Annotated in this window: 57 protein-coding genes, 1 tRNA gene and 1 pseudogene (2 of these 59 only partly in view); 12 read left to right on the forward strand and 47 right to left on the reverse strand. The window is 73.9% G+C overall.

Going from position 1 to position 56,524, the window contains the following annotated elements; all coding sequences use genetic code 11:
- From prcB to dop, 3 genes are all read right to left on the reverse strand, one after another.
- Positions 1-425 carry the 5' portion of a proteasome subunit beta gene (prcB, locus tag Q6349_RS10425; RefSeq protein ID WP_304604031.1) on the reverse strand. The gene continues 427 nt to the left of window position 1, outside the view, so the window shows 425 of its 852 coding nt (coding positions 1-425); its start codon is at positions 423-425; its stop codon lies off the left edge, out of view.
- Entirely contained in the window at positions 426-626 is a 201-nt protein-coding gene (locus Q6349_RS10430; protein ID WP_171248285.1) for a ubiquitin-like protein Pup, read from the reverse strand.
- Positions 627-697: 71 nt separating this feature from the next.
- Positions 698-2,320: a depupylase/deamidase Dop gene (gene dop / locus Q6349_RS10435; RefSeq protein WP_304604454.1), complete on the reverse strand. Its 1,623-nt coding sequence runs from the start codon at positions 2,318-2,320 to the stop codon at positions 698-700.
- A 69-nt stretch (positions 2,321-2,389) separates the two neighbouring features.
- Here dop and Q6349_RS10440 point away from each other — a divergent pair, with 69 nt between their 5' ends.
- On the forward strand, positions 2,390-3,967 hold the full coding sequence (locus Q6349_RS10440; RefSeq protein WP_304604032.1) for a PP2C family protein-serine/threonine phosphatase: 1,578 nt from the start codon (positions 2,390-2,392) through the stop codon (positions 3,965-3,967).
- A 26-nt stretch (positions 3,968-3,993) separates the two neighbouring features.
- Here the strand turns inward: Q6349_RS10440 and arc are convergent, their stop codons facing one another.
- From arc to Q6349_RS10455, 3 genes are all read right to left on the reverse strand, one after another.
- Positions 3,994-5,649 (reverse strand): proteasome ATPase, encoded by a 1,656-nt coding sequence (arc, locus tag Q6349_RS10445; protein ID WP_304604033.1) that lies wholly within the window; start codon positions 5,647-5,649, stop codon positions 3,994-3,996.
- A 171-nt stretch (positions 5,650-5,820) separates the two neighbouring features.
- On the reverse strand, positions 5,821-6,819 hold the full coding sequence (locus tag Q6349_RS10450) for a tRNA (adenine-N1)-methyltransferase (RefSeq protein WP_370375392.1): 999 nt from the start codon (positions 6,817-6,819) through the stop codon (positions 5,821-5,823).
- Between the two features lie 5 nt (positions 6,820-6,824).
- Positions 6,825-7,955, reverse strand: a complete 1,131-nt coding sequence (locus tag Q6349_RS10455; protein WP_304604035.1) for a site-2 protease family protein — start codon at positions 7,953-7,955, stop codon at positions 6,825-6,827.
- Between the two features lie 101 nt (positions 7,956-8,056).
- On the opposite strand from Q6349_RS10455, the gene Q6349_RS10460 reads away from it, so the two are divergent.
- On the forward strand, positions 8,057-8,959 hold the full coding sequence (locus tag Q6349_RS10460; protein WP_304604036.1) for a PD-(D/E)XK nuclease family protein: 903 nt from the start codon (positions 8,057-8,059) through the stop codon (positions 8,957-8,959).
- 4 nt (positions 8,960-8,963) lie between these two features.
- Here the strand turns inward: Q6349_RS10460 and Q6349_RS10465 are convergent, their stop codons facing one another.
- Positions 8,964-9,656 carry an HAD family phosphatase gene (locus Q6349_RS10465; RefSeq protein WP_304604037.1) on the reverse strand — a complete coding sequence of 231 codons (693 nt, stop codon included), beginning with the start codon at positions 9,654-9,656 and terminating at the stop codon, positions 8,964-8,966.
- Positions 9,657-9,739: 83 nt separating this feature from the next.
- Here Q6349_RS10465 and Q6349_RS10470 point away from each other — a divergent pair, with 83 nt between their 5' ends.
- Positions 9,740-10,633: a PAC2 family protein gene (locus tag Q6349_RS10470; RefSeq protein ID WP_171248278.1), complete on the forward strand. Its 894-nt coding sequence runs from the start codon at positions 9,740-9,742 to the stop codon at positions 10,631-10,633.
- 46 nt (positions 10,634-10,679) lie between these two features.
- On the opposite strand, the gene mshC is transcribed toward Q6349_RS10470, so the two are convergent.
- The gene (gene mshC, locus Q6349_RS10475) at positions 10,680-11,969 is read right to left on the reverse strand and encodes a cysteine--1-D-myo-inosityl 2-amino-2-deoxy-alpha-D-glucopyranoside ligase (protein WP_304604038.1); all 1,290 of its coding nucleotides are present in this window, start codon (positions 11,967-11,969) and stop codon (positions 10,680-10,682) included.
- Between the two features lie 18 nt (positions 11,970-11,987).
- Positions 11,988-12,863 (reverse strand): undecaprenyl-diphosphatase UppP, encoded by an 876-nt coding sequence (uppP, locus tag Q6349_RS10480; protein WP_304604039.1) that lies wholly within the window; start codon positions 12,861-12,863, stop codon positions 11,988-11,990.
- A 104-nt stretch (positions 12,864-12,967) separates the two neighbouring features.
- On the opposite strand from uppP, the gene Q6349_RS10485 reads away from it, so the two are divergent.
- Positions 12,968-13,939: an aldo/keto reductase gene (locus Q6349_RS10485; RefSeq protein ID WP_304604040.1), complete on the forward strand. Its 972-nt coding sequence runs from the start codon at positions 12,968-12,970 to the stop codon at positions 13,937-13,939.
- Between the two features lie 9 nt (positions 13,940-13,948).
- Here Q6349_RS10485 and Q6349_RS10490 read toward each other — a convergent pair whose 3' ends face one another.
- Positions 13,949-14,206 carry a primosomal protein gene (locus Q6349_RS10490; RefSeq protein WP_304604041.1) on the reverse strand — a complete coding sequence of 86 codons (258 nt, stop codon included), beginning with the start codon at positions 14,204-14,206 and terminating at the stop codon, positions 13,949-13,951.
- Between the two features lie 73 nt (positions 14,207-14,279).
- Here Q6349_RS10490 and Q6349_RS10495 point away from each other — a divergent pair, with 73 nt between their 5' ends.
- The 3 genes from Q6349_RS10495 to Q6349_RS10505 are packed head-to-tail and all read left to right on the forward strand — an operon-like array spanning position 14,280 to position 15,763.
- On the forward strand, positions 14,280-14,486 hold the full coding sequence (locus tag Q6349_RS10495; protein WP_171248273.1) for a DUF5703 family protein: 207 nt from the start codon (positions 14,280-14,282) through the stop codon (positions 14,484-14,486).
- 1 nt (position 14,487) lies between these two features.
- Positions 14,488-15,264 (forward strand): fructosamine kinase family protein, encoded by a 777-nt coding sequence (locus Q6349_RS10500; RefSeq protein ID WP_304604042.1) that lies wholly within the window; start codon positions 14,488-14,490, stop codon positions 15,262-15,264.
- 4 nt (positions 15,265-15,268) lie between these two features.
- On the forward strand, positions 15,269-15,763 hold the full coding sequence (locus Q6349_RS10505) for an NUDIX domain-containing protein (RefSeq protein ID WP_304604043.1): 495 nt from the start codon (positions 15,269-15,271) through the stop codon (positions 15,761-15,763).
- Positions 15,764-15,769: 6 nt separating this feature from the next.
- On the opposite strand, the gene Q6349_RS10510 is transcribed toward Q6349_RS10505, so the two are convergent.
- The 9 genes and pseudogenes from Q6349_RS10510 to Q6349_RS10550 all read right to left on the reverse strand — a co-directional run bounded on the left by Q6349_RS10510 (position 15,770) and on the right by Q6349_RS10550 (position 24,639).
- Positions 15,770-17,113, reverse strand: coding sequence for a M20/M25/M40 family metallo-hydrolase (locus Q6349_RS10510; protein WP_304604044.1), 1,344 nt, complete (start codon positions 17,111-17,113; stop codon positions 15,770-15,772).
- Positions 17,110-18,715: pseudogene (locus Q6349_RS10515) on the reverse strand (ABC-F family ATP-binding cassette domain-containing protein). The gene Q6349_RS10510 and the pseudogene Q6349_RS10515 overlap by 4 nt, the downstream one beginning before the upstream one ends.
- Positions 18,716-18,944: 229 nt before the next feature.
- Entirely contained in the window at positions 18,945-19,886 is a 942-nt protein-coding gene (locus tag Q6349_RS10520; RefSeq protein WP_304604045.1) for an SDR family oxidoreductase, read from the reverse strand.
- The gene (locus Q6349_RS10525) at positions 19,883-20,803 is read right to left on the reverse strand and encodes a bile acid:sodium symporter family protein (RefSeq protein ID WP_304604046.1); all 921 of its coding nucleotides are present in this window, start codon (positions 20,801-20,803) and stop codon (positions 19,883-19,885) included. Before Q6349_RS10525 ends, Q6349_RS10520 begins: the two co-directional genes overlap by 4 nt.
- Positions 20,800-22,158 (reverse strand): NAD(P)/FAD-dependent oxidoreductase, encoded by a 1,359-nt coding sequence (locus Q6349_RS10530; RefSeq protein WP_304604047.1) that lies wholly within the window; start codon positions 22,156-22,158, stop codon positions 20,800-20,802. The genes Q6349_RS10525 and Q6349_RS10530 overlap by 4 nt, the downstream gene beginning before the upstream one ends.
- Positions 22,159-22,264: 106 nt before the next feature.
- Complete coding sequence (locus tag Q6349_RS10535; RefSeq protein WP_304604048.1) at positions 22,265-22,867, reverse strand: GNAT family N-acetyltransferase; 603 nt, start codon at positions 22,865-22,867, stop codon at positions 22,265-22,267.
- Between the two features lie 31 nt (positions 22,868-22,898).
- Positions 22,899-24,056: an AI-2E family transporter gene (locus Q6349_RS10540; RefSeq protein WP_369810822.1), complete on the reverse strand. Its 1,158-nt coding sequence runs from the start codon at positions 24,054-24,056 to the stop codon at positions 22,899-22,901.
- Positions 24,057-24,165: 109 nt separating this feature from the next.
- The gene (locus Q6349_RS10545) at positions 24,166-24,375 is read right to left on the reverse strand and encodes a hypothetical protein (protein WP_304604049.1); all 210 of its coding nucleotides are present in this window, start codon (positions 24,373-24,375) and stop codon (positions 24,166-24,168) included.
- 179 nt (positions 24,376-24,554) lie between these two features.
- Positions 24,555-24,639: transfer RNA gene (locus Q6349_RS10550), tRNA-Leu, on the reverse strand.
- 124 nt (positions 24,640-24,763) lie between these two features.
- Here Q6349_RS10550 and Q6349_RS10555 point away from each other — a divergent pair.
- The 3 genes from Q6349_RS10555 (at position 24,764) to Q6349_RS10565 (ending at position 28,623) form a co-directional block, all read left to right on the forward strand.
- Positions 24,764-26,599, forward strand: coding sequence for a glycoside hydrolase family 15 protein (locus tag Q6349_RS10555; protein WP_304604050.1), 1,836 nt, complete (start codon positions 24,764-24,766; stop codon positions 26,597-26,599).
- A gap of 9 nt (positions 26,600-26,608) precedes the next feature.
- On the forward strand, positions 26,609-27,658 hold the full coding sequence (locus Q6349_RS10560) for a glucose 1-dehydrogenase (protein ID WP_304604051.1): 1,050 nt from the start codon (positions 26,609-26,611) through the stop codon (positions 27,656-27,658).
- A gap of 131 nt (positions 27,659-27,789) precedes the next feature.
- Positions 27,790-28,623: a metal-dependent hydrolase gene (locus tag Q6349_RS10565; protein ID WP_304604052.1), complete on the forward strand. Its 834-nt coding sequence runs from the start codon at positions 27,790-27,792 to the stop codon at positions 28,621-28,623.
- Positions 28,624-28,627: 4 nt separating this feature from the next.
- Here the strand turns inward: Q6349_RS10565 and Q6349_RS10570 are convergent, their stop codons facing one another.
- The 23 genes from Q6349_RS10570 to Q6349_RS10680 form a co-directional block, all read right to left on the reverse strand.
- Complete coding sequence (locus tag Q6349_RS10570) at positions 28,628-29,374, reverse strand: MBL fold metallo-hydrolase (protein ID WP_304604053.1); 747 nt, start codon at positions 29,372-29,374, stop codon at positions 28,628-28,630.
- 18 nt (positions 29,375-29,392) lie between these two features.
- Positions 29,393-31,525 (reverse strand): primosomal protein N', encoded by a 2,133-nt coding sequence (locus Q6349_RS10575; RefSeq protein WP_304604054.1) that lies wholly within the window; start codon positions 31,523-31,525, stop codon positions 29,393-29,395.
- Between the two features lie 36 nt (positions 31,526-31,561).
- A complete protein-coding gene (gene metK / locus Q6349_RS10580) occupies positions 31,562-32,770 on the reverse strand; it encodes a methionine adenosyltransferase (RefSeq protein WP_304604055.1) in 1,209 nt (402 codons plus the stop codon).
- A 74-nt stretch (positions 32,771-32,844) separates the two neighbouring features.
- Positions 32,845-34,080 (reverse strand): bifunctional phosphopantothenoylcysteine decarboxylase/phosphopantothenate--cysteine ligase CoaBC, encoded by a 1,236-nt coding sequence (gene coaBC, locus Q6349_RS10585; protein WP_304604056.1) that lies wholly within the window; start codon positions 34,078-34,080, stop codon positions 32,845-32,847.
- 22 nt (positions 34,081-34,102) lie between these two features.
- A complete protein-coding gene (gene rpoZ, locus Q6349_RS10590; protein ID WP_171248256.1) occupies positions 34,103-34,441 on the reverse strand; it encodes a DNA-directed RNA polymerase subunit omega in 339 nt (112 codons plus the stop codon).
- 75 nt (positions 34,442-34,516) lie between these two features.
- Complete coding sequence (gmk, locus tag Q6349_RS10595; protein ID WP_171248255.1) at positions 34,517-35,173, reverse strand: guanylate kinase; 657 nt, start codon at positions 35,171-35,173, stop codon at positions 34,517-34,519.
- A 22-nt stretch (positions 35,174-35,195) separates the two neighbouring features.
- Positions 35,196-35,507, reverse strand: coding sequence for an integration host factor, actinobacterial type (gene mihF / locus Q6349_RS10600; RefSeq protein WP_171248254.1), 312 nt, complete (start codon positions 35,505-35,507; stop codon positions 35,196-35,198).
- Positions 35,508-35,678: 171 nt separating this feature from the next.
- Complete coding sequence (gene pyrF / locus Q6349_RS10605; RefSeq protein ID WP_304604057.1) at positions 35,679-36,548, reverse strand: orotidine-5'-phosphate decarboxylase; 870 nt, start codon at positions 36,546-36,548, stop codon at positions 35,679-35,681.
- Positions 36,545-39,919: a carbamoyl-phosphate synthase large subunit gene (gene carB, locus Q6349_RS10610; protein ID WP_304604058.1), complete on the reverse strand. Its 3,375-nt coding sequence runs from the start codon at positions 39,917-39,919 to the stop codon at positions 36,545-36,547. Before carB ends, pyrF begins: the two co-directional genes overlap by 4 nt.
- Positions 39,919-41,196 carry a glutamine-hydrolyzing carbamoyl-phosphate synthase small subunit gene (gene carA / locus Q6349_RS10615; RefSeq protein WP_304604059.1) on the reverse strand — a complete coding sequence of 426 codons (1,278 nt, stop codon included), beginning with the start codon at positions 41,194-41,196 and terminating at the stop codon, positions 39,919-39,921. Before carA ends, carB begins: the two co-directional genes overlap by 1 nt.
- Positions 41,193-41,747: a hypothetical protein gene (locus Q6349_RS10620; protein WP_304604060.1), complete on the reverse strand. Its 555-nt coding sequence runs from the start codon at positions 41,745-41,747 to the stop codon at positions 41,193-41,195. Before Q6349_RS10620 ends, carA begins: the two co-directional genes overlap by 4 nt.
- Entirely contained in the window at positions 41,744-43,081 is a 1,338-nt protein-coding gene (locus tag Q6349_RS10625) for a dihydroorotase (RefSeq protein ID WP_304604061.1), read from the reverse strand. The genes Q6349_RS10620 and Q6349_RS10625 overlap by 4 nt, the downstream gene beginning before the upstream one ends.
- Positions 43,078-44,067 carry an aspartate carbamoyltransferase catalytic subunit gene (locus tag Q6349_RS10630; protein ID WP_171248248.1) on the reverse strand — a complete coding sequence of 330 codons (990 nt, stop codon included), beginning with the start codon at positions 44,065-44,067 and terminating at the stop codon, positions 43,078-43,080. The genes Q6349_RS10625 and Q6349_RS10630 overlap by 4 nt, the downstream gene beginning before the upstream one ends.
- Complete coding sequence (gene pyrR / locus Q6349_RS10635; RefSeq protein WP_304604062.1) at positions 44,064-44,669, reverse strand: bifunctional pyr operon transcriptional regulator/uracil phosphoribosyltransferase PyrR; 606 nt, start codon at positions 44,667-44,669, stop codon at positions 44,064-44,066. The genes Q6349_RS10630 and pyrR overlap by 4 nt, the downstream gene beginning before the upstream one ends.
- 122 nt (positions 44,670-44,791) lie before the next feature.
- Positions 44,792-45,208: a transcription antitermination factor NusB gene (gene nusB, locus Q6349_RS10640; RefSeq protein WP_171248247.1), complete on the reverse strand. Its 417-nt coding sequence runs from the start codon at positions 45,206-45,208 to the stop codon at positions 44,792-44,794.
- A 1-nt stretch (position 45,209) separates the two neighbouring features.
- A complete protein-coding gene (gene efp, locus Q6349_RS10645; RefSeq protein WP_171248246.1) occupies positions 45,210-45,773 on the reverse strand; it encodes an elongation factor P in 564 nt (187 codons plus the stop codon).
- 96 nt (positions 45,774-45,869) lie between these two features.
- Positions 45,870-46,241 (reverse strand): hypothetical protein, encoded by a 372-nt coding sequence (locus Q6349_RS10650; RefSeq protein ID WP_171248245.1) that lies wholly within the window; start codon positions 46,239-46,241, stop codon positions 45,870-45,872.
- 4 nt (positions 46,242-46,245) lie between these two features.
- Positions 46,246-46,926 (reverse strand): hypothetical protein, encoded by a 681-nt coding sequence (locus tag Q6349_RS10655; protein WP_304604063.1) that lies wholly within the window; start codon positions 46,924-46,926, stop codon positions 46,246-46,248.
- 60 nt (positions 46,927-46,986) lie between these two features.
- The gene (locus Q6349_RS10660) at positions 46,987-47,442 is read right to left on the reverse strand and encodes a type II 3-dehydroquinate dehydratase (protein ID WP_171248243.1); all 456 of its coding nucleotides are present in this window, start codon (positions 47,440-47,442) and stop codon (positions 46,987-46,989) included.
- A 32-nt stretch (positions 47,443-47,474) separates the two neighbouring features.
- Complete coding sequence (locus tag Q6349_RS10665) at positions 47,475-47,909, reverse strand: TIGR03668 family PPOX class F420-dependent oxidoreductase (RefSeq protein WP_304604064.1); 435 nt, start codon at positions 47,907-47,909, stop codon at positions 47,475-47,477.
- Between the two features lie 6 nt (positions 47,910-47,915).
- Positions 47,916-48,281: an iron chaperone gene (locus Q6349_RS10670; protein WP_171248241.1), complete on the reverse strand. Its 366-nt coding sequence runs from the start codon at positions 48,279-48,281 to the stop codon at positions 47,916-47,918.
- An 81-nt stretch (positions 48,282-48,362) separates the two neighbouring features.
- A complete protein-coding gene (locus tag Q6349_RS10675) occupies positions 48,363-49,742 on the reverse strand; it encodes an MFS transporter (RefSeq protein WP_304604065.1) in 1,380 nt (459 codons plus the stop codon).
- Between the two features lie 63 nt (positions 49,743-49,805).
- Complete coding sequence (locus tag Q6349_RS10680) at positions 49,806-50,681, reverse strand: oxygenase MpaB family protein (RefSeq protein ID WP_304604066.1); 876 nt, start codon at positions 50,679-50,681, stop codon at positions 49,806-49,808.
- A gap of 47 nt (positions 50,682-50,728) precedes the next feature.
- On the opposite strand from Q6349_RS10680, the gene Q6349_RS10685 reads away from it, so the two are divergent.
- Positions 50,729-51,688, forward strand: coding sequence for an alpha/beta hydrolase (locus Q6349_RS10685; protein WP_304604067.1), 960 nt, complete (start codon positions 50,729-50,731; stop codon positions 51,686-51,688).
- Positions 51,685-52,491: a glycerophosphodiester phosphodiesterase gene (locus Q6349_RS10690; RefSeq protein WP_304604068.1), complete on the forward strand. Its 807-nt coding sequence runs from the start codon at positions 51,685-51,687 to the stop codon at positions 52,489-52,491. The genes Q6349_RS10685 and Q6349_RS10690 overlap by 4 nt, the downstream gene beginning before the upstream one ends.
- A 77-nt stretch (positions 52,492-52,568) precedes the next feature.
- Here Q6349_RS10690 and aroB read toward each other — a convergent pair whose 3' ends face one another.
- The 5 genes from aroB to mltG all read right to left on the reverse strand — a co-directional run.
- Positions 52,569-53,711 (reverse strand): 3-dehydroquinate synthase, encoded by a 1,143-nt coding sequence (aroB, locus tag Q6349_RS10695; protein ID WP_304604069.1) that lies wholly within the window; start codon positions 53,709-53,711, stop codon positions 52,569-52,571.
- Positions 53,708-54,235 (reverse strand): shikimate kinase, encoded by a 528-nt coding sequence (locus Q6349_RS10700; RefSeq protein ID WP_304604070.1) that lies wholly within the window; start codon positions 54,233-54,235, stop codon positions 53,708-53,710. Before Q6349_RS10700 ends, aroB begins: the two co-directional genes overlap by 4 nt.
- Complete coding sequence (aroC, locus tag Q6349_RS10705; RefSeq protein WP_304604071.1) at positions 54,232-55,449, reverse strand: chorismate synthase; 1,218 nt, start codon at positions 55,447-55,449, stop codon at positions 54,232-54,234. The genes Q6349_RS10700 and aroC overlap by 4 nt, the downstream gene beginning before the upstream one ends.
- Before the next feature lie 77 nt (positions 55,450-55,526).
- On the reverse strand, positions 55,527-56,408 hold the full coding sequence (locus Q6349_RS10710; RefSeq protein ID WP_304604072.1) for a shikimate dehydrogenase: 882 nt from the start codon (positions 56,406-56,408) through the stop codon (positions 55,527-55,529).
- Positions 56,408-56,524 carry the end of an endolytic transglycosylase MltG gene (gene mltG, locus Q6349_RS10715; protein ID WP_304604073.1) on the reverse strand. It continues 1,032 nt past the right edge of the window, so 117 of the gene's 1,149 nt are visible here — the last part of the coding sequence; its start codon lies off the right edge, out of view; the stop codon is at positions 56,408-56,410. Before mltG ends, Q6349_RS10710 begins: the two co-directional genes overlap by 1 nt.

Genomic DNA, 56,524 nt, shown 5'->3' on the forward strand with positions numbered 1-56,524 from the left:
CGGTTCGCCTTGCCGTCCAGCGAGAGCTGGGAGCCTTCGATCTTCTCGTAGTGCTCCAGCTCGAGCTGGAACAGCCGCACGAGCTCGAGCGCGATCCCGGCGGACCCGGCGATCCCGACGGCGGAGTGGTCGTCGGCGTCGAAGACCTTCTCGATCTCGCGGTTCGCGATGAGGTTGCCCATCGTCGCCCGGCGGTCGCCCGCCATGACGACGCCGCGGCCGTGCTCGTCGTCCCCGAAGGTGAGGGCGACGATGGTGGTCGCATGCGGCGCCATGTCCGAGGCCGACCCCGTCAGGCCGGTCGGACGGTTCCCGGGCAGCAGCGCCGGGGCGTGCTCGCCCAGGAAGTCGACGAACGAGCTCGACCCCGGACGCAGGAACGCGTCCGGCAGCCGGCCGGAGGACTCAGCGGATGAGGCGGTCACTCACTGCCCACCCTTCTGCACGAATCCCCGGACGAACGACTCCGCGTTCGACTCCAGGACCTCGTCGATCTCCTCCAGCAGCGAGTCGACCTCCGCGTCGCGGTCGGCGGCCTGCGGGGCGGCCGGGGCAGGGGCCTCCGCGTCGTCGTCCTCGGGCGTGCGGTCGTGGTCCTGCGGGTTGATGCGTTCCTGACCGGCCATGGTCCGCCTCCTTCGCGTTCCCTGCGGGTGTTGGCAAGCCTATGTCGTCCTGGGCGAGGTGCAGCGCAGACTCACGATTCCCCCCGCAACCCCGTCAGCAGGGTGGTCGCGTCCGGGCTCGCGTCCAGGAGCTGGCCGATGTGCTGGGCGGTGCCGCGCAGCGGGTCCGGCATCGGCACGCGCTGCAACGAGGCGGCACCCGCGACGTCGAAGATCACCGAGTCCCAGCTGGCCGCCGAGACCTCGTCGGCGTAGCGCTCCATCACCTCGCCGCGGAACCACGCCCGCGTGTCCGTCGGCGGGTGGTGCACCGCGCGGGCGACCTCGTCCTCGGTGGTGATCCGCTCCACCGCCCCGGAGGCCACCAGCCGGTGGTAGATCCCCCGCTCGGGGCGCACGTCCGACCACTGCAGGTCGAGGGCTCCCAGCCGCGGGTGGTCCCAGTCCAGGCCGTCGCGGGAGCGCAGGCGCTCCAGGAGGCGCAGCTTGGCCACCCACTCGACCTCGCGGGCGCAGGACATCGGGTCCTCGGCGAGCCGCTCGAGGACGTCGCGCCAGCGGGCGACGACCTCGTCGGACGCGGCGTCCGAGCCGAGGGCCGCCAGCGACCGCGTCACGAGGTCGAGCAGTCGCCGCTGGATCTCCAGCGCGGTGGCCGTCGTCCCGTCGGCGAGGTCGAGACCGGCGTCCAGGTCGAGGTCGCGCGAGACCTGCCGCACGGCCGGGACCGGGTCGGCGAGCCGGAGCCGGGACAGCTCGGCGCGGGCCGCGACCCCGGCCTCGGCGAGGTCGTCCAGGTGCTCGAGCACCCACAGCACCAGCGAGGTGGTGCCCAGCTTGAGGTAGGTGGCGACCTCGAGGTGGTTGGCGTCGCCGAGGATGAGGTGCAGGCGGCGCCAGCGCGTCCGATCGGCGTGCGGCTCGTCGCGCGTGTTGACGATCGGTCGGCGCAGGGTCGTCTCCAGGCCGATCTCGGCCTCGATGTAGTCGGCACGCTGCGAGAGCTGGAACCCGGGCTCGTCCCCGGTCTGGCCGAGCCCGACACGGCCGGAGCCGGTGTACACCTGCCGGGTGACGAGGAACGCGGTGACCAGCTCCGCGAGCGTGCTGAAGGGCAGGTCGCGGTCGACCAGGTAGTTCTCGTGGGTGCCGTAGCTCGCGCCCTTGCCGTCGACGTTGTTCTTGTAGAGCACGATCTCGGTGCCCGGCACCTGGGCCAGATGCCGGGAGGCCGCCAGCATCACCCGTTCGCCGGCCACGTCCCACACGACGGCGTCGCGCGGGTTGGTGACCTCCGGCGAGGAGTACTCGGGATGGGCGTGGTCCACGTACAGCCGGGCGCCGTTGGTGAGGATGCAGTTGGCGGCGCTCGGGTCGTCGTAGTCCTCCGCCTCCGGGCGCTCGACGCTCTCGGGCGTGGCCGCCGTGTCCCCGGCGCCGTCCGTGCCGGACGGCGCCGGGGCGTCCGGGTCGTCCGTCAGCAGGGACGGGTGGGCGGAGGCGCGGTCGAGGTGGAAGCCGCGGGCGTCCGCCAGCGGGTCCTCGTCGTCGTAGTCCCACCGCGCCGGCGGGTGGCCGGGACGGCCGTCCTGGACCAGCGCCCGATAGGTGGTCACGACCTGGGAGCTCATCAGCATCGGGTTCGCCATCGGGCGCCCCGGGGACAGCACGCCGTACTCGGTCTCGATGCCCATCACGCGTCGCACGCTCACACGCCCACCCTATGCGGGGACCGGTCCCCACCGCGTCGATAGGGTGAGCCCGTGGTGGATTGGTTCACGCGGGCCGTGCGCGGCCACGACTGCGGCGAGGCCGCGCTCGCCGTCGACTGGTCGGCGACGCCGCTCGGCCCTCCCGACGCCTGGCCCACGGGCCTGCGACGGGCCGTCGAGCTGTGCTTCAGCACCCGGTTCGCCGTCCTGGTGACCTGGGGCCCCGAGCTCACCATGATCTACAACGACGGGTACCGCGAGATGCTCGGTCGCGACCTGCACCCGCAGGCCATGGGCGCTGCCGCGCCGAAGCTCTGGGGACAGATCTGGGACGAGGTCGGTCCCCTGTTCGACGACGTCATGCGCACGGGCAGGCCCACCTGGGACGTCGACATGCCGTTGATGATGGACCGGTCGGGGTTCGTCGAGGAGACCCGGTTCACCTTCTCGTACAGCCCGCTGCGAGACGACGACGGTGTGGTGCAGGGCGTCATGGACATCGCGACCGAGACCACCGACCAGGTCGTCGACCGACGTCGCCTGTCCACCCTCAGCCGCCTCTCGTTCGCGCTCCACGGCCACCACGGCGACCCCGAGGAGGTAGCCGACCTGGCCACCGCGGTGCTGCGAGACGCCGAGGACGTCGGCTTGGTGCACGTCTCCCTCGGTGACCCGGGCGGGCCGGACCGGCACGACGAGGCGACCGACCGCCGGGACACGGCATGGCCCGCGGGACCGGTCTGGCACGGCCGGACGCTGTTCGCTCCCCTGGACACCCACCCGGAGCGGCCTCCGCTCGGGACGATCACGCTGCGGGGCAACGAGCAGCGGCCTCTCGACGAGACGCAGCGCGCCTTCCTCCTGCTGCTCGCGTCGACCGTGTCGCACGCCGTCGCCGCGGCGGAGGAGCACCGGAGCCGCGTCGGTCGGCTCACCAGCGTCAGCGACGCGCTGCAGCAGGCCATGGTGCCCGCCACCCCGGCGTCACCACGTTGGCAGACGCACTACCGACCCGCCGACCACAGGATGGCGGTGGGCGGGGACTGGTTCGACGTGGTCGAGCTGTCCTCGGGCCGGTTCGGGCTGGTCGTCGGCGACTGCGTCGGCCACGGTGTCGTGGCGGCCGCGTCCATGGGGAGGCTCAGCAGCGCGGGACGCGCGCTGATGCTGGCGGGGTCCGGTCCCGCGCAGGTCCTCACGATGCTCGACGAGTTCGCCCGGACCGTGCCCGGTGCCGAGCTCGCGACGGTCTTCTGCGGCGTGGTCGAGCCCGCGACGATGACGCTCACCTACTCCAGCGCCGGGCATCCCCCGGGACTGCTGGTCGGCACCGACGGCGCCAGCGCATGGCTGGACGGTGCCCGCGGCCCGCTGCTCACCCTGCCGCACGCCGGCCGGTCGGAGCACACGACGACGCTCGCCCCCGGCGACACCGTGCTGCTCTACACCGACGGCCTGGTCGAACGGCGCGACACGAGGATCCGGGACGGCCTCGAGCGTCTCGCGGCGTTGGCCCGCGCCGAGTGCCGCGGCACCCCGCTGGGCGAGCTGCCCGAGCGCCTCCTCGACGCGATGCTGCCCGACGGCGCCCGCGACGACGTCGCTCTCGTGGCCTACCGCACCGACTGAGCGCCGCACCCCCACGGCCCCCCCGGTTACAGGTACTGACCGGTGGAGTGCACCGTGTCGATGGTCCGCGGCGTGCTGTGCTCGCCCTTCTTCTTCGAGATCGTGCGGATGAAGACGATCCGCTCGCCCTTCTTGCCGCTGATACGGGCCCAGTCGTCGGGGTTCGTCGTGTTCGGCAGGTCCTCGTTCTCCTGGAACTCGTCGACGCACGCCGCCAGCAGGTGCTCCACGCGGATCCCGCGCTGACCGGAGGCCAGGAGGTCCTTGATCGCCGACTTCTTGGCCCGGTCCACGACGTTCTCGATCATGGCCCCGGAGTTGAAGTCCTTGAAGTACAGCGTCTCCTTGTCGCCGCTGGCGTAGGTGACCTCGAGGAACTGGTTGTCCTCGTCCTCGGCGTACATCCGCTCCACGACGGACCGGACCATCGCCTGGACGGCCTCCGCCGGGTCCCCGCCGTGCTCGGCGAGGTCGTCGGTGTGGATCGGCAGGTCGGGGGTGAGGTACTTGCCGAAGATCTCCGTGGCCCCCTCCGCGTCGGGACGCTCGATCTTGATCTTCACGTCCAGCCGCCCGGGACGCAGGATCGCCGGGTCGATCATGTCCTCCCGGTTGGAGGCACCGATGACGATGACGTTGTCGAGCCGCTCCACCCCGTCGATCTCGGCGAGCAGCTGCGGCACGATCGTGGTCTCGACGTCCGAGGAGAGCCCCGTCCCGCGGGTGCGGAACAGCGACTCCATCTCGTCGAAGAACACGACCACGGGCATCCCCTGGCTGGCCTTCTCCCGGGCCCGGGCGAAGATCAGGCGGATGTGCCGCTCGGTCTCCCCGACGTACTTGTTGAGCAGCTCGGGGCCCTTGACGTTGAGGAAGAAGCTCTTCGCGTTGGGGTCGCCCCCGCGCTTCTCGGCCACCATGTGCGCCAGCGAGGAGGCGACGGCCTTGGCGATGAGGGTCTTGCCGCAGCCCGGAGGGCCGTAGAGCAGGACGCCCTTGGGCGGGCGCAGCCCGTGCTCGCGGAACAGGTCGGGGTGGGAGAAGGGCAGCTCGACGGCGTCACGGATCGCCTCGATCTGCTCCCCCAGGCCGCCGATGTCCTCGTAGGCGATGTCCGGCACCTCTTCGAGGACCAGCTCCTCGACCTCCGACTTCGGCACCACCTCGAAGACGAACCCGCTGCGTACGTCGACCGTCAGGGCGTCGCCGACCCGCAGCGTGTCGGCGGCGACGGAGCCGGCCAGACGCACGACGCGCTCCTCGTCGGCGCGTCCGACGACCAGCACGCGCTCGTGGTCGAGGACCTCCTTGACCGTGACGAGCTCACCGGTGCGCTCGTAGCCCCCGGCGCCGACGACGGTCATCGCCTCGTTGAGCTTGACCTCCTGGCCCGGGGCGAGGTCGGCCAGCCGCAGCTGGGGACTGGCCTGGACGTGCATCTTGCGGCCCTGCGAGACGACGTCGACCGACCCGTCGTCGTGCGCCGACAGGAACGTGGCGTAGGTCCCGGGCGGCTTGGCGAGGTCGTCGATCTGCTTCTTCAGCTCGACGATCTGCTCGCGGGCCGCGCGCAGCGCCTCGGCGAGCCGCTCGTTCTTCGCCGCGAGCAGCGCCAGCTGGGCGTCGCGACCGGACGGCGCCGGCGTGTCCGAGTGCTCCGGGCGAACAGGCTGGTCGGTCATGGCGTCCCCTTCCGTGCGGCCCGGGCATCCTCCCCTCCGCTGAGAGGATTCCTCCCGGGTGACAGCACCCTACGGGTCAACGCCGACAACGTGTGGCACATTTCACGGTCGGGTCCCGACGTTCACACGATGACGACCGAACCGTGACTCCCCCGCAATCTGCCGGGAACGTCACTCCGGTTCCTGGCCGACCTGACGACGCACGCGACGGATCTTCTTGTCCGAGACCGCCTTCTCGCCGAGCTCCTCCTCGTTCCAGCGGCCGGCGCCCCACTGTTCCTCGTCGCCCGGGCGCGAACCCTTGGCCGGACGCCGCTTGCGCACCGGCGGGGTGACGCCGTCGGCCAGCCGGCGCGCGGTCAGCAGGAAGCCGGTGTGCCCGACCATCCGGTGCTGCGGCCGGACCGCCAGGCCCTCGAGGTGCCAGCCGCGCACCATCGACTCCCAGGCGGACGGCTCGGCGAACCGTCCGTCGGCGCGCAGCGCCTCGGCGGTCCGGGACAGCTGGGTCGCGGTGGCGACGTAGCAGACCAGCACACCGCCCGGGATCAGTGCCTCGGCGACCGCGTCCACGTTCTCCCACGGCGCGAGCATGTCCAGCACGACGCGGTCCACCGAGCCAGGGTCCACGACCTCGCCCGCCCGGTCGGCCAGGTCGCCGGTGTGCAGGTGCCAGGCGGGGTGGGGGCCGCCGAAGAACGTCTCGACGTTGCCGCGCGCGATCGCGGCGAAGTCCTCTCGGCGCTCGATCGAGTGCAGCTCGCCCGCGTCGCCGACGGCGCGCAGCAGCGACATGGTCAGCGCGCCCGAGCCGACGCCGGCCTCGAGGACCCGGGCGCCGGGGAAGATGTCCGCCATCTGGATGATCTGGCCGGCGTCCTTGGGGTAGACGACGGCGGCACCCCGCGGCATCGACAGCACGTAGTCGCTGAGCAGCGGGCGCAGGGCGAGGTACTCGATCCCGGCGGTGTTGGTGACCACCCACCCCTCGGGGCGACCGATGAGGTCCTCGTGGCGGAAGTAGCCCTTGTGCGTGTGGAAGGTGGCGTTCTCGGCGAGCGTGATCGTGTGCATCCGACCCTTGGGGTCGGTCAGCTGGACCTTGTCGCCGACGCGGAAGGGACCGCGGCGGATGTCGGCACCGGTGGCGGAGGAGGAAGTCACGCCGATCGAGTCTACCGGCGGCCCGCCGGGCGGACCGCCGCCGCGACCCGTGCCACGTCCAGCACCCCGACGACCCGGCCGCCGTCCGTCACCGGCACCACGCGCGCGCCGCCGGAGACACGGGCCAGGTGCTCCAGCAGCTCGGGTCCGGACTGCTCGAGCGCGACGGCCGCTCCCGCGGGGAACGGGACGAGCGCCGACTCGACCGGGACGGCCGCCGCCTGGTCGGCCGGGACGGCGGCCGCGGCCTGCGGGTCCACCCACCCGGTCGGCTCCCCCCGGTCGTCCACGACCACGACCGCGACCTCGCCGTGGCCGCGCGCCGCCCGACCGGCCTCGGCGACGGGAGTCCCCGCCGGGACCACGACGGCGGTGGTCATCAGGGTGCGCACGTCGATCCGGCTGACGGCGTCGCGCCGCCGGCCGGCACGCATGGCCTCGGAGGCACCGGACCAGAGGAACGCCCCGATGAGCGCGGCCCACATGACGGTGAAGAGGTCCGGGCTGCGCCCGTCGACGAGCGGCCAGACCAGGGCGCCGAGCACGACGGCGAGACCGACGGCACGGCCGACCCACCCGGCGGCCACCGTGCCCGTCGTCCGGGACCCGGTGAGGGCCCAGACGGCGGACTCGAGCACCTGCCCGCCGTCGAGCGGAAGGCCGGGGAGCAGGTTGAACGCCCCGACGAACGCGTTGGAGAACGCCCCCGCGTACAGCAGCAGCGCAGGGATCGACGACGACGACTGGGCGGTGAAGAGGAACCAGAACGCGGCGGCGAGCGCCAGGTTCGTCAGAGGTCCGACGACGGCGATCAGCGCGCTGTCCCGCGGGCGGCGCACGGCCCCCGAGTAGGCCGTGTGACCACCCCACAGCGTCAGGGCCAGCTCGTCCACGCGGTGACCGCGCGCCCGCGCCACCAGCGCGTGCGCGACCTCGTGGCAGAACACCGAGGCGAACAGCAGCAGGACGAACGCGAAGGCCACGACCAGGACGCCGACCGTTCCCATCGCCGGGGCGAAGGCGCGCACCGTCGGCGCGAAGAGCAGCGTCAGCACGACGGCTGCCACGAACCACGACCGGGTCACCAGGACGGGTGCACCGGCCACGCGGCCGATCCGCCACCCGGAGGAGCGTTGAGTCACCGGTCCAGGCTATCCGGCGTGGCGCCCGGGAACCGCTGGCGCCCGGGAACCGCTGGCGCCCGGCAGCGGTCGTGTGGGCGGCCGGCCGTAGGGTGTCACGCATGACGACGACGGCGGATCCTGCCACCGGTTCACCGGACGCCACGGAGGTCGACACCGCGGCGGAGGCGCCCCGCAGACCGGCCCTGTCGCCGTCGCGGGCGAACGACTTCATGCAGTGCCCGCTGCTGTTCCGGTTCCGGACGGTGGACCGGCTGCCGGAGCCTCCGTCCTCGGCCGCGGCGCGCGGCACCCTCGTCCACGCCGTGCTGGAGCGCCTCTACGACGCCCCGCTCGGGGAGCGCACCCCCGAGGCGGCGCGCGCCCTGCTGCCGGGCGAGTGGGAGCGGCTGGTCGAGGTCGAGCCCCGCTACGCCGAGCTTTTCACCCCCGGCGGCGACGCCACCGGCCAACCCCTCGAGACCTGGCTCGAGGGCGCCGGACGACTGCTGGGCACGTACTTCACGCTGGAGGACCCGAACCGGCTCGAACCCGCGGCGCGCGAGCTGAAGGTGGAGAGCCAGCTCGAGGACGGGCCGCTGCTGCGCGGCGTCGTCGACCGCCTCGACGTCGCCCCCGACGGGGCGGTCCGCGTGGTCGACTACAAGTCCGGCCGGTCGCCGCGCCCGGGTTTCGAGGCCTCGGCGCTGTTCCAGATGCGGTTCTACGGTCTGGTCGTCTGGCGCGAGCGGGGCGTCCTGCCGAAGATGCTGCAGCTCGTCTACCTGGGGGACGGCCAGGTGCTGCGCGCCGAGCCCCGCGCACGCGAGCTGGAGGTCACCGAGGCCAAGGTGCGCAGCCTGTGGGACGCCATCACCACGGCGGCCCGCCGGGGGGAGTTCGTCCCGAAGCAGAGCAAGCTGTGCGGCTGGTGCGCCCACCAGGCCGTGTGCCCGGCCTTCGACGGCACTCCCCCGCCGCTCCCGGCCGACGCCCTGCGCCGACGGCTGGGGGTCGAGGTCTAGCGGCTCAGGTGGCGGCCGGGGTGAGGTCGAACACCTCGCCCGCGACGAGGCGACGCATCGTGCCCAGGTCGACGTCCGCGAGGCTGGCCGCGCGGCTCAGCCCGGGCCGTGGCTCGACGGGCAGGACGGCCTCGACGCCGAGGGTGCGCGCCCCGGACGCCAGCGCGGAGGAGATGCCGGCCGGCGAGTCCTCGAGCGCCACGCACTCCTCGACCGGCACGCCCAGCCGCTCGACGGCGACCAGGTACGGCTCGGGGTCCGGCTTGCCGCGGGTCACCTGGTCGCCGGTGACGAGCGTCTCGAACGCCCCGGGCACGTGCGCGGTGACGGCCTCGGCGAGCACCGTGTAGCTCATCGTGACCAGGGCGCAGCGCACGCCGGCCTCACCCAGGGCGGCGAGCAGCTCGCGGGCACCGGGCCGCCACGGCACGGACTCGGCGACCTGGGCCTGCACCCGTCCCAGGAGGTGCTGCACGATGGCGTCGAGGGGCAGGTCGACGCCGGCCTCCTGCAGGACACCCGCCGAGACCGTCAACGGGTTGCCCACGAGCTCCAGCGCCTGCTCGTGGGACCACCGGCCACCGTGGGCGGCGACGAGCTCGTGCTCGGCGCGGATCCAGTACGGCTCGGTGTCGACGAGGGTGCCGTCCATGTCCCACAGGACGGCGGCGGGCAGCGCGGCGGTGTCGTCAGGCATCACCCCGTCATCGTACGAGGGCCGTCGGCGGGACCCGGGGCCCGTCGAGGACGGTTCCGGGCCCGCCTGTATAGGCTGACCAGATGACCACCGAGCAGCCGGTCGGCCGTCACGCCGCACGTCAGACCGTCATGATCGCGGCCTTCGAGGGGTGGAACGACGCGGGCAGCGCCGCCACGGACGCCCTCGAGCACCTCGCCGACGTGTGGGGAGCCTCACTGCACCGCGAGCTCGACCCCGAGGACTACCACGACTTCCAGGTGAACCGACCGATGATCGGCAGCGGGCCGGACGGACGTCGGATCATCGCCTGGCCCACCACGACCGTGTCCGTCGCCGAGCTGGCGGACCGCCGTGTCGTGCTGGTGCACGGCATCGAGCCGTCGTTCCGCTGGAAGACCTACTGCCGCGAGCTGCTGGACATCGCGACGGAGCTGGGGGTGCGGACCGTGGTCACGCTCGGGGCGCTCCTCGCCGACGTGCCGCACACCCGCCCCATCCCCCTGACGGCGACCACGGAGAGCCCGGGGCTCCGAGCGGTGCTCGACGTCGAGCCGAGCACCTACGAGGGTCCGACCGGGATCGTCGGGGTGCTGCAGCACGAGGCCGCCGCCCGCGAGTTCCAGGCGGTGTCGTTGTGGGCGGCGGTGCCGCACTACGTCGCCAACCCGCCCTCGCCCAAGGCCACCCTCGCCATCCTGACCCGGGTGGAGGACCTGGTGGGCGCGTCGGTGCCGATGCGTGACCTGCCCGAGGACGCCGAGGCGTGGCAGGAAGGGGTGGACGAGCTGGCCCGCGAGGACTCCGAGATCTCCGAGTACGTGCAGCAGCTCGAGGAGGCGAAGGACACCGCGGAGCTGCCGGAGGCGTCCGGGGAGGCGATCGCCCAGGAGTTCGAGCGCTACCTGCGGCGCCGGGACCTGGGACCGGGCCGGGGTGGCGGCCACGGGACACCGGGGAACCCGGACAAGAGCTGACGCCCCGCCCGCGGCGGGCCCGGCCGGCACCGTGCCGGCCGGGGCGTCACAGCCGGACGCCGAGCAGCGCGTTGACGGCGCGGGCGACGACGCCGGGAGCGCCCTCGGTGTCCGCGGAGGTGTCCCGCCCCGGCGCGAGCGCCTCGTCGGCCCACGCGTCGACGGCCGCGAGGGCACGCGGGGCGTCCAGGTCGTCGGCGAGAGCGTCCCGCATCTCGGCCAGGGTGGCCTCCCAGGCCGGCCCCCCGTTGCCGGACACGGCCTCCCGCCACCTGTCCAGGCGGGCCTGCGCGGTCGTGAGCAGGTCGTGCGTCCACTCCCACTCGGCGCGGTAGTGCTGCGACAGGATGCCCAGCCGCACCGCCATCGGGTCGACGCCCTCGCGGCGCAGGGCCGAGACCAGCACGAGGTTGCCCCGCGACTTGCTCATCTTGTGGCCCTCGTAGGCGATGAGTCCGGCGTGCGCGTGCGCGCCGGGCGCGGAGGACGGGCCGGCGAGCATGCGCCCGTGCGAGACCGACATCTCGTGGTGCGGGAAGACCAGGTCCGAGCCGCCGCCCTGGACGTCGAAGGGCAGCCCGATCCCGTCGCGGGCGATGACCGTGCACTCGACGTGCCACCCGGGGCGCCCGGTGCCCAGGACGCCGCCGTCCCAGGTGGGCTCGCCCGGCCGCTCACGGCGCCACAGCAGCGGGTCGAGCGGGTTCTTCTTGCCCTCGCGGTCGGGGTCGCCGCCCCGCTCGGCGAACAGCTCGGCCATCGTGACCCGGTCGAACCCGGAGACGGCGCCGAAGTCGGGGTCGGCGGTCAGGTCCGCGTACACGTCCCCCAGACAGGGGTCGTCGCCGCCCGCCCCGGGCTCGACGGGGACGCGGTAGGCGCTCCCTTCCTCCAGCATCCGGGCCACGGCCTCGGCGATCGGCCCCACGTACTCGGCGACACCGGTCCACGGGTCGGGCGGGATGACGCCGAGCGCCGTCATGTCCTCGCGGAAGAGCGCCACCTGCTCGGCCGCGAGCTCGTGCCAGTCCACGCCGGTGGCCGCGGCCCGCTCCAGCAGCGGGTCGTCGACGTCGGTGACGTTGGAGCTGTACGTCACGTCCTTGCCGGCGTCGATCCAGGCCCGGTGCAGCAGGTCGAACGCGACGTAGGTCGCGGCGTGCCCGAGGTGGGTCGCGTCGTACGGCGTGATCCCGCACACGTAGCTGCGTGCCGTCGACCCGGGGGCCGCCTCGACGAGACATCCGGTCGTCGTGTCGTGGATGCGCACGACGGGACGGCGGCCGTCCGCGGGCGCGGGCAGCTCGGGGATCTGAGGGGTGGGCCAGGATCGCACGGCCCCAGGGTACCGGCGTCAGACGGTGGTCACGGCGGGGTCGGCCTCCAGGACGCCCGTGAGAATCAGCACGACGACCAGCACCGCCAGGCCGTAGCGGTAGTAGACGAACGGCTTGTAGGAGTACGTCGAGACGATCTTGAGGAAGCCGATCAGCACGACGTAGCCGAGGGCGAAGGCCACGAGGGTCGCGATCAGGGTCGCGCCCCACCCCGCCGACCCGGGCGCCGGGTCTCCCCCGGCGGCCTTGGCCAGCTGGTAGAAGCCCGAGCCCAGCACGGCCGGGATCGCCAGGAGGAACGAGTAGTCGGCCGCGGCGCGCCGGGTGAAACCCATCGCGAGCCCGGCCGTGATGGTGCCACCGGACCGCGACACGCCGGGGATGAGCGCCAGCGCCTGCGCGAGCCCGTACCCGATCGCCCGCTTCGGGGTCAGGTCCTCCACGACGCGGGTGCGCCGCCCGTAGCGGTCGGCCAGGTCGAGCAGGACGCCGAAGACCACCAGCGTCGCCACGGTGATCCACAGGTTGCGCAGCGTGGTCTCGATCGCCTCGTCGAAGAGCACGCCCAGCACGACGATCGGCAGCGAGCCGAGGGCGATGTACCAGGCCATGCGGGCGTCGGCGTCGTGCGCGCCGAACCGGTCGCGCCACGTGGTGCCGTGGTCGCCGCGCAGCGAGGTCCACCACCCCACGCAGATGTCCCGGATCGCGCGGCGGTAGTACAGCAGGACCGCCACCTCGGTGCCGATCTGGGTCACGGCCGTGAACAGGGCGCCCGGGTCGGCACCACCGATCAGCTCACCGACGATCCTCAGCTGTGCGCTGGAGGAGACCGGCAGGAACTCGGTGAAACCCTGGACCAGACCGAGGATGATCGCTTCCCACGCACTCACGAGCGGCCACACTACCGTTCCTGCAGGTGGGCTCCGGCACGTGCCGTCCCGGCCTCCGGCGAGGTTCCGGGGCGCGGTCGCGCCCCGCCGGTAGGGTCACGGCCATGGAAAGACGCCAGGTGGGAGGCTCGGGGCTGCACGTCTCGGCGCTGGGACTCGGCACCATGTCGTGGGGTCGCGACACGGACGCGGACGACGCTGCACAGATCCTGCGGGCGTTCCTGGACGCGGGCGGGTCGCTCGTCGACACCGCGGCCGCGTACGGCGACGGGGACGCCGAGCAGATGCTCGGCGACCTGCTGGACGGCCCCGTCGCACGCGAGGAGCTGGTGATCGCGACGAAGGCCGGGGTGCGCCACGGCCCGGAGGGCACGCGTCGCGACGCGTCGCGCGGGGGGCTGCTGGGCGAGCTGGATGCCTCCCTGCAGCGGCTGGGCACCGACCACGTCGACCTGTTCCTGGTCGCGTGCCCCGACCCCGTCACGCCGCTGGAGGAGACCGTCTCGGCCCTGCGGCTGGCCGTGACGTCCGGCCGGGCACGCTACGTCGGGCTCTCGAACTTCCCGGCCTGGGCCTCGGCGCGGGCCGCGACGCTGCTGGAGTCGACCGACGGCATCGGGCTCGCGGCCCTGCAGCTGGAGTACTCGCTGCTGCAGCGCGGGCTGGAACGAGAGGTCGGGCCGGCGGCCGCCGCCCTGGGTCTCGGGCTGCTCGCCTGGTCGCCGCTCGGCCGCGGCGTGCTGACCGGCAAGTACCGGCGCAGCGTCCCGGCGGACTCACGGGGTGCCTCGAACCGGCTGGCCGGCTTCGTCGAGCCGTACGTCGAGGACGCGGGCGCGGCGTCCGTCGTCGAGGCCGTCGCCACGGCCGCGGACGGTCTGGGCCGCGCCCCCCTGGAGGTGGCCCTGGCCTGGCTGCTCGCCCGCCCCCAGGTGGCGTCCGCCATCGTGGGGGCGCGGACCCCGGTCCACCTGCGCGGGGCGACGGGGGCGGTGGACCTCGACCTGCCGGCCGAGGTGCACGGGGCCCTCGACGACGTCTCCGGGCTGTCCCTGGGCTACCCCGAGCGCTGGTAGCGGCCCGCCTCAGCGGGCACTGGCCTCGTCGTCGTCCTCGTCGTAGTCCTCGTCCTCGTCGTCGTCATCGTCGTCGAGGTAGAACGGCGTCACCTCGCTGTAGGCCTGCGCCAGCGCGTCCTCGTACACCTCGAACGCGTCGGCGAGCACCTCGTAGGCGTCGTCGACGGCGGGGTCCTCGTCCCCCCGGCGGGAGGACACCGCGTGGAAGTGCCCCTCGAGGGCGGCGACGAAACGGTCCAGCGCGGCACGCGGGTCAGCGGTCATGCTCCGACCGTAGCGCCAAGAGCGGCAGAATGGGCACACGAAAACGACGCACGGCCTGATCGGGAGGCGACGGATGGCATCGAGCTGGCGCACGCACGGGCAGTACGAGTACCGGGTGGTCACGATCGACCGCGGCACCTCGGTGCCGGACGCCCGCAAGCGGCTCACCGAGGAGGCCGAGTACGGACGGTGGGAGCTCGCCCGCACCCGCCTCTACCTGGGTGGAGAGCGGCGGGTGTGGCTGCGCCGCAAGATCATCAAGGCGACCTCGACGCTCTGAGATGGAGACCTTCCGCAAGTCCCGCGCCGGCGCGCCGGCCGGGTTCTTCGACACCGAGGCGGCGGGGCTGCGCTGGCTCACGGTCGACGGCGGGCCCCGGGTGGCCCGGGTGCTGGAGACCGGCCCGGGGCACCTCGACCTCGAACGTCTCGACGCGGCCCCGCCGACCGCGGCGGCCGCCCGCGCCTTCGGCGGCCGGCTGGCGACGCTGCACGATGCCGGAGCCCCCGCCTTCGGCGCCCTGCCCCCGGACGCCGAACGGGGATGGTTCGGACCGCTGGACGACCCGCTCGACATGCCCGCCGGCGCGTTCGAGGACTGGCCGACGTTCTACGCCGAGGCGCGGCTGCGACCGATCGTCGCCCAGGGGCTCGAGCGCGGGGTGCTCGGTCGCCGCGACGCCGAGGCGATGGAGGCGGTGTGCCGGGTGCTGCCCGACCTCGCCGGTCCGCCGGACTCCCCGGCGCGGCTGCACGGCGACCTGTGGTCGGGCAACCTGATGTGGACCGCCGACGACGACGGCGGCACCGAGGCGGCGCTCATCGATCCCGCCGCCCACGGTGGCCACCGGGAGACGGATCTGGCCATGCTCGCTCTCTTCGGTGCGCCGCACCTGGACGAGATCGTCGTCGGCTACGACGCCGTGCACCCGCTGGCCGCCGGGTGGGAGGACCGCGTCGCGCTGCACCAGCTCTACCCCCTGGCGGTGCACGCGGTGCTGTTCGGCGGCGGGTACGTCGACGGGACCAGGCGGTCGATGGCCGCGCTGGGCGGGTGACACCGTGCCGGTCACCAGCGCCGGGCTGCTCTTCCACCGTCGCACCGACGGCCGGCTCGCGGTGCTCCTGGCGCACATGGGCGGCCCGTTCTGGGCTCGCCGCGAGGTGGGCGCCTGGACGATCCTCAAGGGTGAGGTCGGTGCGGACGAGGACGCCCACACCGCCGCCGTCCGGGAGGCCGCCGAGGAGCTGGGCGTGCCGCTTCCCACGGAGACCGTGCCGGACCTCGACCTCGGCGAGGTGCGCCAGCGCTCCGGCAAACGGGTCCGGGCGTGGGCCCGGCGCTGGCCGCCGCCCGGCCCCGACCCGGAGGCGGTGCGCAGCAACACCGTCCGGATCGAGTGGCCGCCCCGGTCGGGCCGCCACGTGGACGTCCCGGAGATCGACCGGGTCGCCTGGTTCAGCCCGGACGAGGCGCGCCGGGTGGTCGTGCGCGGACAAGCCGACCTGGTCGACCGGCTCGAACGGGCACTGGACGACCCGGCCGCCGCGACCTGAGGGCGCTCAGCAGGTCGACAGCATCCGGTCCAGGACGCGCGTGCCGAACTTCAGGGCGTCGACCGGGACACGCTCGTCGACGCCGTGGAACATGCCGGCGAAGTCCAGCTCGGCGGGCAGCCGCAGCGGCGCGAAGCCGTAGCCGGTGATGCCGAGGCGGGCCAGCGACTTGTTGTCCGTGCCGCCGGACAGCGTGTAGGGCAGGACGACGGCGTCCGGGTCCTCGGCGTGCAGCGCGTCCACCATCGCGTCCACCAGTCCCCCGCTGAACGGCACCTCCAGGGAGCGGTCGGCGTGGATGGTCTCGACGCGCACCTGCGGCCCGGCGAGCTCGCGCAGCACGTCCCAGGCCTCGGCGTCGTGACCGGGCACCGTGCGCATGTCCAGCGCCGCGGTGGCCGACCCGGGGATGACGTTCGCCTTGTACCCGGCGTCGAGCTGGGTCGGGTTGGTCGTGTGCCGCACGGTGGCCCCGACGAACTTCGCGGCGGGCCCGAGGGCGGCCACCAGGGCGTCCACCTGCTCCCGGTCGGCCCCGCCCTCCGGGTCGAAGGGCAGGCCGGTCAGGTCCGACACGCCGCGCAGCAGCCGCTCCACCGTGGGGGTCAGCGTGTACGGCCAGGCGTGCTTGCCGATGCGGGCCACCGCGGCCGCCAGCTCGGTGACGGCGTTCTCGTGGTTGACCTGCGACCCGTGGCCGGCCCGGCCGTCGGCCACCAGGCGCAGCCAGGCGAGCCCCTTCTCGGCGGTCTGGACCAGGTAGGCGCGCCGGCCGCCGACGTCCACCGAGAACCCGCCGACCTCGCTGACGGCCTCGGTGGCCCCCTCGAAGAGCTCGGGGTGGTGGTCCACCAGCCAGCGGGCGCCCAGCACACCGCCGGCCTCCTCGTCGGCGAACATGCCGATCACGACGTCCCGTGCCGGGCGACGGCCCTCGCGGACCATCTGGCGCACGACCGCCAGGATCATCGCGTCCATGTCCTTCATGTCGACGGCGCCGCGCCCCCACAGCAGCCCGTCGATCTCCTCGCCGGCGAACGGGTCGACCGACCAGTCCGACGCCTGCGCGGGCACGACGTCGGTGTGCCCGTGCAGCACGAGGGCGTCCCGCGTCGGGTCGCTGCCCTCGAACCGGGCCACGACCGAGGTGCGGCCCGGCCGGGACTCGAAGATCTGCGGCTCGAGCCCGACGTCGGCGAGCAGACCGGCCACGTACTCGGCGGCCTTGCGCTCGCCGGGTCCCTGGTTCTCGCCGTAGTTGGACGTGTCGATCCGCAGCAGGTCCTGGCAGATCCCGACGACCTCGTCGGCGGCGGTGGGCTGGGGCTGGTCGTTCCCGGGTGCGTTCACGCACACACCGTACCCACCGTCAGGCGACCGTCCGGACGCAGCTCCAGCCGGGTGTCCACGCCCAGCCGGTCCAGGAACGCCCGGTCGTGGCTGACCACCAGCAGCGCGCCCCGGTACGACGTCAGGGCCTCGACGAGGCGGTCGACGCTGGCCAGGTCCAGGTTGTTCGTCGGCTCGTCCAGCACCAGCAGCTGTGCGGGGGGCTCCGCGAGCAGCAGCCGGGCCAGGTGCACCCGGAACAGCTCTCCGCCGGACAGCGTGGCCACCAGGCGCTCGACCTGGGCGCCGCGCACGAGGAACCGGGCCAGCCGGGCGCGCAGCTCGCCCGGGGTGACGCCGGGGGCTCCGGTGCGCACGGCCTCCAGCACGGTGGCGCGCGGGTCCAGGCCGTCCAGGCGCTGGGGCAGGTACCCGACCCGGTCCGTGCACAGCTCACCGGCCGGGGACGGGCCGGCGAGCAGCCGCTGCAGCAGCGTCGTCTTGCCCACGCCGTTCGCCCCGGTCAGGGCGACACGCTGGGGGCCGGCGACGACGACGTCCCGGCCGTCGGACGACCCGAGCACCGCGATGCGCCGCGACGCCGGGACCTGCGGGTCCGGCAGGTCGACCGTGATGCGGTCGTCGTCACGGACCGCGCTCCGGGCGGTCTCGACGGCGGTGCGCGCCGTGCTCTCCGCGGCCGCGGCGGCCCCGCGCCGCGCGCCCTGCGACTTCTCGGCCGCGTTGCGTCGGTCGTTGATCGCCGCCTTGACGAACTTCGCGTCGGCCGCGTCCTTGCGACCCTGGCGCTGCGAGTGCGCGACCCGCTCGGCGATCTTGATCCGTTCGCGGCGTTCGCGGCGCCAGGTCTGCTCGGCGTCCCGCACCGACCGCAGGGCGGCCTCCTGCTGCACGGCGAGATGCCGCTCGTAGACGCCGTGCGGTCCGCCGAACGTCGTCAGCGACCCGGCGCGCAGCTCGGCGGTGGCGTCCGTGAGCTCGAGGAGCTCCCGGTCGTGGGACACCACGACGAGGGCGCCACGCCAGGTGCGCACGAGCTCGGCGAGACGTTCCCGGGCGTGGCCGTCGAGGTTGTTCGTGGGTTCGTCGAGCAGCGCCACGTCGGGACGGCGCAGGCGCAGGCCGGTGAGGGCGGTGAGCACGGCCTCGCCGCCGGACAGGGTGCCGACGGCGCGGTCCAGGGCGCCGTCGGTGTGCGGAAGCCCCGTGGCTGCGAGCGCCGCCACGGCCCGCTCCTCGACGTCCCAGTCGTCCCCGACGGCGTCGAACTGCTCGGGGCGCACGTCGCCGTCGGCGATCGCCCGCACGGCGTCGAGGGCGGTCCGGAGGCCGAGGAGGTCCGCGACGGTCGCGTCGGTGTCGAGGGTGAGGCGCTGCGGCACGTAGCCCGCGGTACCGGCCACGGACACGGTCCCGGAGGACGGGGCGAGCTCGCCGCGATCAGCCGCAGCAGCGTGGACTTGCCGGTGCCGTTGTCACCGACCAGGCCGTGCGTGCGGCCGGGAAGGTCCCGGTGAGGGCGTCGAGGGCGATCGCGCCGTCGGGCCAGGTGAAGGTGAGGTCGTGCAGGGCGACGGCAGGGGACGGAGCAGGGGTGGGCACGGGATCTCCCGGGGGCGCGGCGGTCGTGCGCCGACGTCGGCCGTCCACCGGGTGGTGCACCGGTCCGGGTGCGGGTGGGCAGGCGTCAGCGCGAGGTCGTCGGACCGTGCGCCGTGTCGGTCACCGGCGTCCCTTCCGTCCGCCCCCCTGTCACACGCGGCCTGTCCGCGGGGGCTCCCGAGCAGGCTGGCAGCCGCGGGGCGGTCACCGCAACGTCTTTCCGCGCCGGTCAGGGGCGCACGCGCAGCCACTGCTCGAACGCCTCGGCGCTCGTGTACCGCGGGGTGTACCCGAGCTCGGTGCGCAGCCGGGTGTTGTCCAGCACCGGGCGGTGCTGCAGGAACCCGACCCGTTCGGGCCCGTGCACGGTCAGGCGCAGCGCCCTGCCGACGCGCAGCGCCCCGGCGAGCAGGCCGGCGGGCACGTCGAGCGTGCGCTTGCCGAGCCGGTCGGCGATGTCGGCGACGGTCAGGCGTCCGTCGCCGCAGACGTTGAACGCCCCGGTCGCCGTCCCGGTGGCCCCGGTGACGATCGCTCCGGTGACGTCGTCGACCCAGGCGAAGACGAACGGCCCCTGCGAGCCCCGCACGCGGATCAGCCGCGGCGCGTCCCACAGCGCGGTGATCTGGTTGGCCACCCCCGGGCCGAGGATCGTGCCGATGCGCAGGATCACCTGCTCCAGCTCCGGGTGGTCGCGCCGGTAGGTGGCGAGCAGCTCCTCCACGAGGCGCTTGTGCCGGGAGTAGGTGAACTCCTCGTTCCCCCGCAGCGGGTCGGACTCGCGCAGCGGGACGGGGTTGTCGGCGTGGTAGCCGTAGGCGGCGCCCGAGGAGGAGATCACCACACGGCACACTCCCCCGCCGACGCACGCCTCCAGCACGTGCCGGGTGCCGTCGACGTCGACACGGCGCTCGGTCTCCTCGTCCAGGGTGCCGGGGTTCACGATGGCCGCGAGGTGGACCACCGTGTCGACCCGGTGCGTCGCGATCGCGTCACGGACCGCGGCGGCGTCCGTGACGTCGAGCGTGACCGCGGTGACGCCGTCCGGCACCGAGGCGGGCGTGCGCAGGTCGGCGGAGACGACGTGCGCGACGTCGTCGCGTGCGGCGAGCGCCGCGACGGCGTGCGACCCGAGGAACCCCGAGCCGCCGGTGACCAGGACCCGCCTCACGCCGACACCTCCTGGGCCTGGCGCACGCGGGTGCGCCGCGCCCACACGGTCGCCAGCGCGAGCCCGGCGATGATGTCCCAGATGCCCCACCAGCCGGCCACGACGGCCATCCCGCCGATGCCGTCGAAGAACGTCATGACCAGCCCCAGCCCGAGCGCGGCGTTGCGGATGCCGACCTCGAACGTCACGGCCTTGCGCTCGCGGGTCTCGAGCCGCCCCGCGCGGGCCGCGGCGTACCCGAGCGCCAGGGCGACGGCGTCGTGCAGGAACACGGCCACCAGCACGACACCGACCCAGGCGACGAAGACGGCGAAGTTGCCCGCCAGCGCGGCGACGACGAAGCCGATCAGCGCCAGGATGCTCACCACGTGCACCGGCCGGTGCGCCCGGGCCGCCAGGGCGGGCCACCGCGTGCGCACCAGGAGCCCGAGCGCGAAGGGCACGCCGATGATGAGCACGATGTCGAGCATCATCTCCAGCGGGTCGAGGCTGACCTCGGCCAGGATGTCGCGACCCGTGGGGTGCAGGCTGCCCCAGAGCGCGATGTTCAGCGGCATGGCGACCAGGTACAGCGCGTTGCCGACGGCGGTCAGCGACACCGACAGCGCCACGTTGCCGCCCGAGCGGTAGGTGAGGATCTGCGAGACGTTCCCCGGTGGGCAGCAGGCCACGAGGATCATGCCCAGCGCGATGGACGCCTGGACGCCGAGCACGAGCGTCAGCAGGAACGTCACCGCGGGCAGCAGCACGATCTGCGCCACCAGGGCGAGCACGGCGGCGCGCGGCGCCCGGCGCAGCACCCGGAAGTCGGCCGGCGAGGTGTCCAGGGCGATGCCGAGCATGATGAGCGCCAGGACGACGCTCAGCGCGACCATCGAGCCCTCGGAGAAGTTCACCGCGACGTCGTCGATGCTCATCGGCCGTCCCCCGCCCCGAGCTCGTCGGCGAGCCGGCGCACGGTGCGACGGTAGGCGTCCTTGTTGACGTAGTAGCTCATCCGCTCCAGGCCGAGGTAGCGGTAGCCGCCGGTCAGGTCGGGCCACGGTTCGCCGACCCGGCGCCGGAACGCCGCCACCCGGTCGCGGGCGGTGACGTCGCCGTCGGCGCTCGCGGCCTCGGCGGCGAGGTAGCGGGCGACGAGCTCCGCCTGCTCCGCGCGTCCCTGCCACCCGATGCCCGAGGCCTCGAGCATCCCGACGACGAAGAGCCCGTTGAGCGACGGCGGGACGATGTTGCAGAACAGCCCGGGCGCCGTCCCCGAGCCGGGGCCGTCCCAGGCGAGGTGCTTGGGGTCGACGAACGGGTAGTCCAGCTTGTACCCGGTGGCCAGCAGCACGAGGTCGTACTCCCCGCTGGTGCCGTCGACGAAGTGCACGGTCCGGCCCGCGAACCGCTCGATGTCGCGGCGGACCCGCAGGTCGCCCTGGCCCGCGTGCTGCAGCACGAGGGAGTTCACCACGGGGTGGGACTCGTAGATCTTGTGGTCGGGTGCCGGGAAGCCGAACCGCTGCGGGTCGCCGTTGAGCAGGGTCAGCACGCGCGAGTCCACGGCCTGCTTGATCCGTGCCGGCAGCGGACGGCCCTGGTTGAGGGTGTCCGTGGGGCGCCCGAGCAGGTACCGCGGGACGAACCAGTACCCGCGGCGCACCGACAGGTCGACCGACGCCGCGCGGTGCACGGCGTCGACGGCCACGTCACAGCCGGAGTTGCCGCCGCCGACCACGAGCACCCGCTTGCCGGCGAACACGTCGGCCCGCTTGTACTCGCTGGAGTGCAGCAGCTCCCCGGTGAACTCGCCGTCGAACGTCGGCACGTTCGGCTCGGCCAGCGTGCCGTTCGCCACGACGACGTGGCTGAAGCGCTCGCGGCGCGGCGCGCCGTCGGGACCGGTGGAGCACACGTCCCACCCGGACTCCCCGCTCGCGTCGCCGTCGCCGGGCTCGACGGCGGTGACCCGGGTGCCGAACCGGTAGTGGCGGCGCAGGTCGAAGGTGTCGGCGTAGTCGTGGAAGTAGCGCAGCAGCTCGCGGTGGCTCGGGTAGTCGACCTGCGTGGCCATCGGCAGCTCGGCGAACTCGGTGGTGGTCCGCGAGGAGATGAGGTGCGCCGACTCGTAGACGGTCGAGCGGGGGTTGTCGATGTCCCACAGACCGCCGACGTCGTCGTGGGCCTCGAACCCCGTCAGCGCGAGTCCGTGCCGGTCCAGGGCGCGGGCGGCGGCCAGGCCGGACGGTCCGGCACCGACGACCGCGACCCGTCGTGGCTGCGTCATGGCGTGAGCACTCCTTCGTGTCCCCCACGCCCGGGCGTGACGTGGGTCGCACGGGAGTGTACGGCGGGCGCCGCCGCGGGTTTCCCAGCAGAGGCCCAGCCGACGCTCAGGAGGTCGGGGCCTCCTGCGGCCAGGGTTCGCTCGCCTCGCGGGGATCCTCCGGCAGCAGCGAGGCGATCCAGTCGTCGCAGACCGTGCCGTTCCGCACGCCGTGCCGTCGCAGCAGGCCCTCGTAGCGGAACCCGAGCTTCCAGGCCACGCGCCGCGAGGCCCAGTTGCCCTCGAAGCCGCGCCACTGCAGACGCTCGAGGGCGAGCCCGGACGGGTCCAGCGCCCAGTCCGCCGCGAGACGGCCGGCCGCGGTCGTCAGCCCCCTTCCGCGGGCGTCAGGGGCGGTCCAGAAGCCGATCTCCCCGGCGCGCGCGTCCCCCGGTCCACCCGGGATCAGGCCGATCGCCATCATCCCGAGCACGGTGCCGTCGGGCCGCCCGGGGGCTCGGACGGCCCAGGTGAACATGGTCTCGCGCGCCCAGCCGTCGACCACCATGCCGGTCACGAAGGTCTCGGCGTCGGCACGGGTGTACGGCGAGGGGACCGTCGTCCACTCCGCGATCGCCGGGTCGGTGCACACGACGGCGATGCGGTCGATGTCGGCCGGGGTCGGGACGGACAGGAGGACCTCGGGGCTGCGCAGGACGAACGGTGGCATGGGCGAATCGTGTCACGCGCGACGGCGCGGGTCAGACCGCCCTGCGGCCCTCGGGCCCCGGCGCCGGGCCCGGCTCGTCGTCGCCGTCGTCGTCGGGGGGATCCGGCGACGCCATCGCCCCCGGTGGCACGGGGACGGGCCGGTCGCCGCGCAGCGTCGAGAACACCGTCCAGGCCACCGCCACCAGCGGCACGGCCACCACCGCGCCCAGCAGCCCGGCCAGCACGGTTCCCGCGAGGACGACCACCGCGACCACCACCGGGTGCAGGGCCACCTGCTTGCCCATGATGAGCGGCTGCAGCACGTGTCCCTCGAGCTGGCCGATGGCGGCGATGCCGAGCGTGACGATCAGCGCTGTGATGAATCCCTCGGCGGCGAGGGCGACGACGGCGGCGATGATCATCGCCAGCGGCGCCCCGATGAGCGGGATGAACGCGCCGATGAACACGAGCACCGCCAGCGGTGCGGCCAGCGGCACCCCGAGGATCATCAGGAGGACGAAGGCGAGGATGCCGTCGATGAACGCGATGATGACGGTGCCGCGGGCGAAGCCCGAGAAGGTGTACCAGCCGGCACCGGCCGCCTCGACCCACCGCCGGCGGTGCTCGGCGGGCACCTGGTGCAGGAACCAGTGCCACATCTGCTCGCCCGAGTAGACGAAGAACACGGTCAGGAAGATCGCCAGCGCGGCGACCATGAACCCCTCGAGCACGGACCCGGCGCTCTCGGCGGCCTGCCCGACCAGGTTCTCCGCGTTGTCCGCCACCCACTGCTGCCCGGAGTCCAGCCACTCCTGGAGCTGACCGGCGCTGATCGACAGGCCGAAGAGCCCGGTCTCGAGGAAGTCGAGGATCTGCTGCACACCGGTCTCGAACTGCCCGCCGAGCTCGGTCCACTGCCCGGCCACCGACGCCACGACGTAGGTGATCAGGCCGCCGAACACCACGACCCCGCTGAGCAGCGCGAGCGCCGTGGCCAGCGCGCGGGGCATCACCTTCTGGTACAGGTCGGTCAGCGGGCTGAACACCGAGGTGAGCACGAGCGCCAGGAAGATCGCGAAGAACACGAACTGCACCTGGGCCGTGGCGTACACCACGAGCGCGACGGCCACCACGAGCATGACCAGCCGCCACGACCAGCCGGCCGCGCTGCGCAGCCACTGCGGGACGTTCTCCCTGGCCTCCGCCACGACACTCCCTCCACCTCGGACGAGACCAGTGTGCTGCGCCGACGTGCTGGGTGCACGAGGACCCGCCGTCCCGGCGCACGTCCGCGGGCCGGGACGCCCGGACGATGCGTCAGTCCTCGGTGGTGCTGGTCGCCTCGGTGCGGAGTCTCCTGAGCTCGGCGAGCGCCGCGTCGATCGTCGCTTGCAGCTCGGCCACGGCGGCGTCCGCCGCTCTCACCCGGTCAGAGGCCTCGGCAGCCTGCCGCGAGCGGTCGCTCCGCGTGTCCTGAGATTCCACGTCGCTCTCCGTCGTCAACTCGATGAGTTCGTCCCACGTCATGCCGGAGGTGCCGGCACGCAGCCGGGCGGGCAGCCCCTACCCACCCACGAGTGGTGGTGGGACTCGCGCACCTCATCGTGGAGGAGAGCCCGACGCTCCTCGGTGATACGTCGGCCCGAGAACGACGAAGGCCCCCGGTCGTGGAACCGGGGACCTTCGACGTCGCTGTCTCAAACGAGTGTCCGGAGGGGGACTTGAACCCCCACGCCCTATAACGGGCACTAGCACCTCAAGCTAGCGCGTCTGCCATTCCGCCACCCGGACGAGTGGACCGTCCCGGAGCTCCTGCTCCGTTCCGGCGCGGTAAGAAAGATAGCACGGCGAGGCCCCTGACCTGCAAACCGTCGAGCCGTGGCGCAGGTCACGCCGCTGCCCTAGCGTGAAGCGGGTGGCGCTGCGCATCGAGGACTACGGCATCGTCGGCGACCTGCAGACGGTCGCCCTCGTCGGGCGCGACGGCAGCGTCGACTGGCTCTGCCTGCCGGACATCGACTCCCCGGCCTGCCTGGCGGCCCTGCTGGGGGACGACTCGCACGGGTCGTGGCGCGTCGCTCCCGCCGGCGCCGGGACGTGCACGCGGCGCCGCTACCGCGGCGAGACCCTGGTGCTGGAGACGGAGTGGGAGACGCCCGACGGAACCGTCCGGGTGACCGACCTCATGCCGCCGCGTGGACGCACCCCCGACATGGTCCGGATCGTCGAGGGCGTCAGCGGCCGCGTCGCCGTCGAGAGCGTCCTGCGCCCACGGTTCGACTACGGGGCCGTCGTCCCCTGGGTCACCGAGTCGCCGAGCGTCCTGGGTACCGAGCGCAGCGGCACGGTCTGCGCGGTCGCGGGCCCCGACGCGCTGAACCTCGCCGCGACCGTTCCGCACACCGTCTCGGGCGAGACGATCGGCTCCCGCTTCGAGGTGTCCGCCGGCGACCGCGTCTCCTTCGTGCTCAGCTACCACCGCTCCTACGACCCCGTCCCCGAGCCGGTGGACGCCGAGGAGGCCCTGTCCGACACCCTGGAGTACTGGCGCGACTGGGTCGGCCGCACCCGGTACGAGGGACGCTACGGCGATGCCGTGCGGCGGTCGCTCATCACGCTCAAGTCGCTCACCTACGCCCCGACCGGGGCGATCGCCGCGGCGGCCACGACGTCGCTGCCCGAGCAGCTCGGCGGTGTCCGCAACTGGGACTACCGGTACTGCTGGCTGCGCGACGCCGCGTTCACCCTGCTGGCCCTGCTCAGCACCGGCCATCGGGAGGAGGCCAAGGCCTGGCGCGAGTGGCTGCTGCGCTCGGTGGCGGGCGACCCGGCGGATCTGCGGATCATGTACGGCCTCGACGGCCGGCGCCGGCTCCCGGAGACCACGCTCGACTGGCTGCCGGGGTACGAGGGCAGCACCCCGGTCCGCGTGGGCAACGGCGCCGCCGACCAGCTCCAGCTCGACGTCTGGGGCGAGGCCCTCGTCGGCCTGAGCCTGACCCGGTCGAACGGGATCGCCGAGGACGAGGACACGTGGCGGCTGCAACGGTCCCTGCTCGACCACCTGGAGGGTCACTGGGACGACGTGGACAACGGTCTGTGGGAGGTGCGCGGACCGCAGCGGGCGTTCGTGCACTCGCGCGTCATGGCCTGGGCCGGTGTCTCCGCCATGATCCGCGGCGTCGAGCGGTTCGGCCTCGACGGACCGGTCGACCGGTGGCGGAGGCTGCGCGAGTCGATCCGCACCGACGTGCTCACCCACGGCTACGACGCCGAGCGGAACACCTTCACCCAGTTCTACGGGTCCCGCGGTCTCGACGCGGCCCTGTTGCTCATTCCCCGAGTGGGCTTCCTGCCGTGGTCGGACCACCGGGTGATCGGCACGGTCGACGCCGTGCAGCGTGAGCTCGGTCGGGACGGCCTGCTGCTGCGGTACCGCCAGGACGCCGACGGCGTCGACGGGTTGGCGGGCACCGAGGGCACGTTCCTGATCGCCAGCTTCTGGCTCGTCGACGCCCTGCACGCGATCGGCCGCGACGCCGAGTCGCACGCGCTGTTCGAGCGGCTGCTCGGTCTGCGCAACGACCTCGGGCTGCTGGCGGAGGAGTTCGACGTCACCGCGGGCCGTCAGCTCGGCAACGTCCCGCAGGCGTTCAGCCACCTCGGCGTCGTGAACTCCGCGCGCATCCTGTCCGGCATCCGGGGCGCCGGCACCGACATGACCGGCATGCCCGAGCATCCCACCGACTGAGGAGCACGCGTGAGAGCACTGACCATCGTCCCCGGGCAGGCCGACTCCCTGGCCGTCACCGACGTGGCCGACCCTGTCGCCGGTCCGGACGAGCTGCTGGTCGACGGCGTGGCGGTCGGGATCTGCGGCACGGACCACGAGATCGCCCGCGGCGAGCACGGCGCCCCACCGCCCGGCCAGGAGCGGCTCGTGCTCGGTCACGAGTCCCTGGGACGGGTCCGCGAGGCGCCGGACGACTCCGGGTTCTCCCCCGGCGACCTCGTGGTCGGGGTCGTCCGCCGTCCCGACCCGGTGCCCTGCGGCGCCTGCGCCCACGGCGAGTGGGACATGTGCCGCAACGGGCTGTTCACCGAGCACGGGATCAAGGAGGTCGACGGCTTCGCCGCCGAGCGGTGGACGGTCGCGGCGGACCGCGCCGTGCGCCTCGACCCCGACCTGGCCGACGTGGGCGTGCTCCTCGAGCCCACGACCGTCGTGACCAAGGCCTGGGAGCAGGTGGACCGGATCGGCGCGCGCTCGTGGTTCGACCCGCAGCGGGTGCTCGTGACGGGCGCCGGGCCGATCGGCCTGCTCGCCGCCCTGGTCGGAGCCCGGCGCGGGCTCGACGTGCACGTCCTCGACCGCGCGACCGACGGCCCGAAACCCGGCCTCGTGCGCGACCTCGGGGCGACCTACCACCACGACGACCCGACCGCCGTGGCCGACCGGGTCGAGCCGGACGTGATCGTCGAGTGCACCGGCGCACCCGCCGTCGTCATGGACACCGTCACGTCCACGCGGCCCTACGGCATCACGGTCCTGACCGGCATCTCCTCCGCGGGTCACCAGGTGCCCGTCGACGCCGGCGCCGCCAACCGGTCCGTCGTGCTGGAGAACGACGTCGTCGTGGGCTCCGTGAACGCCAACCTCCGGCACTACCGCGCCGCGGCCGAGGCCCTGGCCGGGGCCGACCGCGACTGGCTGGCGCGCCTCGTCACCCGGCGTCTGCCCCTGGACCGCGCGGTCGAGGCCCTCACGCCGCAGGACGACGACGTCAAGGTCGTCGTCGACCTCGCCTGACCTGGGCGCGCGTCGACCATCGCGCCGGCAGCGCCCGGCTCTGCGGTGCTCGCGAGGGAGGTGTAGCGTTCCGTCCGACCCCGACCAAACGGTCATCAAGGGGCACACCGGACGAAGGAGGACGACGCACCATGATGGGTGGGCACCACGCCGCCTCCGGGGCAGCCGCCTGGGTGGCGGTCACGGCCTCGACCCCGATCGCCTTCGGGTGGTACCCGGTGTCCGACGTCGGCGTGATGACCGGTGCCCTGGTCTGCGCCGGGGCGGCCCTGCTGCCGGACGCCGACCACCACAACGGCACCATCTCGCACTCGTTGCCGCCGCTGTCGGAGGCGCTGACGAAGTTCGTCTGCACCATCTCCGGCGGCCACCGCAACGGCACCCACTCGATCCTGGGGATCGCGGTCTTCACGCTCATCGCGTGGGCGATGAGCTTCCTGACGATCAGCACCGAGACGTTCGGCGAGGTGCTGATCGGCCCCGGCATCATGGCCGTGCTGCTCGTCGCCTTCGCCCTCCGAGCCCTGCACCTGACGGGGCGCCGACGCTGGTGGACCTGGACGTCGTCCATCTCCCTGGCCCTGTTCATCGCGGTGTTCGCCCCCGAGGAGTGGTACTGGATGCCGTTCTGCGTGGGCCTCGGCGCCACGGTGCACATCCTCGGCGACCTGGTCACCACCCAGGGGGTCCCGTTGCTGTGGCCGATCCGCTTCGGCTCGCCCCGATGGGTGCGCCGGCACCGGTGGCTCCCGCTGGATGACATGTGGGGCCGCACCGGCAACATCGCCGTGCCGGTGCTCGGGGACGCCGGCTCCTGGCGCGAGTGGCTCGTCATGACCCCGGTCAGCGTCTACGCCGTCGTGGGCGTCGCCTGGGCCGTGCTCTCCCAGATGGGGTTCGACGCCAACGGCGCCTGGAACGACGGCACCGCGCTGCTGACCTCCGCGGTGGCGTCGCTGGGCTGAGCGCTCAGCGCGCGGCCTCCCGGGGGTCGTCCGGGTCGCGCCCGGCCAGCAGCGCGTCGACGTACCGGCGGTCGGCGTCGAGCCGGGTGCGCGCGTGCCGGGTGGGCGTCCCGTGCCCGGGCACGACGACCTCGGCCCGCGCCACGTACGGGGCCAGCCGTTCGAGCCCCTCGCGGTAGCCGACCAGGTCGGTGTCTCCGGAGATCTCGTCCGCGGGCAGCGGCGGCTCGACGTCGGACAGCATGTCCCCCGCGACCAGGACACGGGCGTCCGGCAGCCACAGCGCCACGTGCCCCGGGGCGTGCGCGTCGTGCACGACGAGCTCGGAGCGCGGCAGCTCACCGTCCGGGTCGGGCACGCGGTCACCCGGCAGCGCGGCCACGGCGGCGAAGAGCTCCAGCACGGCCTCCCGCCGGCCCTCGGACCGGACCACGGCGTCCAGGACGTCCCGGTGGCTCCGCACGACCTCCGTCGCCCGCGACGACGCCCACCGCGGCCCCGCCCCGAACCGCGGGTGCCAGAGCAGATGGTCGTGGTGCGCGTGCGTCGACAGCCCGGCGGCCACCCGCACCTGCCGCGCGACCAGCTCGTCGGCGATCCCCTCCAGCTCGTCGTCGTCCCAGGCCGGGTCCACGAGCAGGGCGGGACGCCGCCCGGTCGCGCGCCGCGGCCCGAGGGCGAGGACCGACGTCGTGACGTCGCGCCGGCTGGTGCGGACCAGCACGTCCGGGGCCACGGCGCGGAAGGTCATGCCCGCAAGCTAGCGCCCCTAGAGCATCTCCTGCGGGTCGACCTGCACCCGCACCCGGCCGCCTTCGCGGCGGGCCGACCGCACGGCCGTCGACGCGCGGAGCTGGGCCGCGAGCTCCGCGCCGTCGGCGAGGGGCACGCGCACGACGACGCGCACCCGCGCCTCGAGCCGGTCGTGGGCGGGCAGCTCGACCGGGCCGAGGACGGTCTCGGGCGTGGCGAGCGCGACGCGGTCGACGACGGCGCGTACGGCGTCGGCGTCCCCCGTCACCGCCGCCACGCGGACCGCGGGCGGCAGGTCGAGCTCGCGACGCTCGTCCAGCTCCCGCTCGGCCAGCCCGGCCGGGTCGAAGCGGACCAGCGCGCCGGTCGGCGCCGGCGCGGCGTCCCCCACGAGGAGCACCTGCCCGTCCGGACCGGGCCGCACGAGCGCGGCCGCCGCGATCCACCGGTGCAGGGCACGCGTGGCCATCGCGAGGTCGGTACCGGCGGTGGCCGTCGCGGCGTCGAGCAGCAGCGCGGCCGCGTAGCCGTTCTCGGCCACCGGCTCGGCACCCGGGGTGGCCACCACCAGGGCGGGACGCTCCTCGACGTGGTCGAGGATCCCGCCGGGCGCCGAGGAGGCCGAGACCCGCACCGGCACCCCGGCGAAGGCTCGTCCGAGCTCCTCGGCGGTGCGTTCGGACCCCACCCGCACGGCGCGCACGCGGTCGTGGCCGCACTCGTCGCAGCGCCAGGTGCCGGCGAGCCGGCCGCACCAGGTGCACTGCGGGGTGGCGCGCGCACCCCGCAGCCCGAGAGGGCCGTGGCAGTGGGTGCAGCGTGCGGCCGTCCGGCAGGCGGAGCACGCCACGACCGGCAGGTAGCCGGTCCGCGGCACCTGGACGAGCACGGGTCCCCGCTCCAGAGCAGACCGAGCGGTCCGCCACGCGGCCGTCGGCAGGCGTGCGGCCGCCCCCGGGCCCTCGGACGCCAGCTCGACCGACGTCAGCGCGCGCACCCGCGGCGCCCGGGCCCGCACGACCTCGCGCGAGGCCGCGATCTCCGCGGCCCAGCCGCGCGCGAGCATCGCCTGGGCCTGCACCGTGCGGCCCGGGGAACCGAGCAGGAACCCCGCACCCTCCGCCTCGGAGCGCATCGCCAGCACCTCGCGGGCGGCCGGGTACGGGGCGTGCGGTTCGTCGAGGGTCTCCTCGCCGTCGCCCCACAGCACGACCAGCCCCAGGTCGGGCACGGGGGCGAACATCGCGGCCCGGGTCCCGACCACCACCGAGGCCAGTCCGTGCCGGGCGTGCAGGAAGGACCGGTAGCGGGGCGCCGGACCGTCCTCGGCCTGCAGCGTCCGGACGTCGGCGACCCCGGCGGCCTCGAGCGCGGCGCGGATCCTGTCGACGTCCCGGGCGTCCGGGGCGACGACGAGCGCCCGCCGGCCGCCGGCCAGCGCCGCCCGCACCGCACCGGCGATCGCGGCGGCCCAGTGCGGCACGCGGGCCGCCGTCTCCTCGCCCGCGGGTGGCTGGAGCCCCGGCAGCGGCGTCCAGACGGCCCGGGGCGCCTGGCCGCCCAGAAGGTGACGGCAGAACGCCTCGCCCGACCGGTACGGTGCCCAGACGCCGGGCCAGCCCTCCCCCGCAGGGGCGGACGGCGGCGGGACGACCCCGTCGTGCGTCCGGTCGTCCAGGTCGGCGAGCTGCGCGAGCACCTCCGCCTCGACCCGCGCGTGGCGCGGGGGGACGGCCAGCCGCAGCACGTCCGGGACGGTCCCCGCGTAGCGGGCCGCGACCCGACGCGCCAGGTCCAGCACCGCCGGGCTCAGGACCGGATCCGCGGAGACGACCCGCCGCAGCGGTTGCAGGCGCCCCTCGTGGTCCGAGGTCGCCGAGCGCGCGACGACGAACCCGGCGACGTCCTGCGGCCCGAACCGGGCCCGGACGCGCACCCCGGGCACGGCGTCATCGGCCATCGCCGCCGGGACCAGGTAGTCGTACTCGCGGTCCAGGTGCGGTGGGGACAGGTCCAGGACCACGCGGGCGACGGGGTCCACCGCGGCGGGCTCGCTGCCGGGCTTGCGCCCCGTCCGGCGCCGCGGGGCGGCCGGGACGTCGTCGAGCCCGAGCAGGGCGGGCTGCTCGGGCTCGTCTGGGGTGGTCACAGGGCTATGCCACCACGAGCCACCGACGTCGTGCGCTCAGCGCACGGCGGCACGCAGCTCCTCCACCCGATCGGTGCGCTCCCAGGTGAACTCCTCGAGCTCACGCCCGAAGTGGCCGTAGGCGGCGGTCGCCGCGTAGATGGGCCGCAGCAGGTCGAGGTCGTGGATGATCGCCGCCGGGCGCAGGTCGAACACGGCACGGATCGCGGCCTCGATACGCACCGGGTCCACGGTCTCGGTCCCGAACGTCTCGACGTAGAGCCCCACCGGGTGCGCCTTGCCGATGGCGTAGGCCACCTGCACCTCGCAGCGGCGGGCCAACCCGGCCGCGACGACGTTCTTGGCCACCCAGCGCATCGCGTAGGCGGCCGACCGGTCGACCTTCGAGGGGTCCTTGCCGGAGAACGCCCCGCCGCCGTGCCGGGCCATCCCGCCGTAGGTGTCGACGATGATCTTGCGGCCCGTCAGCCCCGCGTCGCCCTGGGGGCCGCCGATGACGAACTGCCCGGTCGGGTTGACGAGCACCCGCACCTCGTCGGTCCGGATGCCGGCGGAACCCGCCACCTGCGCCACGACCGGGTCGATGACGTGGGCGCGCACCTCGGTGGCGAGCTTGTCCTGCTCGAGGTCGGCGTCGTGCTGGGTGGACAGCACCACCGTGTCCAGGCTCACGGGGCGGTCGCCGTCGTAGCCGACGGTCACCTGCGTCTTGCCGTCCGGTCGCAGCCCGGCGACCTCGCCGGTGCGGCGCACCTCGGCCAGCCGCTCGGCCAACCGGTGCGCGAGGAAGACGGGCAGCGGCATCAGCGACGGGGTCTCGTCGGTCGCGTAGCCGAACATCAGACCCTGGTCGCCCGCGCCCTGTGCGTCGTAGGGGTCGAGGTCGTCGGCGTTGGTCCGACGCTCGAGCGCCGTGTCGACACCCTGGGCGATGTCGGGCGACTGCTGGCCGATGGAGACCGACACGCCGCAGGAGTCGCCGTCGAACCCGATGGACGACGAGGTGTAGCCGATCCCCCGCACGACCTCGCGCACGATCTGCGGGATCTCCACGTAGGCCTCGGTGGTGACCTCGCCGGCCACGTGCACCAGCCCCGTGGTGACCATGGTCTCCACCGCGACGCGCGAACGCGGGTCCTGGGCGAGCAGCGCGTCGAGGATGGCGTCCGAGATCTGGTCGCACACCTTGTCCGGGTGCCCTTCGGTCACGGACTCGGACGTGAACAGGCGCAGCGCTTCGGTCATGGGATCAGCCTACGGTTCACCGGGGCCGGACGACGCCATGTGAGCACTCCGGTCGCTCACATGCTGAGACAATCTCACGATGCGGTCATCCGGGCGACGGCGGCGTCCCAGATCGCGTCCGCCACCTCCCGCTTCGAGCCCGCGGCCTTCGCCACCGTCTCACCGTGCTCGTCGAGCAGCGTGACCTCGTTGACCTCGGTGCCGAACCCGAGCGCCTCGCCGACGGCGTTGACGGCCAGCAGGTCGGCACCCTTGCGGCGCGCCTTGGCGCGGCCGTGCTCGAGCACACCGCCCGTCTCGTCACCCGTCTCGGCGGCGAACCCGACGACGACCTGTCCCGCGCGCAGCCGCTCGGCGGCCAGCTCCGCCAGCACGTCGGGGTTCTCGACCAGCTCGATCGACGGCGGCGCCTGCCCGGCGACCTTCTTGATCTTGGCCTCGGTGGCGGCCACCGGCCGGAAGTCCGCGACCGCGGCGGCCATGACGACGGCGTCGGCGCCGACCGCTGCCCGGCGGACCGCCGTCCGCAGCTCGGCGGTGGTCGAGACCGGCACGACCTCCACGCCGGCGGCCACCAACGGGTCGGTCAGGTCCGCGGCGACGTGGGCCGCGACGAGCGTCACCCGGGCACCGCGGGCCCGGGCGGCTGCGGCCAGGGCGGCACCCTGGCGACCGCTGGACCGGTTGCCGACGAACCGCACGGGGTCGATCGGCTCCCGGGTACCCCCGGCCGACACGACGACGGACCGGCCGGTCAGGTCCTGGTCGGTGACCGGCTCGGCGGGACCGGCCGCCACCGCCAGTGCCACCCGGGCGATCTCCTCGGGGTCGGGCAGCCGACCGGGACCGGTGTCCTTGCCGGTCAGACGGCCCGACGCGGGCTCGATGACGTGGACCCCCCGGTCGCGCAACGTCGCGACGTTGGCCCGGGTGGCCGCGTGCTCCCACATCTCGGTGTGCATCGCCGGGGCCATGACGACCGGGCACCGCGCGGCGAGCAGGCTCGAGGTGAGCAGGTCGTCCGCGCGTCCCGTCGCAGCCCGCGCCAGCAGGTCCGCCGTGGCCGGAGCGACGATCACGAGGTCGGCACCCTGCCCGAGCGCCACGTGCTGGACGTTCTCGACGTCGTCGAACACCTCGGCGCTCACCGGCTCGCCCGACAACGCCTCGAAGGTGGGCGCGCCGACGAACCGCAGCGCCGCCGCGGTGGGCACGACCCGCACCGCGTGGCCCTGCTCGCGCAGCAGGCGCAGCAGCAGCACCGCCTTGTAGGCGGCGATACCGCCGGAGACCCCGAGCAGAATCCTCATCGACGACGCCCGCGCACTCGGCTCAGACGATCTCGTCGTCGCCCACGGCGTGCTCGGACTCGGCCGTCGGGTCGGCCGGCGTCGAGGCGGACTCGGTCGGCTCGGGGGCCGGCTCGGCGGTCAGGAGCCCCTGGTTGATCTCGCGCATCGCGATCGACAGCGGCTTCTCCTGGTTGCGGGCCTCGACGAGCGGACCGACGTTCTCCAGGAGCCCCTCGTTGAGCTGGGCGTAGTAGGCGTTGATCTGGCGCGCCCGCTTGGCCGCGTAGAGCACCAGCCCGTACTTGGACTCGCTGTGCTGCAGCAGGTCGTCGATGGGCGGGTCGGTGATGCCGATCGGCTGCGGCGTCGTTCCTGCCATGTGTCTCACTCCAAGCAGAGGTCGGGGCCGGTGGCGAGCGCCACCGGTGGAAGATCAGGGGTTCGGCTGGCCAGTCTACCGTCCGCCGTGCGAGGGCTCGGGGCGGCGTTCCTCACCCTCGGCCCCGGGGACGCCCAGCAGTCCCGCGAGCTCGTCCGTGGCGCGCGTCACGTCGTCGTTGACGATGGTCACGTCGAACTCGGGCTCGGCCGCCATCTCCACCTCGGCGGTGGCCAGCCGGCGCGCGCGTTCCTCGGCGTCCTCCGTGCCGCGTCCCACGAGGCGCCGGACCAGCTCCTCGGTGCTCGGCGGGGACAGGAACACGAACTGGGCGTCCAGTGCGCTGTCCCGCACCGCCTCCCGCACCTGGCGGGCTCCCTGCAGGTCGATCTCGAGCAGCGTCGGACGGCCGGCGGCCAGGTGCTCCTCGACCGGGCCGCGCGGGGTGCCGTACCGGTGGCGGCCGTGCACGACCGCCCACTCCAGCATCTCCCCCTCCGCGACCATCCGGTCGAACTCCTCGGGCGTGACGAAGAGGTAGTGCACGCCGTGCACCTCACCGGGGCGGGGTGACCGGGTCGTGGCGGACACGGACAGCCACACCTCGGGGTACCGGGCGCGGATGTCCGCCGACACGGTTCCCTTGCCGACGGCGGTCGGCCCGGCGAGCACGGTCAGCCGTGCCGGGCCTCGCGCATCGTCGGGGACGACGGTGTCTCGGGGTGCCGGCACGGCGGCGGATGGTGCGGAAATCTCAGCCAAACCTCTCGATCAGCGCCTGGGACTGGTGCGGTCCGAGACCGCGGACCCGGCGGGTCTCGGCGATCCCGATCTCTTCCATGATCGCCCGGGCCTTCACCTTACCGACTCCGGGGAGCGACTCGAGCAGGGAGACGACCTTGAGCTTGCCCACGACGTCGTCCTTCTGACCCTGCTCGATCACCTCCTTGAGCGACCCCTGGGAGTACTTCAGACGGTTCTTGATCTCGGCGCGCACCCGGCGCGCCTCGGCTGCCTTCTCGAGGGCCGCCGCACGCTGTTCCGGGGTGAGGGGAGGGAGGGCCACGCAAGTCACCTACTCAGTCGGACCGACAGGGAGTACTGCTCCCTCGAAAGTAGCCACGACCTGCGGGAGCGGCAATCGCTGGGGGCCCCTGTGGGAAAACCCACGCCGGCCGACCGTCGACATTCGTCCCGAACCGCATCCAACCGGACGCGGCCGGGACGTCCCGGCCGGTCAGCGCGCCGGACGCAGCGCCGCGGACACCTCGGCGACGGCCGCCGCGGCAGCACCGCGCAGAGCGCCGGCGTCGGGTCCGGCGGCCAGCACGCCCCGCGACGACGAGGCCAGGACCTGGCCTCGCGCGGCGCCGAACACGGCGGCCAGCTCGCGCTCCCCCGCGCCCTGCGCCCCGACCCCCGGGGCCAGCAGCGGACCGTTGACGGCCGACAGGTCCGTCCCGGTCGCGCGCACCGCGTCCCCGACCGTCGCACCGACCACCAGGCCGACCGACCCCAGCGGTTCGGCGTCGGCGTTCAGGGCCGCCGCCTCGGCCGCGACCGACGCGGCGACGCTGCGCCCGTCGGCGGCGACCGCGTGCTGCACCCGCGCGCCCTCCGGGTTGGAGGTCAGGCACAGCACGAAGACGCCGCGCCCCGTCCCGGCCGCCAGGTCCAGCGCCGGCCGGAGGGAGCCGAAGCCGAGGTAGGGGGTCAGGGTGACGGCGTCGCCCGCCAGGGGCGAGCCGTCCGCGAGGAACGCCTCGGCATAGCCGGCCATCGTGGAGCCGATGTCGCCGCGCTTGGCGTCGACGACCGTCAGGGTGCCCGCCGCGCGGGCGGCGGCCAGGACGTCCTCCAGGGCCGCCAGCCCCCGCGAGCCGTGCCGCTCGAAGAACGCCACCTGCGGCTTCAGGGCCGCCACCCGGCCGCCGAGCGCCTCGACGACACGCAGGCCGAACTCGCGCACACCGGTGGCGTCGTCGGGCAGGGACCAGGCCTCCAGCAGCGCCGCGTGCGGGTCGATGCCCACGCAGAGCGGGCCGTGGTCGTCCATGGCCCCGGCCAGCCGGGCCCCGAACGGCACCGGACCTGCCGGCGCGGTCACGCGTCCGCCCGGACGGCGGCCTCGCGACGCGCCACGGTGGCGGCGGTGTGCTCCTGCAGGCTGCCGACGTCGAACGGGCCGCCGCGCACGGCCTCGATCCCCTGCACCGCCGCGGCGAGCTGGTCGACCGTGGTGACCATGGGCTTGTCGGCGGCCGTCGTGGCCGCCCGGATCTCGTACCCGTCGGCACGCGCGCCCTGACCGGACGGCGAGTTCACCACCAGGTCGACCTTGCCGTCGTTGATGAGGTCGACGACGGTCGGCTCACCGTCCGCGCCCTCGCCCTGGGAGTACTTGCGCACGGTCGTGGCCGCGATGCCGTTGCGGGCCAGCACCTGGGCGGTGCCGGCCGTGGCCAGCACCTCGAAGCCGATCTCCGCCAGCCGCAGCACGGGGAAGACGATCGAGCGCTTGTCCCGGTCGGCGACCGAGACGAACACGGTGCCCCCGGTGGGCAGGCCCCCGTAGGCGGCGGCCTGCGACTTGGCGAAGGCGTGCGGGAAGTCCTTGTCGAACCCCATCACCTCACCGGTCGACCGCATCTCCGGACCGAGCACGGTGTCCACCACGTGCCCCTCGGCGGTGCGGAAACGCTTGAACGGCAGCACGGCCTCCTTGACGGCCAGCGGTGCGCCCAGGTCCAGGCTGCCGCCGTCGCCGGTGGCCGGCAGGACGCCCTCGGCGCGCAGGTCGGCGATCGACTCGCCGACCATGATGCGCGCGGCCGCCTTGGCCAGCGAGGCGCCCGTAGCCTTCGAGACGAACGGCACGGTGCGCGAGGCCCGCGGGTTCGCCTCCAGCACGTACAGCACGTCCGAGACCAGCGCGTACTGGACGTTGAGCAGCCCCCGCACGCCCACGCCCCGGGCGATCGCCTCGGTGGAGCGACGGATGCGCTCGATCTCGGCCTCGCTGAGCGACACCGGGGGCAGCACGCACGCCGAGTCGCCGGAGTGGATGCCCGCCTCCTCGATGTGCTCCATGACGCCGCCGAGGAACAGCTCCTCCCCGTCGAACAGCGCGTCGACGTCGATCTCCATGGCGTCGTCCAGGAAGCGGTCGATGAGCAGCGGGGCGGGCAGGACGCCGGGGGCGCGGGAGGTCACCGCGTGCGCGGCGGCCTCCTCCAGGGCGCGCTCGACGTACCCGGTGAGCTGGTCCGAGGAGTAGACGATCTCCATGCCGCGGCCGCCGAGCACGTAGGACGGGCGCACCAGCACCGGGTAGCCGATGCGGTCCGCGACGTCCCGGGCCTCACCCAGGGACCGCGCGGTGCCGAACGCCGGGGCCGGGAGGCCGGCCTGGGCGAGCACCTCGCCGAACAGGCCGCGGTCCTCGGCCGCGTCGATGGCCTCGGGCGTCGTGCCCAGGACCGGCAGACCGGCGTCGGACAGGCGCTGCGCCAGTGACAGCGGGGTCTGGCCGCCGAGCTGGACGATGATGCCCTTGACCGGCCCCGCGGCGAGCTCGGCCTCGTAGACCTCCAGGACGTCCTCGAAGGTCAGCGGCTCGAAGTACAGCCGGTCCGAGGTGTCGTAGTCCGTCGAGACCGTCTCGGGGTTGCAGTTGACCATGACGGTCTCGTAGGTGTCCTTCAGGGTCAGGGCGGCGTGCACGCACGAGTAGTCGAACTCGATGCCCTGGCCGATCCGGTTGGGTCCGGAACCGAGGATGATGACGGCTTCCCGCTCGCGCGGGGAGACCTCGGTCTCGGTGTCGTAGGACGAGTAGTGGTACGGCGTGCGCGCGGCGAACTCCGCGGCGCAGGTGTCCACCGTCTTGTACACCGGCCGCACGCCCAGGGCGTGACGCGCCTCGCGCACACCGGCCGCTCCCCCGGGCCCCATGGACCGCAGCGCGGCGACCTGGACGTCGGACAGCCCGTGGCGCTTGGCGAGCCGCAGCAGGTCCGCGGTGAGGTTCGGCGCGGCGGCCACCTCGGCGGCGACCTCGTTGACCAGCAGGATCTGGTCCAGGAACCACGGGTCGATCTTGGTCGCGTCGAAGACCTGCTCGAGCGTGGCGTGCCCCGCCTCGACCGCGCGCAGTGCCTGCTGGACGCCGACCAGGCGCTGCTCGGTGGGCGTGCGGATCGCGGTGAGGAGCTCGGCCAGCTCGTCGCCGGACGGCGCCTCGCCGGTCCAGTGGAAGTCGACGCCACCCTTGTCGATGCTGCGCAGCGCCTTGCCGAGGGCCTCGGTGAAGTTGCGGCCCAGGGCCATGGCCTCGCCCACGGACTTCATCGTGGTGGTGAGGGTGTCGTCCGCCGCCGGGAACTTCTCGAAGGCGAACCGCGGCACCTTGACCACGACGTAGTCGAGCGTCGGCTCGAAGCTGGCCGGGGTGACCTGCGTGATGTCGTTGGGGATCTCGTCGAGCGTGTAGCCGACGGCGAGCTTGGCGGCGATCTTCGCGATCGGGAACCCGGTGGCCTTGGAGGCCAGCGCCGACGAGCGCGACACCCGCGGGTTCATCTCGATGACGACGACGCGCCCCGTGTCGGGCTCGACCGCGAACTGGATGTTGCAGCCGCCGGTGTCCACGCCCACCTCGCGGATGACCGCGATGCCGATGTCGCGCAGCGTCTGGTACTCGCGGTCGGTGAGGGTCATCGCCGGGGCGACGGTCACCGAGTCGCCGGTGTGCACGCCGACCGGGTCGACGTTCTCGATGGAGCACACGACCACGACGTTGTCGTTCTTGTCGCGCATGAGCTCCAGCTCGTACTCCTTCCAGCCGAGGATCGACTCCTCCAGGAGCACCTCGGTCACCGGGGAGTAGTGCAGGCCCTGACTCACGATGCGGCGCAGGTCCGCCTCGTCGTAGGCGAGGCCCGACCCGAGCCCGCCCATGGTGTAGGACGGCCGCACGACCATCGGGTAGCCGAGGTCCTCGGCGGCCTCGAGCGCACCGTCGACGGAGTGGATGATGCGCGAGCGGGCGGACTCGCCGCCGCAGACCTCGACGACCTCCTTGAACTCCTCGCGGTCCTCGCCCTTGCGGATGGCCGGGATGTTCGCGCCGATGAGCTCGACGCCGTACTCCTCCAGCACCCCGGCCTCGTGCAGCTCGATGGCCGCGTTGAGGGCCGTCTGCCCGCCGAGGGTGGGCAGCAGGGCGTCGGGTCGCTCCTTGGCGATGATGGAGGTGAGCACCTCGCGGGTGATCGGCTCGACGTAGGTGGCGTCGGCGAACTCCGGGTCGGTCATGATCGTGGCCGGGTTGGAGTTGACCAGCACGACGCGCAGGCCCTCCTCCTTCAGCACACGGCACGCCTGGGTGCCGGAGTAGTCGAACTCGCAGGCCTGGCCGATGACGATCGGGCCGGACCCGATGACCAGGACGGAGGAGAGGTCGGAACGGCGGGGCATCAGTTCTCCTTCTCGCCGGTGGTGGTGCCCGGTGCGGTCAGCGCCGTGAGCGCTGCGTCGGGGACGTGCACGGGCCGGCGGGTGGTCATGAGCTCGACGAAGCGGTCGAACAGGTAGGCGCTGTCGTGCGGTCCGGCGGCGGCCTCGGGGTGGTACTGGACGGAGAACGCCGGCAGGTCCAGGGCGGTCAGGCCCTCGACCACCCGGTCGTTGAGCCCGACGTGGGAGACGATGACGCGCCCGTAGCGGGTGTCGTCGTCGCGCTCGCCGTCGTGCGGGGCGGTGCTGACCGCCTCGACCGGGGCGTCCACGGCGAACCCGTGGTTGTGGGCCGTGACCTCCACCTTGTCCGTGGTGCGGTCCAGCACGGGCTGGTTGATGCCGCGGTGGCCGTAGCCGAGCTTGTAGGTGCCGTAGCCCAGCGCCCGGCCGAAGAGCTGGTTGCCGAAGCAGATGCCGAAGAACGGGATCCGGCGGTCGAGCACCCGGCGCAGCAGGTCGACCTCGGCCGTCGCGGCGGCAGGGTCGCCCGGGCCGTTGGAGAAGAAGACGCCGGACGGGCCGTCCTCGGGCAGCAGCGCGACGACGTCCTCGAAGGTCGCCGACTGGGGCACCACGTGCACGCGCACGCCACGTTCGGCGAGACGCGCGGGCGTCATCGCCTTGATGCCGAGGTCGACGGCCACCACGGTGGCCACGGGGTCGGCCCCGGCGAAGTCGCCGGAGGGCTCGACCGTGTAGGTCTCGGCGGTCGACACCTCGCGGGCGAGGTCCGCGCCGGCCATGGGCGGTGCGGCCCGCACCTCCGCCACGAGGTCCGCGACGTCCCGCTCGACGCCGTCGGTGAACAGCGCGTCGCCGGAGAAGATGCCGGCGCGCATGACGCCGAGCTCGCGCAGGTGGCGCGTGAGGAACCGGGTGTCGACGCCGGCGATGCTGACGACGTCCTGGGACGCCAGCTCCTCGTCGAGGCTGCCGGTGGCCCGCCAGCTCGAGTGCCGGCGGGCGGGGTCGCGCAGGACGTAGCCGGCGACCCAGATGCGGTGCGACTCGGGGTCGTCGGCGTTGATGCCGGTGTTGCCGATGTGCGGCGCGGTCATCACGACGATCTGGCGGTGGTAGGAGGGGTCGGTGAGGGTCTCCTGGTAGCCGGTCATGCCGGTGGAGAACACGATCTCGCCGACGGTGGCGCCCCGGGCGCCGTAGGCGGTGCCGCGGGCGACGGTGCCGTCCTCGAGGACGAGGACCGCCGGTTCGTTGCTGGTGGTGGTGCTCACTGCGGATCCTTCGGGCTCGGCGTGGTCGGGGAGATCAGGGGCCGCACGGCGGCCAGGAGCCGGTCGTGGTCGGCCCGGTGGCGGGTGCGCAGCCCCGTGTCGACGGTGGCGGCCTCGACGGTGCCGTCGGCCGGCACCTGCCAGGTCAGCACGACGAGGCCGTCGCGCCCGACGTACTTGCCGGCCATGCCCGGCGCGGTCCCGGCGGCGCGCAGCGCGTCGGCGGGCAGCAGCAGGGGCCGGGCGGCGTCGCGGTCGACGACGACGCCGCCCGCGTACACGGTGACCTCGGCGTGGGACCGGTCGCCCAGTCCGTGGGCACCGATCCGGGCCAACCAGTCCCCGTGCAGGGTGCTGGAGACGTAGACGGCCTCCACCGGGCCGACGACCGGCTCGCCGAGCTCCCCCTCGGTCAGGGGCGGCTCCGGCGGGGCGGGCACCAGGTGCCGGGTGCGGGTGGCCAGCCGGCGGCGGCCGGTGAGGACGAGCAGCAGCAGGACGAGGCCGACGACGACCCAGATCCCGACGGCGACGGGCAGCGGCAGGTTCATCGGACCGCCTCCCCCACCGCGACCGGCGTGCCGTCGAGCACGGTCGCCCGGCCGCGCAGGAACGTCGCGCGGACCTCTCCGGGCAGGGTGCGCCCGCGGAACGGCGTGTTGCCGCTCGCGGTGACCTGCGCGGCACCGTCGACCGTCCGGCGGGCCGCCGGGTCGAGGAGGGTGAGGTTGGCGGGCTCGCCGACGGCGACCGGTCGACCCTGCGCGGCCGGTCCGGTGTCGACCCGGCCGATCCGTGCGGGGGCGGCCGACAGCACCCGGGCGACGTCCGCCCAGGTCAGCCGCCCGGTGTCGACCATCGTCTCCTGCACCACGCTCAGCGCGGTCTCCAGGCCGGTCATGCCGAACGCGGCGGCGCCCCACTCGCAGTCCTTGTCCTCGCGGGTGTGCGGGGCGTGGTCGGTGGCCACGATGTCGATCGTGCCGTCGGCCAGGCCCTCGCGCACGGCCTCGACGTCGGCCGCGGTGCGCAGCGGCGGGTTCACCTTGAACGTGGGGTCGTAGCTGCGCGCCAGGTCGTCGGTGAGCAGCAGGTGGTGCGGGGTGACCTCGGCGGTGACGTCGATGCCCCGGGACTTGGCCCAGCGCACGATCTCCACCGACCCGGCGGTGGACAGGTGGCACACGTGCAGCCGCGAGCCGACGTGCTCGGCGAGGAGCACGTCGCGGGCGATGATCGCCTCCTCGGCGACGGCGGGCCATCCGGTCAGGCCGATCTCGCCGGAGACGACGCCCTCGTTCATCTGGGCGCCCTCGGTCAGGCGGGGCTCCTGGGCGTGCTGGGCGACGACGCCGTCGAACGCCTTGACGTACTCCAGCGCGCGCCGCATGAGCACGGGGTCCGCGACACACCTGCCGTCGTCGGAGAAGACCCGCACGTGGGCCGCGGAGTCGGCCATGGCCCCCAGCTCGGCGAGACGCTCGCCGTCGAGACCCACCGTCACGGCCCCGACGGGGTGCACGTCCACCCATCCGGCCTCCTGGCCGAGACGGTGGACCTGCTCCACGACACCGGCGGTGTCGGCCACGGGCGAGGTGTTCGCCATCGCGTGCACGGCGGTGAACCCGCCGGCCGCGGCGGCCCGGGTCCCCGAGGCGACGGTCTCGGCGTCCTCGCGACCGGGTTCGCGCAGGTGCGTGTGCAGGTCGACCAGCCCGGGCAGCAGGACCTGCCCGTCGGCCTCGACGACCTCCGCCCCGGTTGTGTCGGCCGCGCCGGCCGCGGTGATCTCGGCGACCACGCCGTCGCGCAGCACGACGTCGGCGGGTTCCCCGCCCAGCGGACGTGCCCCGCGCAGGACGTAGGTGGTGGACTGCTGGCTCACAGGTCGTTCCCTTCTGCCGAGTCCTCCCCGGCCATCAGCAGGTAGAGGGCCGCCATCCGCACGGCGACGCCGTTGGCGACCTGCTCGACGATGACGGCGCGGTCGGAGTCGGCGGCCTCCGCCGAGATCTCCAGGCCCCGGTTCATCGGGCCGGGGTGCAGCACGATCGCGTGGTCGGCCAGCCGCGCCAGGCGCCGGGCGTCCAGGCCGTAGTAGCGGGTGTACTCCAGCGGGCTCGGGAAGAACCCCCCCGCGCCGCCGGACATCCGCTCGCGCTGGACGCGCAGCATCATGACGGCGTCCGGCTGGAACTCCGCCAGGGTCTGGTCGAGGTGGTAGGACACGGCGCACGGCCACGTCTCCACCCCGACGGGGACGAGAGTGGGCGGGGCGACCAGGGTCACCTCGGCGCCGAGCGTGTGCAGCAGCGCCACGTTGGCCCGCGCGACCCGGGAGTGCAGCACGTCGCCGACGATGGCGACCTTCAGGCCTGCCAGGTCGGCACCGACGCCCTCGCCCGCGCCGCCGCGGAGACCCACGAGGTGCCGCCGGATCGTGTACGCGTCCAGCAGCGCCTGGGTGGGGTGCTGGTGCGTGCCGTCGCCCGCGTTGAGCACGCCCGCGTCCAGCCAGCCGGCGTGCGCGAGCTGGTAGGGGGCGCCGGAGGCCCAGTGCCGCACCACGACGGCGTCGGCGCCCATGGCGTGCAGCGTCAGGGCCGTGTCCTTGAGGGACTCTCCCTTGGAGACGCTCGACCCCTTGGCGGAGAAGTTGATGACGTCGGCGGACAGCCGCTTGGCGGCGGTCTCGAAGGAGATCCGGGTGCGGGTGGAGTCCTCGAAGAAGAGGTTGACCACGGTGCGCCCGCGCAGGGTGGGCAGCTTCTTGATCTCGCGGGACTGGGTCGCGGCCATCTGCGCCGCGGTGTCCAGCAGCAGCACCGCCTCGTCCTTGCTCAGGTCGGCGGTGGAGAGCAGGTGCTTCATCGCGCACCCCCCTCGCCGTGCTCGCGGCCGGAGATGACCACGGCGTCCTCGACCCCGTCGACCTCGGAGAGCAGCACGCGGACACGCTCCGAGGTGGAGGTCGGCAGGTTCTTGCCCACGAAGTCCGGGCGGATGGGCAGCTCGCGGTGCCCGCGGTCGACCAGGCAGGCAAGGCGGACCGCCCGCGGGCGGCCCAGGTCGCCGAGGGCGTCCAGCGCGGCGCGGATGGTCCGGCCGGAGTAGAGCACGTCGTCGACGAGCACGACCGTGCGCCCCTCGATCCCCGCCTGCGGCAGGCGGGTGACGCCGACGGCGCGGGTGGGCTGGCGACGCAGGTCGTCGCGGTACATCGTGACGTCGAGCTCGCCGGTGCTCGCGGCGGGGTCGAAGGCCGGTTCGATGCCGGCCAGCCGCTCGGCGAGCCGGTGGGCGAGGGTCACCCCGCGGGTCGGGATGCCGAGCAGCACCACGTCGTCGGCGCCCTTGGCGCGTTCGACGATCTCGTGGGCGATGCGGGTGAGGGCGCGGGAGACGTCGCTCGCGCCGAGGACGGTCGTGCCGTCCGGGGTGGGGTCTGCGGGCAGCGCAGGGCCAGGGCTCAACGGGACTCCTTCTCCGCCTCACGGGACGGCATTAAAGGGGGTCTGTTCCGGGCAAGCCTAACCCGGAACCTCGGCGGCGGGCGCCGGGCGTCCGCACGGTGGACGCCCGGCGGCCCGCGCCGTCAGTCGAGCAGGGTCGGCTTGATCTCCATCAGCCGCCCGAGGACGCCGTTGACGAAGCTCGGCGACTCGTCGGTGGACAGCTGGCCCGCCAGGTCCACCGCCTCGTCGACGGCCACGGCGTCGGGCACGTCGTCGTTGTACAGCAGCTCGTAGGCACCCACCCGCAGGAGCGACCGGTCGACGGCCGGCATGCGCGCCAGGGTCCAGTCGCGCGAGTAGGTCTCGAGCAGCTCGTCGATCCGCTCGCGGTGGGCGACGACGCCCTCGACGAGCTCGACGGTGTACTGCGGCACGCTCGCCTCGGCGTGCGGCTCGATCACCCGGTCGGCGAGCAGCACGAGCGGGTCCATCGCGCGCTGCTCCGACTCGAAGAGGATGTCGGCGGCGCGCTTGCGCGCCTTGGTCCGTGCGCCCACGTCAGTCGTTCACGCGGCCGAGGTACGACCCGTCACGGGTGTCGACCTTGACCTTGGTGCCCTGGTCGAGGAACAGCGGGACCTGGACCTCGGCGCCGGTCTCCAGGGTGGCCGGCTTCGTGCCGCCGGTGGAGCGGTCGCCCTGCAGGCCCGGCTCGGTGTAGGTGATCTCCAGCACGACCGACGGGGGCAGCTCGACGTAGAGGGGGACGCCCTCGTTCATGGCGACCATGACGCTCATGCCCTCGAGCATGTAGTCCTTGGCGCCGCCCACGACGGTCGTGGAGACCGGGATCTGGTCGTAGGTGTCGGTGTCCATGAAGACGAAGTCCTCGCCGTCCATGTACAGGTACTGGTAGTCGCGGCGGTCCACGTTGGCCGTCTCGACCTTCGCGCCGGCGTTGAACGTCTTGTCGACCACCTTGCCCGAGAGCACGTTCTTCAGCTTGGTGCGGACGAACGCGCCACCCTTGCCCGGCTTGACGTGCTGGAACTCGAGAACGGACCAGAGCTGGCCGTCGATGCGCAGCACGGTGCCGTTCTTGATGTCGTTGGAGGTAGCCACGGTGTTGTTCGTCCTCGACAGGTCTCGGGAAAGGATGGTCGGCCGGTCGCCCCGGCGGGATGTCGGCATCCCGGCGGCAGAACGGCCCGGAACAGTCTACAGGGACGACAGCAGCGCCTGCCCGGCCACCCCGAGCGACCCCGCCCACACCAACGAGGCGAGGCTGCCCACGACGAACCGCTCCCCCGCCACGGGGTGCTCGCGCAGCTCCGGCAGCCGGCCCAGCGCCTTGACGGCGACGACGACGGCGACCCCCTCCGGGTAGCCGGCCAGGACGGTGCCGGTGATCGCGAACCGCTCGAGCAGACCGATCCACGTGCCGTTGCCGAGCACGGCCAGCGCCTCGGCCTGCGCCCGCGCCCCGGCCCGGGACTCGGCGTGCCGCAGCACGAGGGGCACCAGCCAGGCACCACCCCCGACGCTCAGGGCGAGGGTGACCACCCACAGCCCGACGGCCCACCAGATCATCGCCTCACTCCTCCACCGGTCCGCCGGGTCCGTCCGCGGCGCACGCCGCCACGTCGGCCGCCCGCAGCAGCCGCGCGGCCAGGGGACGCACCGCCAGCTCCTCGGCCCACAGGGCGGTGCGCAGCCGTTGGCTGACCGCCTGCTCGCTCACGCCCAGGACCTCCGCCGTCGCCCGTTGCGGCGCCGCCGACGCCTCCTGCTCGCCGAGGGTATCGACGGCCTCCCAGCCGGCCGGGGACCGACGCGCCGCGACGGCGCCCAGCAGCCGGAGCAGCGACTGGGCGTCCGCGGCGATCGTGGCTCCCGGCTCGTCCGTGGCACCGACGACGGCGAGCGGCACGACGCTGCCGCGCCGCTTGGCGTCCTCGACCGCCTCGCGCGCCCGGACGAACGCCGGGCCGGACGCGGCGCGCGAGGCGGCCGGCAACGGATCCTGCACGGCCCCGACGCCGACGCCGACCGACCAGCCCCCGTCGCGCAGGAGGTCGGCGACGATCTCGACGGCGAGCCGGGCACCGTCGTCGCCGTCCAGCACACCCTGCACCTCGTCGCCGACCGTCCGGTCGAACCCGAGGCGCACGCCGGGCCGCTCGCCGCCCGTGCGGGTGCGCAGCAGCGCGAGCACCTCCGGCACGAGGTCACCCCGGGTGGTGCTGTCCCGCTGGTCCACCGTCAGCACGATCATGGATCAAGCATAGAGTCTTGATGGTGCCTGATCAAGCAAGAGGACTTGATATGCGGTGATCTAGTGCGAGAGCTTGTGAGAGATCGCCTCGAGCGCCAGGCGGTAGGAGTCGAAGCCGAACCCGGCCACGGTCCCCGTCGCGATGCCGGCGACCACCGAGTAGTGCCGGAACGACTCCCGCGCCGCCGGGTTGGACAGGTGCACCTCGACCAGCAGCAGCGACGACGTCGTCACCTGGGCCGCGGCGTCCCGCAGCGCATAGCTGTAGTGGGTGAAGGCTGCAGGGTTGAGGACGACGTGCGACCGCGAGTCCACGGCCTCGTGCAGCCAGCCCACGATCTGCGCCTCGTCGTCGGTCTGGCGCACCTCCACGTCCAGACCGAGCCGCGCGCCCCAGTCGTCGGCGACCTCGCGCAGGTCCGCCATCGACGCGTGGCCGTAGATCTCCGGCTCGCGCACGCCGAGCCGGCCGAGGTTCGGGCCGTTGAGGATCATCACGCGCGGTGTGTCGGTCATGTCCCGAGCCTAGCCAGCACTCCCCCGCCCGGTCACCGGGCCGACCACCCGCGCCAGCGCTCCACGGCGAGCCGGACCACCGGACCGGACGGTCGCGCGCGTCGGTACGGCGCGTACCGGGCGGCCAGCGCGTCCAGCGCGGCCTCGCGGCCGGCGTCGCCCGACCGGGCGCGGACGTCCACCCGGACCCACCACAGCCGGTCCCAGTCGTCGTCGTAGACGTCCACCAGCAGCGCCGCCCGCGGGTTGGCCCGCAGGTTGCGCAGCCGGCGCAGGTCGCTCGTCCGCTTGGGCTTGTGGTCGACGGCGGTCACCACGTCGACCCGGTCCGGGGCGCCATCCAGCGCGGGAACCACGGCGAACGTCACCGGCACCAGGTGCGGCACGTCGTCGGCGGAGGTGGCGAGCACCGCATGACGTGCCGCGGCGAACCGGCGGCGGCAGGTGGCCGCGTCGAGGGCCGGCACGGGCGTCTACACCGGCCGGCGCGTCCGGAGGGCGTCGATCTCCTCACGGCGCAGCGTCACCAGCCGGTCCACGACCTCGCCGGGCAGCGGATGGTCGGGCTGGAACGCGATCGACCCCTTCGTCACCCGGAAGTCGGCCAGCCGGTCGGCGAGCGCCACGATCGCCGCCGGGCTGAACGGATAGACACCGACGTGGTGCGCCCGGGCGACGACGGCGAGCAGCGGGCTGTCCCGGTACCGCAGCGCCGGCATGCCGTAGCCGACACCCTCGGTGGCCTCGGGCACGAGCCGACGCGCCCGGGCGACGACGTCGGCCACCGCGGACCGGTCGGGCTCGTCCAGGCCGGCCACGTACGCGGTCACCTGCCCCATGCGACCCATGCTGCGGGCGTCCCGCGTACCTCGCCAGCGGGTCGCACCGGCAGGTCCCGTGGGCAGGTCACGAGGGAGAGGTCAGCGCTCGGCGGGATCGGTGACCACGAGCATGAGCACCAGTCCGGCGAGCAGGACGACGACGATCGCGAGCGTGCCCCAGATCGTCGCACCGGTCAGGGCGATGACGGCGGTCCACAGCGCCGGGGTCAGGAACGAGACGGCGCGGCCGGTGGTGGCGTACAGCCCGAACACCTCCGACTCCCGGCCCGCGGGCGTGACCCGCGCCAGGAACGACCGGGAGGCGGACTGCGCGGGCCCGACGAACGCCGTCAGGGCGAGCCCGGCGATCCAGAACACCGGAGCCCCCAGGGGGTACAGCGCGACGATCGCCGTGCCGCACAGCACCAGGGCGGCCAGCGACCACAGGATCACCGTGCGCGGCCCCAACCGGTCGTCGAAGAGTCCCGCGGCCATGGTGCTCACGCCGGCGATGAGGTTCGCCGCGATGCCGAAGATCATCACGTCGTTGTCGCCGAAGCGATAGGACACGGCCGCGACGATCGCGCCGAAGGTGAACACGCCGGCCAGCCCGTCGCGGTAGACGGCGCTGGCCAGCAGGAACCAGAAGGTCGTGCGCGCGGTGCGCCACAGGTCGACGACGTCCCGCCACAGCTCGACGTAGCCCGCGAAGAACCCCACCCGGGGCCTGTCCGCGGCCGGCGGGGCCTCGGGCACCCGGCGGAAGAGCGGCCAGGCGAAGGCGACGGCCCACAACCCGCACCCGATCGCGATCGCCCGGTAGCCCCAGCCGTCCGAGGTGTCCATCCCGAAGAAGTCCGCGCTGCTGGCCACGACCACCAGGACGAGCGCGACGATCCCGCCCATGTAACCCAGGCCCCAGCCCAGCCCGGAGACGCGACCCACGGTGGACGGCGTCGAGACCTGCGTGAGCATCGCGTTGTAGTTCACCCCGGCGATCTCCCCCGCCACGCTGCCCAGCGACACGAGCGCGGCCCCGAGCGCGAAGTACGCCGGCTCCGCCCGCACGAGGCCGAGACCGAACATCGCCACGACGAGCACGACCGTGCCCCCGGCGAGCCAGGCCTTGCGGCGGCCGGCCACGTCGGCCCGGCGGCCCAGCACGGGTGCGAGCAGGGCCACCAGCACCCCGCCGGCGGTGATCCAGGCGCCCAGCCCGCTGGAGAGCGTGGCCAGGGCGCTCTCCCGGGCCGGGTCGTCCGCGCCCAGCGCCGCCACGGACGGCTCCAGGAAGGCGTCGCTGGTCAGGTACAGGGCGGTGAAGACGAAGGTGACGATCACCGTGTTGAACGGCTGGGTGGCCCAGTCCCACAGGGCCCACGCCACCACGCGACGCCGCCGCTCGGTGGGCGGCAGCGTGGCGAAGGTGGCGGAGGCGCCGTCGTGGCCCGACGACGTCGTCGGTGTCGTGTCGCTCATGGTCGGTGAGTCTGGCGCATCCCGGGGGGTGGCGGGTAGCCCCGCGCGCTCGGGGTGCGGATCTCAGGCGGGTCGGCGGGGCGGCGGGTCTCCCGCGAGCGCCCACCGGATCGCGCGGGTGGCCAGGTGCCCGCCCGCCCGGACGGGCGCGGGCTCACCGCGCAGCGGCCACGGGGCCGGGGTCAGCTCCTGGGCCCACCGGGGCAGCGCCCCGTAGGAGGCCGCAGCGAGCAGGACGTAGGGGCCGCGGGCCGTCCACGGCAGCGGGGGTTCGGCGAGCAGGAACCGGGCGACGTCGCGCGAGGCGTCCGTGGCGGCGAGCTCGTCGCGGTACTCGTCCAGGGCCTTGCGCAGCTCGGTCCGCGAGCGTGGTGGCCGGTCCGCGCCGAGCCGCTCGGCGACGGTCGCGGTCTCGGCGAGGTAGGCGTCGCACCCGGCGTCGTCGAGCGGGCGGCGGCCGTACCGCTGGTGGGCGCCGAGGAAGCTGTCGACCTCGGCGACGTGCACCCAGCGCAGCAGCCACGGGTCGTCGGCCGCGTAGGGGCGTCCGTCGGGCGCGACGCCGGCGACGCGCGCGTGCACGGCCCGGACGACGTCGACCGCCCGCTGGGCGTCGTCCGCGGTGGCGAAGGTGGTCTCGGCGAGGAACGTGCTGGTGCGGCCCAGCCGGCCCCACGGGTCGCCCCGGTAGCCGGAGTGGTCCGCCACGGCCGCCATGGCCAGGGGGTGCAGCGACTGCAGCAGCAGGGCGCGGACCCCGCCGACGAACATGGAGGCGTCGCCGTGCACGCGGGCGATGGCGGAGTCGTCGGCGAACCAGCGCGGCCCGGGGCTCGTGTGGATGCGTTCGCGCGCGGCACGCCCGGCGCTGCCGCCGGAGACCTGTTCGAAGAGCTGCCGGCCGGCGCGGCGCTGGAGATGGCGCAACGGGGATCGCACGGACCCATTCTGCGCCAGGTCCGGGGATGCTCCGGTAGGTTGCCGGTGTGCGCGACGACACCGTGGCCACCACCTGGCGGCCGGACGAGCTGCTGGGCGGGCCGTTCGAGAGCACGCCGGTCGGCGGGGGCACGCTGGTGCGCTCGGCCACGGCTCCCCCGCGTCCGCGCGCCGTGGTGCTGCACCTGCACGGCTACAACGACTACTTCTTCCAGGACCACTTCGCCCGGGCGCTCGAGGAGCAGGGCGTCGCCCTGCTGGGCGTCGACCTGCCGGGCGCGGGACGCTCGCTGCGCGCCGACCAGATCCCGCACTTCGTCACCGACCTGCGCGAGCACGGCCCCGCGCTCACCGCCGCGGTGCACGCCGCCCGGGCGGCCGCGCACGGCGTCCCGCTCGTCCTGCACGCGCACTCGACCGGCGGGCTGCTGGCGGCGCTGTGGGCGCACGCCCACCGGGGCCGGGGCGACGTCGACGCCCTCGCGCTGGACAGCCCGTTCCTCGACCTGCACGCCTCGTGGCTGCAGCGCACCCTGGGCACCTGGGTGCTGGACGCCGTCGGACCGTGGTCGCCGACGGCGGTGCTGTCGACGACCCCGTCCGTGTACGCCACGCACCAGCTCGCGACGAACGGCGGCCGGTGGGACTTCGACGTGCGCTACAAGAGGCCCGAGGGTCAGCCGGTCCGTGCCGGGTGGCTGCGCGCGGTGCGCCGCGGCCAGGCCCGGGTGGCGCGAGGGCTGGCCATCGACGTCCCGGTGCTGGTGGCACGCTCGGACCGCTCCGGTCCGGACGTGGCGACCAACCCCGACCTCGACGTCCAGGACACTGTGCTCGACGTCGCGCAGATCGCCCGGCTGGCACCGCGCCTGGGCGATCGGGTCGACACCCTGACCGTGCCGGGCGGGGTGCACGACCTGCTGCTGTCCCGCGAGGAGCCCCGCCTGCGGTACCTCACCGGCCTGACGGGCTGGATCGACGACGTCGTGACAGGGTCGAAGCCATGAACGAGCACCGCAGCACCCACCCGTACCTCGACCCGCGCCCCGGCACCCCCGGCCGGCGAGTGGTCGCGCTGGCGCACCGGGGCTTCTCCCACGGGGACGAGAACCTGGAGAACTCGATGGCCGCGTTCGAGGCGGCCGTCGACCTCGGTTTCGGCTACGTGGAGACCGACGCGCACGGCACCCGCGACGGCGTCGCCGTCGCGCTGCACGACTCCTCGCTGGACCGCACCACCGACGGCAGCGGCGAGGTGGCCGACCAGACCTGGGACCAGGTGTCGCGCGCCCGGATCGGCGGGCAGGAGCCCGTGCCCCGGCTGGACGACCTGCTGGGCACCTGGCCGGACCTGCGGGTCAACATCGACGTCAAGGGAGACTCGAGCATCGAGCCCGTGGCCGAGGCGATCGAGCGCACCGCGAGCCACGACCGCGTGTGCGTCACGTCGTTCTCCCCGGGCCGGCGCCGGCGCACGCTGGCGAGGATGTCCCGGCCGGTGGCCACCAGCGCGGGCACGAGCGAGGTGCTCGGGTTCCTCGCCGGGGCACGGCTGCGGGTCCCCGGTCTCGTGCAGCGGGCGTTGCGCGACGTCGACGCCCTGCAGGTGCCGCCCGCGCAGGGCGGCGTCACGGTGGTGGACGCCGCCACGGTGGCCGCGGCGCACCGCGCGGGTCGGCACGTGCACGTCTGGACGATCAACGACCCGGACGAGATGCGCCGGCTGCTCGACCTCAACGTCGACGGCATCGTCACCGACCGCGCCGACCTGCTGCGCGACGTCCTGCGCGAGCGGGGCCTCTGGTCCTGACCGACCCGTTGTGGGCATGAAAAATGCGGGTTCCCGCTGCCGGGACCCGCATTTTTCATGCCCACAACGGGCGGGGGTCAGGCGCCGAGCTGGACGGTGACCCCCGGGTTGCCCGACGGCGGTTCCTTGGAGATCTCGGCGTAGGCGGCCGCGAGGACCGTCGGGTCGGGCCCCTCGAGCCGCACCGGCTTGGCGACGTCGTCGAGCACGACGAAGCGCAGCAGGTCGCCGCGCGTCTTCTTGTCGCGGCGCATGGCGGCCAGGAGCTGGTCCCAGCGGTCCCCGCGGTACGTCGTCGGCAGCCCGAGGGCCGTGAGGATCTCCCGGTGCCGGTCGACGACGGCGTCGTCGAGCTTGCCGCCGAGGCGTCCCAGCTCGGCGGCGAAGACCATGCCCACGGCGACGGCCGCGCCGTGCCGCAGCTGGTACCGCTCGACCAGCTCGATCGCGTGGCCCAGGGTGTGCCCGTAGTTGAGGATCTCGCGCAGGCCCTGCTCGGTGAGGTCCTCCCCCACGACGCGCGCCTTGACGCGCACCGACCGCTCGATGAGCTCGGTCAGGACGTCCCACGTCTCCTCGGAGGTGTTCGGTCCCTCCCACTCGCGGATCGCGTCGGCGTGCTCCTCGACCAGCTCCAGGATCCGCTCGTCGGCGATGAACCCGGTCTTGACCACCTCGGCCATACCCGCCACGAGGTCCCACCGCTCCAGCGACTCCAGCGCGGCCAGGTCGCACAGCACGCCGGCCGGCGGGTGGAACGCGCCGACGAGGTTCTTGCCCTCGGCGGTGTTGATGCCCGTCTTGCCCCCGACGGCCGCGTCGACCATGGCGAGCAGCGTGGTCGGCACGTGCACGACCCGGATGCCGCGCAGCCAGGTGGCCGCGACGAACCCGGCCAGGTCCGTCGTCGCGCCGCCGCCGACCGCGACGATCGCGTCCGAGCGGGTGAAGTCGGCCTGGCCCATGACCTGCCAGCAGAAGGCCGCGACCTGCGCCGTCTTCTGCTCCTCGGCGTCGGGGAGCTCGGCGGCGAACGCCTCGTACCCCTGCGCGGCGAGGTCCTCGCGCACGGCGTCCCCGGTGGCCTGCAGCGAGGCCGGGTGCATCACCAGGACCCGGCGCACCCCCTCCCCGAGCAGGGTCGGGATCTCCCCGAGCAGGTGGCGGCCCACGACGACGTCATAGGGCTTGTCACCGGACACGGTCACGCGGACCGTCATGAGCGGACCTCCTGAAGGATCTCGTCGGCGACCTGCGCGGCGGTGCGCTCGTCGGACACCACCACCGTGGTCGCCAGTCGTTCGTAGGTGGGGCGGCGCGCCTGCATCAGCTCGGCCCAGCGGCCGCGCGGGTTGCCCACCAGCAGCGGGCGCGACCGGTTGAACCCGACCCGCGGGGCCGCCTGCGCCAGGGAGACGTCCAGGAACACGACGGTCCCCCCGTCGGCCGCGTAGCCCGTCAGGGCGCTCTGGGTGTGCGCGTCCATGACGGCACCGCCGCCCAGGGCCAGGACGCCGTCGTGGGTGGCGAGGGCCGTGGTGACGGCCTCGCGCTCGAGCTCGCGGAACCGGGGCTCGCCGTCGTCGACGAAGATGTCGGCCACCGCCTTGCCGGCCGTGCGCTCGACGTCGGCGTCGGTGTCCCGGAACGCGACGCCCAGGCGCTCGGCGAGGATCCTGCCGACCGTGGTCTTGCCGCTGCCGGGCGGGCCCGTGAGCACCACCCGCGGTCGCGTCGCCGTCATCGCAGCAGCTCGGGGATCGACGCCAGGTAGGCCTCGGCGTTGCGCCGCACCTCGGCGACCGAGTCGCCGCCGAACTTCTCCAGGGCGACCTGCGCGAGTTCCAGGGCGACCATCGCCTCGGCCACGACGGCGGCCGGCGGCACCGCGCACACGTCAGATCGCTGGTGGTGGGCGGTGACCTCCTCGCCGGTGGCGACGTCGACGGTCGCCAGGGCGCGGGGCACGGTGGAGATGGGCTTCATCGCGGCCGAGACCCGCAGCACCTCGCCGTTGCTCATGCCGCCCTCGATACCGCCGGCCCGGTTGGACCGGCGCACGATCCGGCCGTCGGCGTCCCGCTCGATCTCGTCGTGCGCCGCCGACCCGCGACGGCGGGCCGTGCGGAAGCCGTCGCCCACGCCCACGCCCTTGATCGCCTGGATCCCCATGAGGGCGGCGGCGAGGCGGGCGTCGAGGCGGCGGTCGGAGTGCGTGTAGGTGCCCAGGCCGGTCGGGACGTCGTAGGCGAGCACCTCGACGACGCCGCCGAGGGTGTCGCCGTCCTTGCGGCAGGCGTCGATCTCCGCGACCATCGCCTCGCTCGTGGGGCCGTGGAAGCAGCGCACCGGGTCGGCGTCCAGCGCGGCGACGTCGTCGGGCGTGGGCAGGTCGGCGGCCTCGGGGACCTCGACGGTCCCGATGGCGGTCACGTGGCTGACCAGCCGCACGCCGAGCGCCTGCTCGAGGAACTTGGCCGCGGCGGTGCCCAGCGCCACCCGTGTCGCGGTCTCCCGGGCGCTGGCCCGCTCCAGGACCGGCCGGGCGTCGTCGAACCCGTACTTGCGCATGCCCACCAGGTCGGCGTGGCCGGGGCGCGGGCGGGTCAGCGGCCGGTTGCGGGCGATCTCGCGCTCGTCGCCGGTGCCGGCGTCGCGCAGCAGCGCCTCGCGCGGCACGGGGTCGGCGGACATCACGTCGACCCACTTGGGCCACTCGGTGTTCGCGATCTCGATCGACAGCGGACCGCCCTGGGTCACGCCGTGGCGCAACCCGCCCAGGACGCGGACCTCGTCCTTCTCGAACTTCATCCGGGCGCCGCGGCCGTAGCCGAGGCGGCGCCGGGCGAGGGCGTCCTGGATGTCGGAGGTGAGGATCTCCACCCCGGCGGGCAGTCCGTCCATCAGGCCCACCAGGGCCTGACCGTGCGACTCCCCGGAGGTCAACCAGCGCAGCATGCTCGCGATTCTGTCACGCCCGCGGGGCGACCGACGTCGACGGTCGGATGGCGGACGTCACCCCCGGGCGGTCGTGCTCAGCCCGTCGGGGCTCCGAGCGCTCGCTGCAGCGCGGCGTCCATGGCGTCGACGGGCCCGGGACGACCGGTCATCAGCCGGACCTGCTCCACCGCCTGGTGCAGCAGCATCCGCTCCCCGCCGACGACGGTCCCGCCGGTCGCCGCCCACGCCTGGGACACGGCGGTCGGGCGCGGGTCGTAGACGACGTCCAGCAGCACGCCGTGAACGCGTGTCCCCCGTGTCCGCAGCGACGCGGCGACCGGGTCCGCGGCACGGGCCGGCATGGTCGAGACCACGACGTCGGCGTCGGCGAGCACGTCGGGGGCCGTTGCGGTGTCGAGCACCTCGTACCGCGGCGTCACGCCCATCCGTGCGGCGGCCTCCTGCAACGGCCCGGTCCGCCCGAGGTCACGCACGAGCACCAGCGGTGCCGTGCACCCCAGCTCGCCGAGGGCGGCCAGCGTGGACGCGGCGGTCGCTCCCCCGCCGAGCACGACGGCATCGCGCACCGTCACGTCGCGGGTGCCGTGCCGCTCGGTCAGTCCCTCACGGACCGCCTGCACCAGCCCGTGCACGTCGGTGTTGGTCCCGGTGAGGGACACACCGGCCCGTGCCGGAGCGACCAGCACCGTGTTGACGGCACCGACCACCTGCGCCAGCGGGTCGACGTGGTCGACCAGCTTCATCACCGCGTGCTTGAGCGGCATGGTGACGCTCAGCCCCGCCCAGGCCAGGTCCAGACCGCGCACGACCCCGGACAGCTGCTCCACGGTCGTGTCGATCGCGGAGTACTGCCATCCCTCGAGACCGAGCGCCTCGTACGCCGCCGTGTGCAGGGTCGGCGACAGCGAGTGCGCGACCGGGTGTCCCACGACGGCCGCGCGCCTCACCGCTGCCATCAGTAGCCGTTCTCCGCTTCCCAGGCGCGCAGCTCCGCGACGTTCTGCTGGTGCTCCTCGAACGTCTCGGCGAACTTGGTCTCGCCCGTGTCGAGATTGACCGCGACCCAGAAGAT

It is taken from the genome of Isoptericola sp. 178 (genome assembly GCF_030586525.1).
Taxonomy (GTDB): Bacteria; Actinomycetota; Actinomycetes; order Actinomycetales; family Cellulomonadaceae; genus Isoptericola; species Isoptericola sediminis.

Coding starts and splice junctions, on each gene's coding strand:
- Q6349_RS10630 (WP_171248248.1), bottom strand. CDS start 44,067: ATGAAGCACCTGCTCTCCACCGCCGACCTGAGCAAGGACGAGGCGGTG.
- Q6349_RS10495 (WP_171248273.1), top strand. CDS start 14,280: ATGGCATCGAGCTGGCGCACGCACGGGCAGTACGAGTACCGGGTGGTC.
- Q6349_RS10690 (WP_304604068.1), top strand. CDS start 51,685: ATGAACGAGCACCGCAGCACCCACCCGTACCTCGACCCGCGCCCCGGC.
- Q6349_RS10500 (WP_304604042.1), top strand. CDS start 14,488: ATGGAGACCTTCCGCAAGTCCCGCGCCGGCGCGCCGGCCGGGTTCTTC.
- Q6349_RS10465 (WP_304604037.1), bottom strand. CDS start 9,656: ATGCCTGACGACACCGCCGCGCTGCCCGCCGCCGTCCTGTGGGACATG.
- Q6349_RS10670 (WP_171248241.1), bottom strand. CDS start 48,281: ATGGGGCAGGTGACCGCGTACGTGGCCGGCCTGGACGAGCCCGACCGG.
- Q6349_RS10570 (WP_304604053.1), bottom strand. CDS start 29,374: ATGACCTTCCGCGCCGTGGCCCCGGACGTGCTGGTCCGCACCAGCCGG.
- Q6349_RS10655 (WP_304604063.1), bottom strand. CDS start 46,926: ATGATCGTGCTGACGGTGGACCAGCGGGACAGCACCACCCGGGGTGAC.
- arc (WP_304604033.1), bottom strand. CDS start 5,649: ATGACCGACCAGCCTGTTCGCCCGGAGCACTCGGACACGCCGGCGCCG.
- Q6349_RS10675 (WP_304604065.1), bottom strand. CDS start 49,742: ATGAGCGACACGACACCGACGACGTCGTCGGGCCACGACGGCGCCTCC.
- Q6349_RS10470 (WP_171248278.1), top strand. CDS start 9,740: ATGACCACCGAGCAGCCGGTCGGCCGTCACGCCGCACGTCAGACCGTC.
- Q6349_RS10660 (WP_171248243.1), bottom strand. CDS start 47,442: ATGACCGACACACCGCGCGTGATGATCCTCAACGGCCCGAACCTCGGC.
- Q6349_RS10485 (WP_304604040.1), top strand. CDS start 12,968: ATGGAAAGACGCCAGGTGGGAGGCTCGGGGCTGCACGTCTCGGCGCTG.
- Q6349_RS10620 (WP_304604060.1), bottom strand. CDS start 41,747: ATGAACCTGCCGCTGCCCGTCGCCGTCGGGATCTGGGTCGTCGTCGGC.
- aroB (WP_304604069.1), bottom strand. CDS start 53,711: ATGACGGTCCGCGTGACCGTGTCCGGTGACAAGCCCTATGACGTCGTC.
- Q6349_RS10535 (WP_304604048.1), bottom strand. CDS start 22,867: ATGCCACCGTTCGTCCTGCGCAGCCCCGAGGTCCTCCTGTCCGTCCCG.
- rpoZ (WP_171248256.1), bottom strand. CDS start 34,441: ATGGCAGGAACGACGCCGCAGCCGATCGGCATCACCGACCCGCCCATC.
- Q6349_RS10565 (WP_304604052.1), top strand. CDS start 27,790: ATGATGGGTGGGCACCACGCCGCCTCCGGGGCAGCCGCCTGGGTGGCG.
- carB (WP_304604058.1), bottom strand. CDS start 39,919: ATGCCCCGCCGTTCCGACCTCTCCTCCGTCCTGGTCATCGGGTCCGGC.
- Q6349_RS10460 (WP_304604036.1), top strand. CDS start 8,057: ATGACGACGACGGCGGATCCTGCCACCGGTTCACCGGACGCCACGGAG.
- Q6349_RS10650 (WP_171248245.1), bottom strand. CDS start 46,241: ATGATCTGGTGGGCCGTCGGGCTGTGGGTGGTCACCCTCGCCCTGAGC.
- coaBC (WP_304604056.1), bottom strand. CDS start 34,080: ATGAGGATTCTGCTCGGGGTCTCCGGCGGTATCGCCGCCTACAAGGCG.
- metK (WP_304604055.1), bottom strand. CDS start 32,770: ATGACCGAAGCGCTGCGCCTGTTCACGTCCGAGTCCGTGACCGAAGGG.
- Q6349_RS10530 (WP_304604047.1), bottom strand. CDS start 22,158: ATGACGCAGCCACGACGGGTCGCGGTCGTCGGTGCCGGACCGTCCGGC.
- Q6349_RS10525 (WP_304604046.1), bottom strand. CDS start 20,803: ATGAGCATCGACGACGTCGCGGTGAACTTCTCCGAGGGCTCGATGGTC.
- dop (WP_304604454.1), bottom strand. CDS start 2,320: ATGGGCATCGAGACCGAGTACGGCGTGCTGTCCCCGGGGCGCCCGATG.
- Q6349_RS10430 (WP_171248285.1), bottom strand. CDS start 626: ATGGCCGGTCAGGAACGCATCAACCCGCAGGACCACGACCGCACGCCC.
- Q6349_RS10490 (WP_304604041.1), bottom strand. CDS start 14,206: ATGACCGCTGACCCGCGTGCCGCGCTGGACCGTTTCGTCGCCGCCCTC.
- aroC (WP_304604071.1), bottom strand. CDS start 55,449: ATGCTGCGCTGGTTGACCTCCGGGGAGTCGCACGGTCAGGCCCTGGTG.
- Q6349_RS10700 (WP_304604070.1), bottom strand. CDS start 54,235: ATGACGGCGACGCGACCGCGGGTGGTGCTCACGGGCCCGCCCGGCAGC.
- Q6349_RS10710 (WP_304604072.1), bottom strand. CDS start 56,408: ATGGCAGCGGTGAGGCGCGCGGCCGTCGTGGGACACCCGGTCGCGCAC.
- Q6349_RS10545 (WP_304604049.1), bottom strand. CDS start 24,375: ATGACGTGGGACGAACTCATCGAGTTGACGACGGAGAGCGACGTGGAA.